Origin of the sequence: Streptomyces sp. NPDC058751 (genome assembly GCF_042746485.1) — a bacterium.
Classification (GTDB): domain Bacteria; phylum Actinomycetota; class Actinomycetes; order Streptomycetales; family Streptomycetaceae; genus Streptomyces.
On record NZ_JBHYPZ010000013.1, the window covers coordinates 27,101 to 84,271 of the forward strand.

The 57,171-nt window shown below is 71.4% G+C and carries 50 protein-coding genes (1 of these 50 running past the window's edge); 23 read left to right on the forward strand and 27 right to left on the reverse strand.

Annotated features, from left to right (window positions below; translation table 11 throughout):
• Positions 1–136: 136 nt before the first annotated feature.
• The 5 genes from ACFW6B_RS14620 to ACFW6B_RS14640 all read right to left on the reverse strand — a co-directional run bounded on the left by ACFW6B_RS14620 (position 137) and on the right by ACFW6B_RS14640 (position 7,309).
• Positions 137–1,126, reverse strand: coding sequence for a TerC/Alx family metal homeostasis membrane protein (locus ACFW6B_RS14620; RefSeq protein ID WP_386595960.1), 990 nt, complete (start codon positions 1,124–1,126; stop codon positions 137–139).
• A gap of 334 nt (positions 1,127–1,460) precedes the next feature.
• On the reverse strand, positions 1,461–3,482 hold the full coding sequence (locus tag ACFW6B_RS14625) for a TerD family protein (RefSeq protein WP_386595723.1): 2,022 nt from the start codon (positions 3,480–3,482) through the stop codon (positions 1,461–1,463).
• Between the two features lie 43 nt (positions 3,483–3,525).
• Positions 3,526–4,104, reverse strand: a complete 579-nt coding sequence (locus ACFW6B_RS14630) for a TerD family protein (RefSeq protein WP_386595726.1) — start codon at positions 4,102–4,104, stop codon at positions 3,526–3,528.
• 160 nt (positions 4,105–4,264) lie between these two features.
• A complete protein-coding gene (gene uvrB, locus ACFW6B_RS14635) occupies positions 4,265–6,397 on the reverse strand; it encodes an excinuclease ABC subunit UvrB (protein ID WP_386595729.1) in 2,133 nt (710 codons plus the stop codon).
• Positions 6,398–6,436: 39 nt separating this feature from the next.
• Complete coding sequence (locus ACFW6B_RS14640; protein WP_386595731.1) at positions 6,437–7,309, reverse strand: MHYT domain-containing protein; 873 nt, start codon at positions 7,307–7,309, stop codon at positions 6,437–6,439.
• Positions 7,310–7,587: 278 nt separating this feature from the next.
• Between ACFW6B_RS14640 and ACFW6B_RS14645 the strand changes: the two genes are divergently transcribed.
• The 4 genes from ACFW6B_RS14645 to ACFW6B_RS14660 all read left to right on the forward strand — a co-directional run bounded on the left by ACFW6B_RS14645 (position 7,588) and on the right by ACFW6B_RS14660 (position 11,106).
• Positions 7,588–8,454 carry a glycerophosphodiester phosphodiesterase gene (locus ACFW6B_RS14645; RefSeq protein WP_386595733.1) on the forward strand — a complete coding sequence of 289 codons (867 nt, stop codon included), beginning with the start codon at positions 7,588–7,590 and terminating at the stop codon, positions 8,452–8,454.
• 77 nt (positions 8,455–8,531) lie between these two features.
• Positions 8,532–9,086 carry a methylated-DNA--[protein]-cysteine S-methyltransferase gene (locus tag ACFW6B_RS14650; RefSeq protein WP_386595735.1) on the forward strand — a complete coding sequence of 185 codons (555 nt, stop codon included), beginning with the start codon at positions 8,532–8,534 and terminating at the stop codon, positions 9,084–9,086.
• 80 nt (positions 9,087–9,166) lie between these two features.
• Positions 9,167–10,072, forward strand: a complete 906-nt coding sequence (locus ACFW6B_RS14655) for a pseudouridine-5'-phosphate glycosidase (protein WP_386595737.1) — start codon at positions 9,167–9,169, stop codon at positions 10,070–10,072.
• 110 nt (positions 10,073–10,182) lie between these two features.
• Complete coding sequence (locus ACFW6B_RS14660; protein WP_386595962.1) at positions 10,183–11,106, forward strand: carbohydrate kinase family protein; 924 nt, start codon at positions 10,183–10,185, stop codon at positions 11,104–11,106.
• Positions 11,107–11,227: 121 nt separating this feature from the next.
• Here ACFW6B_RS14660 and ACFW6B_RS14665 read toward each other — a convergent pair whose 3' ends face one another.
• Positions 11,228–12,022 carry a methyltransferase domain-containing protein gene (locus tag ACFW6B_RS14665; RefSeq protein WP_386595739.1) on the reverse strand — a complete coding sequence of 265 codons (795 nt, stop codon included), beginning with the start codon at positions 12,020–12,022 and terminating at the stop codon, positions 11,228–11,230.
• Positions 12,023–12,245: 223 nt separating this feature from the next.
• Between ACFW6B_RS14665 and ACFW6B_RS14670 the strand changes: the two genes are divergently transcribed.
• Positions 12,246–13,373 carry a magnesium and cobalt transport protein CorA gene (locus ACFW6B_RS14670; RefSeq protein ID WP_386595741.1) on the forward strand — a complete coding sequence of 376 codons (1,128 nt, stop codon included), beginning with the start codon at positions 12,246–12,248 and terminating at the stop codon, positions 13,371–13,373.
• A gap of 66 nt (positions 13,374–13,439) precedes the next feature.
• Here ACFW6B_RS14670 and ACFW6B_RS14675 read toward each other — a convergent pair whose 3' ends face one another.
• Positions 13,440–13,880 carry a CBS domain-containing protein gene (locus ACFW6B_RS14675; protein ID WP_386595743.1) on the reverse strand — a complete coding sequence of 147 codons (441 nt, stop codon included), beginning with the start codon at positions 13,878–13,880 and terminating at the stop codon, positions 13,440–13,442.
• 114 nt (positions 13,881–13,994) lie between these two features.
• Entirely contained in the window at positions 13,995–14,636 is a 642-nt protein-coding gene (locus tag ACFW6B_RS14680) for a uridine kinase (RefSeq protein WP_386595745.1), read from the reverse strand.
• A 141-nt stretch (positions 14,637–14,777) separates the two neighbouring features.
• Between ACFW6B_RS14680 and ACFW6B_RS14685 the strand changes: the two genes are divergently transcribed.
• From ACFW6B_RS14685 to ACFW6B_RS14695, 3 genes are all read left to right on the forward strand, one after another.
• Positions 14,778–15,473: a DUF2293 domain-containing protein gene (locus tag ACFW6B_RS14685; protein ID WP_386595747.1), complete on the forward strand. Its 696-nt coding sequence runs from the start codon at positions 14,778–14,780 to the stop codon at positions 15,471–15,473.
• A gap of 348 nt (positions 15,474–15,821) precedes the next feature.
• Positions 15,822–16,301, forward strand: coding sequence for a DUF1772 domain-containing protein (locus tag ACFW6B_RS14690; protein ID WP_386595750.1), 480 nt, complete (start codon positions 15,822–15,824; stop codon positions 16,299–16,301).
• 157 nt (positions 16,302–16,458) lie between these two features.
• The gene (locus ACFW6B_RS14695) at positions 16,459–17,952 is read left to right on the forward strand and encodes a glutamate synthase subunit beta (RefSeq protein ID WP_386595752.1); all 1,494 of its coding nucleotides are present in this window, start codon (positions 16,459–16,461) and stop codon (positions 17,950–17,952) included.
• Between the two features lie 131 nt (positions 17,953–18,083).
• On the opposite strand, the gene ACFW6B_RS14700 is transcribed toward ACFW6B_RS14695, so the two are convergent.
• Both ACFW6B_RS14700 and ACFW6B_RS14705 read right to left on the reverse strand, forming a co-directional pair.
• The gene (locus tag ACFW6B_RS14700) at positions 18,084–18,362 is read right to left on the reverse strand and encodes a DUF397 domain-containing protein (RefSeq protein WP_355765303.1); all 279 of its coding nucleotides are present in this window, start codon (positions 18,360–18,362) and stop codon (positions 18,084–18,086) included.
• A complete protein-coding gene (locus ACFW6B_RS14705) occupies positions 18,363–19,223 on the reverse strand; it encodes a helix-turn-helix transcriptional regulator (protein WP_386595754.1) in 861 nt (286 codons plus the stop codon).
• A 330-nt stretch (positions 19,224–19,553) separates the two neighbouring features.
• Here ACFW6B_RS14705 and ACFW6B_RS14710 point away from each other — a divergent pair, with 330 nt between their 5' ends.
• A complete protein-coding gene (locus ACFW6B_RS14710; protein WP_386595756.1) occupies positions 19,554–20,228 on the forward strand; it encodes an ATP-binding protein in 675 nt (224 codons plus the stop codon).
• A 116-nt stretch (positions 20,229–20,344) separates the two neighbouring features.
• On the forward strand, positions 20,345–20,671 hold the full coding sequence (locus tag ACFW6B_RS14715) for a hypothetical protein (protein ID WP_386595758.1): 327 nt from the start codon (positions 20,345–20,347) through the stop codon (positions 20,669–20,671).
• A gap of 34 nt (positions 20,672–20,705) precedes the next feature.
• On the opposite strand, the gene ACFW6B_RS14720 is transcribed toward ACFW6B_RS14715, so the two are convergent.
• The 3 genes from ACFW6B_RS14720 to ACFW6B_RS14730 all read right to left on the reverse strand — a co-directional run bounded on the left by ACFW6B_RS14720 (position 20,706) and on the right by ACFW6B_RS14730 (position 24,273).
• Positions 20,706–20,879, reverse strand: a complete 174-nt coding sequence (locus ACFW6B_RS14720) for a hypothetical protein (RefSeq protein ID WP_386595760.1) — start codon at positions 20,877–20,879, stop codon at positions 20,706–20,708.
• Between the two features lie 177 nt (positions 20,880–21,056).
• Positions 21,057–22,943, reverse strand: coding sequence for an FUSC family protein (locus ACFW6B_RS14725; RefSeq protein ID WP_386595762.1), 1,887 nt, complete (start codon positions 22,941–22,943; stop codon positions 21,057–21,059).
• A gap of 592 nt (positions 22,944–23,535) precedes the next feature.
• Positions 23,536–24,273: a hypothetical protein gene (locus ACFW6B_RS14730; protein WP_386595764.1), complete on the reverse strand. Its 738-nt coding sequence runs from the start codon at positions 24,271–24,273 to the stop codon at positions 23,536–23,538.
• Between the two features lie 186 nt (positions 24,274–24,459).
• Between ACFW6B_RS14730 and ACFW6B_RS14735 the strand changes: the two genes are divergently transcribed.
• Complete coding sequence (locus tag ACFW6B_RS14735; RefSeq protein WP_386595766.1) at positions 24,460–24,897, forward strand: RidA family protein; 438 nt, start codon at positions 24,460–24,462, stop codon at positions 24,895–24,897.
• A 14-nt stretch (positions 24,898–24,911) separates the two neighbouring features.
• Here the strand turns inward: ACFW6B_RS14735 and ACFW6B_RS14740 are convergent, their stop codons facing one another.
• The 3 genes from ACFW6B_RS14740 to ACFW6B_RS14750 form a co-directional block, all read right to left on the reverse strand.
• Positions 24,912–25,733: a uracil-DNA glycosylase gene (locus tag ACFW6B_RS14740; protein ID WP_386595768.1), complete on the reverse strand. Its 822-nt coding sequence runs from the start codon at positions 25,731–25,733 to the stop codon at positions 24,912–24,914.
• Between the two features lie 71 nt (positions 25,734–25,804).
• Positions 25,805–27,331, reverse strand: a complete 1,527-nt coding sequence (locus tag ACFW6B_RS14745; RefSeq protein ID WP_386595770.1) for a YfcC family protein — start codon at positions 27,329–27,331, stop codon at positions 25,805–25,807.
• A gap of 19 nt (positions 27,332–27,350) precedes the next feature.
• Positions 27,351–28,709: a M20/M25/M40 family metallo-hydrolase gene (locus tag ACFW6B_RS14750; protein ID WP_386595772.1), complete on the reverse strand. Its 1,359-nt coding sequence runs from the start codon at positions 28,707–28,709 to the stop codon at positions 27,351–27,353.
• 134 nt (positions 28,710–28,843) lie between these two features.
• Here ACFW6B_RS14750 and ACFW6B_RS14755 point away from each other — a divergent pair, with 134 nt between their 5' ends.
• Positions 28,844–29,617 (forward strand): RNA-binding S4 domain-containing protein, encoded by a 774-nt coding sequence (locus ACFW6B_RS14755; protein ID WP_386595774.1) that lies wholly within the window; start codon positions 28,844–28,846, stop codon positions 29,615–29,617.
• 70 nt (positions 29,618–29,687) lie between these two features.
• Here ACFW6B_RS14755 and ACFW6B_RS14760 read toward each other — a convergent pair whose 3' ends face one another.
• Positions 29,688–30,365, reverse strand: a complete 678-nt coding sequence (locus ACFW6B_RS14760; protein WP_386595776.1) for a class I SAM-dependent methyltransferase — start codon at positions 30,363–30,365, stop codon at positions 29,688–29,690.
• Positions 30,366–30,601: 236 nt separating this feature from the next.
• Here ACFW6B_RS14760 and ACFW6B_RS14765 point away from each other — a divergent pair, with 236 nt between their 5' ends.
• On the forward strand, positions 30,602–30,913 hold the full coding sequence (locus tag ACFW6B_RS14765) for a DUF6343 family protein (protein ID WP_386595778.1): 312 nt from the start codon (positions 30,602–30,604) through the stop codon (positions 30,911–30,913).
• A gap of 80 nt (positions 30,914–30,993) precedes the next feature.
• Here the strand turns inward: ACFW6B_RS14765 and ACFW6B_RS14770 are convergent, their stop codons facing one another.
• The 4 genes from ACFW6B_RS14770 to rpsA form a co-directional block, all read right to left on the reverse strand.
• Positions 30,994–31,374 carry a tetratricopeptide repeat protein gene (locus ACFW6B_RS14770; RefSeq protein ID WP_386595780.1) on the reverse strand — a complete coding sequence of 127 codons (381 nt, stop codon included), beginning with the start codon at positions 31,372–31,374 and terminating at the stop codon, positions 30,994–30,996.
• 50 nt (positions 31,375–31,424) lie between these two features.
• A complete protein-coding gene (gene coaE / locus ACFW6B_RS14775; protein WP_386595782.1) occupies positions 31,425–32,033 on the reverse strand; it encodes a dephospho-CoA kinase in 609 nt (202 codons plus the stop codon).
• Positions 32,034–32,112: 79 nt separating this feature from the next.
• Complete coding sequence (locus tag ACFW6B_RS14780; RefSeq protein WP_386595784.1) at positions 32,113–33,051, reverse strand: PAC2 family protein; 939 nt, start codon at positions 33,049–33,051, stop codon at positions 32,113–32,115.
• A 241-nt stretch (positions 33,052–33,292) separates the two neighbouring features.
• A complete protein-coding gene (gene rpsA / locus ACFW6B_RS14785; protein ID WP_103549901.1) occupies positions 33,293–34,792 on the reverse strand; it encodes a 30S ribosomal protein S1 in 1,500 nt (499 codons plus the stop codon).
• 321 nt (positions 34,793–35,113) lie between these two features.
• Between rpsA and ACFW6B_RS14790 the strand changes: the two genes are divergently transcribed.
• Together ACFW6B_RS14790 and hrpB are read left to right on the forward strand one after the other, a co-directional pair.
• Positions 35,114–35,974 (forward strand): class I SAM-dependent methyltransferase, encoded by an 861-nt coding sequence (locus tag ACFW6B_RS14790; RefSeq protein WP_151474067.1) that lies wholly within the window; start codon positions 35,114–35,116, stop codon positions 35,972–35,974.
• Positions 35,975–36,010: 36 nt separating this feature from the next.
• On the forward strand, positions 36,011–38,548 hold the full coding sequence (hrpB, locus tag ACFW6B_RS14795) for an ATP-dependent helicase HrpB (protein ID WP_386595786.1): 2,538 nt from the start codon (positions 36,011–36,013) through the stop codon (positions 38,546–38,548).
• Here hrpB and ACFW6B_RS14800 read toward each other — a convergent pair.
• The 3 genes from ACFW6B_RS14800 to ACFW6B_RS14810 all read right to left on the reverse strand — a co-directional run bounded on the left by ACFW6B_RS14800 (position 38,538) and on the right by ACFW6B_RS14810 (position 41,598).
• Positions 38,538–39,530, reverse strand: a complete 993-nt coding sequence (locus tag ACFW6B_RS14800; protein ID WP_386595788.1) for a DUF3068 domain-containing protein — start codon at positions 39,528–39,530, stop codon at positions 38,538–38,540. The two genes, hrpB and ACFW6B_RS14800, sit on opposite strands and share 11 nt — an antisense overlap.
• Positions 39,531–39,555: 25 nt before the next feature.
• On the reverse strand, positions 39,556–39,690 hold the full coding sequence (locus ACFW6B_RS14805; RefSeq protein WP_386595790.1) for an SPW_0924 family protein: 135 nt from the start codon (positions 39,688–39,690) through the stop codon (positions 39,556–39,558).
• Between the two features lie 165 nt (positions 39,691–39,855).
• Positions 39,856–41,598, reverse strand: coding sequence for a lytic transglycosylase domain-containing protein (locus ACFW6B_RS14810; RefSeq protein ID WP_386595792.1), 1,743 nt, complete (start codon positions 41,596–41,598; stop codon positions 39,856–39,858).
• Between the two features lie 243 nt (positions 41,599–41,841).
• On the opposite strand from ACFW6B_RS14810, the gene ACFW6B_RS14815 reads away from it, so the two are divergent.
• Positions 41,842–42,696 (forward strand): DUF4184 family protein, encoded by an 855-nt coding sequence (locus ACFW6B_RS14815; protein ID WP_386595793.1) that lies wholly within the window; start codon positions 41,842–41,844, stop codon positions 42,694–42,696.
• Here ACFW6B_RS14815 and ACFW6B_RS14820 read toward each other — a convergent pair.
• Entirely contained in the window at positions 42,617–43,351 is a 735-nt protein-coding gene (locus ACFW6B_RS14820; protein WP_386595795.1) for a hypothetical protein, read from the reverse strand. The genes ACFW6B_RS14815 and ACFW6B_RS14820 overlap by 80 nt on opposite strands.
• A gap of 191 nt (positions 43,352–43,542) precedes the next feature.
• Positions 43,543–46,269: a DNA polymerase I gene (polA, locus tag ACFW6B_RS14825; protein ID WP_386595797.1), complete on the reverse strand. Its 2,727-nt coding sequence runs from the start codon at positions 46,267–46,269 to the stop codon at positions 43,543–43,545.
• Positions 46,270–46,439: 170 nt separating this feature from the next.
• Here polA and ACFW6B_RS14830 point away from each other — a divergent pair, with 170 nt between their 5' ends.
• The 7 genes from ACFW6B_RS14830 to ACFW6B_RS14860 all read left to right on the forward strand — a co-directional run bounded on the left by ACFW6B_RS14830 (position 46,440) and on the right by ACFW6B_RS14860 (position 56,432).
• Positions 46,440–48,719, forward strand: a complete 2,280-nt coding sequence (locus tag ACFW6B_RS14830) for an FdhF/YdeP family oxidoreductase (protein ID WP_386595799.1) — start codon at positions 46,440–46,442, stop codon at positions 48,717–48,719.
• Between the two features lie 61 nt (positions 48,720–48,780).
• On the forward strand, positions 48,781–49,242 hold the full coding sequence (locus ACFW6B_RS14835) for a PaaI family thioesterase (RefSeq protein ID WP_386595801.1): 462 nt from the start codon (positions 48,781–48,783) through the stop codon (positions 49,240–49,242).
• Between the two features lie 1,229 nt (positions 49,243–50,471).
• Positions 50,472–51,680, forward strand: coding sequence for a branched-chain amino acid ABC transporter substrate-binding protein (locus ACFW6B_RS14840; protein ID WP_386595964.1), 1,209 nt, complete (start codon positions 50,472–50,474; stop codon positions 51,678–51,680).
• A gap of 198 nt (positions 51,681–51,878) precedes the next feature.
• Positions 51,879–52,811, forward strand: coding sequence for a branched-chain amino acid ABC transporter permease (locus ACFW6B_RS14845; RefSeq protein WP_386595803.1), 933 nt, complete (start codon positions 51,879–51,881; stop codon positions 52,809–52,811).
• 5 nt (positions 52,812–52,816) lie between these two features.
• On the forward strand, positions 52,817–54,604 hold the full coding sequence (locus ACFW6B_RS14850; RefSeq protein WP_386595966.1) for a branched-chain amino acid ABC transporter permease: 1,788 nt from the start codon (positions 52,817–52,819) through the stop codon (positions 54,602–54,604).
• Between the two features lie 5 nt (positions 54,605–54,609).
• Positions 54,610–55,719 carry an ABC transporter ATP-binding protein gene (locus ACFW6B_RS14855; RefSeq protein ID WP_386595805.1) on the forward strand — a complete coding sequence of 370 codons (1,110 nt, stop codon included), beginning with the start codon at positions 54,610–54,612 and terminating at the stop codon, positions 55,717–55,719.
• Positions 55,716–56,432 (forward strand): ABC transporter ATP-binding protein, encoded by a 717-nt coding sequence (locus tag ACFW6B_RS14860; RefSeq protein WP_386595807.1) that lies wholly within the window; start codon positions 55,716–55,718, stop codon positions 56,430–56,432. The genes ACFW6B_RS14855 and ACFW6B_RS14860 overlap by 4 nt, the downstream gene beginning before the upstream one ends.
• A gap of 108 nt (positions 56,433–56,540) precedes the next feature.
• Here the strand turns inward: ACFW6B_RS14860 and ACFW6B_RS14865 are convergent, their stop codons facing one another.
• Positions 56,541–57,171: the 3' portion of an ANTAR domain-containing response regulator gene (locus ACFW6B_RS14865; protein WP_103549916.1), read on the reverse strand. It continues 26 nt past the right edge of the window; only the last 631 of its 657 coding nucleotides appear in the window; its start codon lies off the right edge, out of view; its stop codon occupies positions 56,541–56,543.

The window sequence follows — 57,171 nt, forward strand, 5'->3', positions numbered from 1 at the left end:
CAGTTCAGGTGCCTCCTGCTTCCTGGTAGCCATCAGGCTGGTGATCGTGGTGACCACCAGGACCGCGCAGATCACTCCGAGCGAGACCGCTTCCCGCCACCGCCCCCGGAGGTGACCGTCGCCGTGTTCGACACGGTCAGGCGTCGACGCTCTCCTTCGAAGCGCTCCCGGACAGTTCAGGTGCCTCCTGCTTCCTGGTAGCCATCAGGCTGGTGATCGTGGTGACCACCAGGACCGCGCAGATCACTCCGAGCGAGACCGGGATGGATATCTCGGGGACATGAACGCCGGACTCGTGCAGCGCGTGCAGGACGAGCTTGACGCCGATGAATCCGAGGATGACCGACAGGCCGTAGCTGAGGTGGACCAGCTTCTTGAGCAGGCCGCCGATGAGGAAGTACAGCTGCCGCAGACCCATCAGCGCGAAGGCGTTGGCCGTGAAGACGATGTACGGGTCCTGGGTCAGACCGAAGATCGCGGGGATCGAGTCGAGGGCGAAGAGCACGTCGGTGGTGCCGATCGCCAGCATCACGACCAGCATCGGCGTCATGACGCGCTTGCCGTTCGTGCGGATCCACAGCTTGGTGCCGTGATAGCGGTCGGCCACGCCGAAGCGCCGCTCGGCGGCCTTGAGCAGCCGGTTCTCCTCGAACTCCTCCTCGTCCTCGTCGGCCCTGGCCTCCTGGATCAGCTTCCAGGCGGTGTAGATGAGGAACGCGCCGAAGATGTAGAAGACCCAGGCGAAGCTCGCGATGATCGCGGCACCGGCGGCGATGAACACCGCGCGCAGGACGAGGGCTATCAGGACGCCCACGAGAAGCACGCGCTGCTGGTACATCGTGGGCACCGCGAACTTCGCCATGATCAGGACGAAGACGAAGAGGTTGTCGACGCTCAGCGACTTCTCGGTGATGAAGCCAGCGAAGAACTCCCCGGCCGGCTGTCCGCCGGCGAAGAGGAGCAGTCCGAGTCCGAACAGCCCTGCGAGGGCGATCCAGACGACGGTCCAGATTCCGGCTTCCTTGATCGATACATCGTGCGGCTTGCGGCCGATGAAGAAGTCGACCGCGATCAGTGCGGCCAGCCCCACGATGGTCAGGACCCACAGGGTCAGGGAAACATCCACATGCGCCTCCGGCAGTACGTAACGGCAGTTTTCAGCGTCGTTCGCCACCGGAGGTCTCTTCCGCCCGAGACCGCTGGGGCGCTGGATGCGCCCCAAAGTCCGCGGACCGACGCCCCGGGATCTGACTCGATCCGTATTGACGGGTGCGCCGCAGCAAGTAGGGAGTACTCCCCTCCGAATGGAAAGAGAGTACCCGAATCACCAAAGGAAGGTAAAGGGTTTAGTAAAAGAAGGTCCAAGTCCCCTGGTCAAAGGCGCTTTACGGTTACTTGGTGAAGCAGTTCGGCCCCTCGGGTCCGGAGGGTTGCGAGGGGCCGGAGGCGCCGGGACCGGGTCAGCGGTTCCACGACCGGCGGGCCGCCGCCACCGCCGCGAGGACCTGCTGGAGCACCTGGCTGTTCGCGGGGACGAGCGAGGGCTCGTAGGTCCACGCGTGACCGACCCACGGATCGGCGAGATGGTCGTCGGGCACCGGCGTGATCCGCAGCAGCGACCGCCAGAGCGGGTCGAGCAGCGGTCCGTACGCCGCCGCGTCCTCCCGGTCGGCCACCATCATCAGATGGACACCGACGGCCGGACCCTCGTCCGCCAGGTAGCGGAGCTGGGTGACGGCGCGGTCGTCGAAGCCGTGCGGGAAGTCGTTGACGATCAGGAGCTGTTCCGCGGTGTCGAAGCCCGGCGGCAGCGAGTCGGCCGCTCCCCCGCGCAACGCCATCTGCACCAGGTCGACGCGCTGGGTGAGACGGCTCAGTACGTCCGTCACTCCCGTGGCACCCGCGGCCGGCGGGGCGGCGAGCACCCCGGACTGCGTCAGTGGCGCCAGGGACGGGGCTCCGGTGCCGGCCGCGTCGATGACATGCACGGTGAACTCGCCCGGGGGGTACACCGCGAGGAGTCGGGCCGCGTGCGCCACGGCGGTGTCCACGGCAAGTCGGCGCACCTGGTCGGGGTCGGCGAGCGTGCCCTCCAGTGAGGTGCGACCGCTGTCGATCCACAGGCCGCGCTCCAGCGGCAGACGCACCAGCATGGGGATGCTCAGGTTCTCGGTCTCGGGCAGACGGAGGTCGCCGAGCCGCAGTGCCATGGGTATTTCCATGGGGGCGCGGTAGCCGTGCCAGACAGGGTTGTCCCAGCGCGCGTAGGCCGTCGGCAGCGCGGGTTCCACGACCTCGGCCTCGGCGGTGAGATGGGCGAGGTCCCGGTCGAGAGCGGCCCGGGCCTGGTCGACCAGCTGCGCGTGTTTGGCGCGTGCGGTCTCGCGAGCGGCGTCGCCCTGTCCCCCGATCCGGCTGCGCGGGTCGGAGAGAACCTGGTCGAGCTCCTTCTCCATGCGGGAGTCGGCGAAGTCGACGGCGCTGCGGTACGCGGCGACGCTCCGGGCCAGGTCCTCGAACATCCCCCAGACCTGGTTGTACAGCCGCTCCTCCATGGACCAGCCGGTCGCGTCTCCCGCGACCGGCTGCGCGGGCTGTCCGGGCTGGGCCGGCGGAGCGGTCGGCGGGGGCGGCGGCGGAGCGGCGGTCTGCCGTCCGGGATGACTGTAGTTGACCGGGCCACCCGTGCCGGGCGGCTGGGTGGCCGGGGAGGGATCGGGCTGGGCGGGGACTCCCGGACGGCCGGTCTGCGGAGCCGCCGTTCCCTGCGGACCGGGCGTGTACGGACCCTGCTGCGGTGGCACGGCTCCTGAGGTGCCGTGGGTTCCGGGTCCGGCGTAGGGCTGGTCCGGTCCCGGTGCCGAGGCCGCGGCCTGGCGCGACCGGTCCGCGTCCGGGGTGCGGGGCGGGGGCGCCGCCACCGACCGTGCCAGTCCCTGGACCACCGCTTCGTTGATGGTGCCCGCGAGCTGCAGGGCTTCCGGAAGCCCCTGGTCGGTGAGGAGTTCGGCGAGACCGCCCGCGTAGCCCTGGCCGACCGCGCGCACCTTCCAGGCGCCCTGCCGGCGGTAGAGCTCCAGGGCCACGACGGCGGACTCGGCGTCCAGTCCGGTGAGGGTGTAGCTGGCGACCTCTAGTCCGTCGAGGCCGGTGACCGCGACGAAGGGAGCGGCGACGGCGCCGAACCGGACAGGGCCGCCCACACCGGTGGGCAGCGCGAGCAGCACGCTGACCCGGTGCACGGCCTGCGGCAGGGCGTCCAGGTCGAAGGCCAGCCGGTGGTCGGCCGCCGCCTGCCTGGAGACCTCGAGTCCGGGAAGCGTGGGCGCGCCGGGATGGGCCACCCACTCGACGCCCCGGACTCTGCCCTGTTCGTCGCTGAGCGTGGCCCCGGCCACGATCGGCTTACCGGCCGAGACGCGGACCTCGAGACGGACCTGAGGGAGCGGGTGGTTCTGCCCCCTGACCAGCTCGGCCGTCATCGTCTTGTCCCCCTATGTCGCTGTGTGCGTGTGCGTCGGCCGCTCAGAGGTGCGGCAGGATGGCGGGCATCAGGTCCTGGAACGTGCGGCCGTTGGCCGGCGTTCCGAGGGCCGTCATCTGCCAGCCGGTTCCGGCGCGGTGCACCTTCGCCATGATCTGCGCGGTGTACTGGCCGCCGCCCGCCAGGGTGTAGCGGGCGAGTTCCTGGCCGTTGGTCTCGTCGACCAGACGACAGAACGCGTTCTGCACTTCCTGGAAGGTCTGGCCCGTGAAGGAGTTCACGGTGAAGATGATCTGGTCGATGTGGACCGGGACGCGCTGCAGGTCGACGAGGATGGCCTCGTCGTCGCCGCCCTGGCCGACACCGCCGACGAGGTTGTCGCCGGTGTGCCGCACCGAGCCGTCGTCGCTGACGAGGTGGCGGAAGAACACCACGTCGACGGGCTGCTTGTCCGCGAAGAGCACGGCGGACGCGTCGAGGTCGATCTCCCGGGTGCGCGAACCGAACAGGCCGCGCCGGGGTGCTGCCTGCCAGCCGAGTCCCATGCGGACCGCGGTCAGCGTGCCCCCGTCGTTCTTCTGCAGACTGATGGCCTGACCCTTGGTCATGTTGACCGTCACGCGCTGTTCCCCTCTCGAACTGTCCCCTGTTGCCGCGGCGTCCGCGGATGAACAGAACCCTACGCAGCGGCACTGACAGCGCCGAACCCTGGGGCCGACTTTGTGTCGGTCTTGCAACACACCGCGGGCTCGGCCGGGCCCGGCGCCCCCGACGGTATCGTCAGGCGATTCCCGCCTCCTTCATCTGCCGCAGCTCCTTCTTCATCTCGGACACCTCGTCGCGCAGACGGGCCGCGATCTCGAACTGGAGGTCGGCCGCCGCGGCGCGCATCCGCTCCGTCAGGTCCTCGATCTGCTGGGCGAGTTCGGCAGCCGGGCGGTCGGTCGGCACGGCGTCCTTGGCCTTGGCGGACTTGGCGGCGCGGGTCGCCTTGGCGCCCAGCGCGGGCACGGGGGCCTTGGCGCCCTTGCCGTCCTTCGTCTTGCGGTAGCCGGAGCCGAGCAGCTGCTCGGTGTCGATGTCCTCGCGGGCGATCTGCGCGACGATGTCGTTGATCTTCTTGCGGAGGGGCTGCGGGTCGATGCCCCGTTCCTTGTTGTAGGCGATCTGCTTCTCCCGGCGGCGGTTGGTCTCCTCGATGGCCTTCTCCATCGCCGGGGTGATCTTGTCCGCGTACATGTGGACCTGGCCGGAGACGTTGCGCGCCGCGCGGCCGATGGTCTGGATCAGGGAGGTGCCCGAGCGCAGGAAGCCCTCCTTGTCGGCGTCGAGGATCGCCACCAGGGAGACCTCGGGAAGGTCGAGGCCCTCGCGCAGGAGGTTGATGCCGACCAGGACGTCGAACTCGCCGGCCCGCAGTTCGCGCAGCAGCTCGACGCGGCGCAGGGTGTCGACGTCGCTGTGGAGGTAGCGCACCTGGATGCCCAGCTCCAGGAAGTAGTCGGTGAGGTCCTCGGCCATCTTCTTGGTGAGCGTGGTGACCAGGACGCGCTCGTCCTTCTCGGTGCGCTGCCGGATCTCGTGCACCAGGTCGTCGATCTGGCCCTCGGTGGACTTGACGACCACCTGGGGGTCGATCAGGCCGGTGGGGCGGATGATCTGTTCGACGTACCCGTCCGAGCGGGAGAGCTCGTAGTTCCCCGGGGTCGCCGAGAGGTAGACGGTCTGGCCGATGCGCTGCTGGAACTCCTCCCACTTCAGGGGACGGTTGTCCAGGGCGGAGGGCAGCCGGAAGCCGTGGTCGACGAGGGTGCGCTTGCGGGAGGCGTCGCCCTCGTACATCGCGCCGATCTGCGGAACGGTGACGTGCGACTCGTCGATGACGAGCAGGAAGTCGTCCGGGAAGTAGTCGATCAGCGTGTTCGGCGGGGAGCCGGGCTCACGGCCGTCGAAGTGCATCGAGTAGTTCTCGACGCCGGAGCAGGAGCCGATCTGGCGGAGCATCTCGATGTCGTACGTCGTCCGCATGCGCAGGCGCTGGGCCTCCAGGAGCTTGCTCTGCTTCTCCAGCTCGGCGAGGCGTTCCCCCAGTTCCTTCTCGATGTCGTTGACGGCGCGCTCCATGCGCTCGGGACCCGCCACGTAGTGGGAGGCGGGGAAGACGTAGACCTGGTCGTCGTCGCTGATGACCTCGCCGGTGAGCGGGTGCAGCGTGGACAGGGCCTCGATCTCGTCGCCGAACATCTCGATGCGGACCGCGAGCTCCTCGTAGACCGGGAAGATCTCGATGGTGTCGCCGCGGACCCGGAAGGTGCCGCGCGCGAAGGCCACGTCGTTGCGGGTGTACTGGATGTCGACGAAGCGGCGCAGCAGGTCGTCGCGGTCGATCTCGTCGCCGACCTTGAGGCTGACCATCCGGTCCACGTACTCCTGCGGTGTGCCGAGGCCGTAGATGCAGGACACCGAGGCGACCACGACGACGTCGCGGCGGGTGAGCAGCGAGTTGGTCGCGGAGTGGCGCAGGCGTTCCACCTCCTCGTTGATCGAGGAGTCCTTCTCGATGTAGGTGTCCGACTGCGGGACGTACGCCTCGGGCTGGTAGTAGTCGTAGTACGACACGAAGTATTCGACCGCGTTGTTCGGCAGCAGTTCGCGGAACTCGTTGGCCAGCTGGGCGGCCAGCGTCTTGTTCGGTGCCATGACGAGCGTGGGGCGCTGGAGCTTCTCGATCATCCACGCGGTGGTGGCGGACTTGCCGGTGCCGGTCGCGCCCAGCAGGACGACGTCCTTCTCGCCTGCGCGGATGCGCTTCTCCAGGTCGGCGATGGCCGTGGGCTGGTCACCGCTCGGCTGGAACTGGCTGACGACCTCGAAGGGCGCCACCGAACGTTCGATCTTGGATACGGGCCGCATGGATCCACCGTACGACCCCGCACTGACAACCGGGCCCGATCACCTGCTCTGCGGGGTCCGCGGGCGGCGGTGGGCGCGTTCCCGCACGGGGTGGACGGCAGGACGGAGGCCGGTGCGCACGGGGCCGGGACGGGCCGGGACGCCCGGTCGCCTGATCTCCGCGGGGCGCCGGGCGGGCCCGCCCACGACCATCTGCGGATCGAACAGCACGACGACGCCCGCCAGGCAGAGAAGGGCCAGTGGGCCGATCATCATGGGCGCGAGCAGCGCGGCCGCCGAGTCCCCGGCGGGGGTCCCGTCGACCGGACCGTGCAGGTGCACGCGGAGCGCCGCCATGCCCGTGTAGTGCATGCCGCTGACGGCCAGCCCCATGACGAGACTCGCGCCCACGCTCCAGAGGAATCCACGCACCTGCCCCGCGGCCCAGAGGGCGGCGATGGCGGCCACGACGGCGATGAGGACCGAGGCGGAGACGGTGAGCGTGTTGTAGGCGAGCCTCCCGTTGAGCCGCATCCCGGCCATGCCCAGGTAGTGCATCGAGGCGATGCCCAGGCCGGTGACGGTCCCTCCGGTGAACAGCGCCGTCCCGGTGGCGCCCCGGTAGCCGACGATGAAGATCCCGGCGCCGACCATCAGGACGGCGACGCCCAGGCTCGCGAACGTCGTCGGCCGGTCGTAGTGGACGGGGCTCTCCTCGACCGTGAATCCCATCATCGCGATGAAGTGCATCGTCCAGATGCCGGAGGCGATCGCGACCGAGCCGAGCGCGAGCCAGCCGGCCCGCCAGAAGCCGGCGACGAGCGCGGACCTGGCGGTGCAGCGAAGGCCCAGCGCCCCGCCCAGGCAGGCCATGAAATACGCCACCAGCGGTGTGACGAGTCCGTAGGTGAAGCCGTCGACCGTGCCTCGCATGCGCGGCTGCCTTTCCCGCCCTGTTACGCCTGGAACCGCCCGGAACACCCCCGCGGCCCGGACAGCAGGAGCGGACCGGGTCGAGGCAGAGAGTACGACCCCGCCGGAATGGTCGAACGATAATCCTGCAAACAATCACGACCTCTCCCCAGTTGTGCTCCGACGGCGAGCGGACTCGGACAACTCCATTCAACCCGCGGCCATCTCACCTCCCCCGCCCGTCGACTCCCTGCTGTCAGTCTTGCACTGTCCGTGATCGCCTGACGCGAGGAGAACGCATGCACGCGCGCGTTGCCGCCGCCACGACCGCCGCGCTTCTCGGGGGAGCCGTTCTGATACTGCCCGGCCCGCACGCCAAGGCCGGCGGCCGGATCACGGCACCGCTGGTCGTCGCCCATCGCGGCGCCTCCGCGTACGCCCCGGAGAACACCCTGGCGGCCGTCGACCGGGCGGCCGAGCTGGGGATCGACTGGGTCGAGAACGACGTCCGGCGCACCCGCGACGGCCAGTTGGTCGTCCTCCACGACGCCTCGCTGGGGCGCACGACAGACGCCGAGACGGTCTATCCCGACCGGAGCCCCTGGAACGTCGAGGACTTCACCGCGGCCGAGATCGCCCGCCTGGACGCCGGGAGCTGGTTCGACCCCCGGTTCGCGGACGCGAAGGTTCCGACGCTGCGGGAGTACGTGGAACGCGTCTCGCGCAACCACCAGAAGCTCGTCCTCGAACTCAAGAACCCCGAGCTGTATCCGGGCATCGAGCGGCAGACGCTCAGGCTCCTGAACAACCAGGGCTGGCTCGATCCGGTGCACCTGCGGGACAGGCTGATCGTCCAGAGCTTCAGCGCGGACAGCGTCCGGACCGTGCACCAGCTGCGGCCCGGCGTCACGACGGCCTTCCTGGGGACACCACCGGTCGCACGGCTGCCCTGGTACGCCCGGTTCAGCGACCAGATCAACCCCGATCACCGGTCGCTGACGTCCGACTACGTCTCGGCGGTCCACGCGCTCCACGGCCCGCACGGCCCGATGAAGGTCTTCGCCTGGACCGTGGACGACGCGGCCACCGCCCGGCGCCTGGCGGACTTCGGTACGGACGGCATCATCACGAACACGCCCGACGTCGTCCGTGCGGCTCTTCCCTAGCGCGCCGTCGCCCGGGGCGCGGGCGGTCCGGGCGTACGTTCCGGGCGTTGTCGGTGCCGGGCCGTACGGTGGATCGCATGGACAGCCACGGGCGGTACGGGCAGCGGATCGTGTGGGCCGTCGTCGGCACGGACATCGGTCCGCTGCTCCTCGCTGCGACGCCCCACGGCCTGGTCAACGTCGTCTTCCACGCGTCGGACGCGGTGCGCGACAGGGCGCTCGGCCGGCTCGCGTCCCGCCTGGGCGGCGAACCGGCCGAGGCGCCCGGGTCCCCGCTGCTGGCCGAGGCGATACGCCAGGTCGAGGCGTACTTCGCGGGCGAGCGGCACGACTTCGACCTGCCGCTCGACTGGTCGCTGATCTCTGGGTTCAACCGCCAGGTGCTGCGTGAGCTGGACGCGGGCGTCCCCTTCGGTTCCGTCGTGGCCTACGGCGACCTGGCCGAACGGGTCGGCGCGCCGGGGGCAGCACAGGCCGTGGGGGTGGCCATGGGCTCGAATCCGCTGCCGGTCGTGGTGCCCTGCCACCGGGTGGTCGAGAGCAACGGCGGCATCGGCGGTTTCGGGGGCGGTCTGGAGACCAAGCGGAAGCTGCTGGCCCTCGAAGGCGTCCTCCCGGAGCCGCTGTTCTGAGGTCGCGGGAGTTTGGCCGGGCTCGCCGCCCGCCAGAGATCCAGGGACGGGAACGTCGACCGACGACAGGAGGCAGGCGCGTGATCGTGATGTCCGAAGAGGTCCGGGAGGCGCTCGACGCACACAGGCCGGTGGTGGCCCTGGAGTCCACGATCATCGCCCACGGACTGCCCCGCCCGCGCAACCTCCAGGTCGCCCTCGAACTGGAGGAGGCCGTCCGTGAGGAGGGTGCCGTACCCGCGACGATCGCCGTGCTCGACGGCCGGCCCCATGTGGGCCTGGACAAGGACCGGCTGGAACGGGTCGCGAACGAGGACGGCATCCGCAAACTGGGCCACCGTGACCTGCCGCTCGCGGTGGCCTCGGGGGCGAGCGGCGCGACGACCGTGTCCGCGACCGCCCTGCTGGCGGCCCGCGCGGGGGTGCGGGTGTTCGCGACGGGAGGACTCGGCGGTGTGCACCGCGAGTGGACGGTGACCCAGGACGAGTCCGCCGACCTCGGCCTGCTGGCGCGTACCCGGATCACGGTGGTGTGCGCCGGGGTCAAGTCGATCCTGGACGTGCCCGCGACACTGCAGCGCCTGGAGACGCTGGGCGTGGCGGTGGCCGGGTACGGCACCGACCGGTTCCCCGGCTTCTACCTGTCCGACTCGGGGCACCCCGTGGACTGGACCCTCGACTCCCCCGAGCAGGTCGCGGAGGTGATGCGCGCCCAAGAGGCCCTGCGCTCCCCCGACTCGGCACTCGTCGTCGCGAACCCCGTGCCCGAGGAGGAGCAGCTCGATCCCGAGCTGCACGCGCGCGTGCTCGCCGAGGCGCTGCGCGCGTGCGAGTCGAAGGGGGTGACCGGACAGGCGGTGACACCGTTCCTGCTCTCCTACCTGGTCCGGCACACGGACGGTGCGTCCCTCGCCGCCAATCTGGCGGCGGTACGCGGCAACGTGCGCCTCGCGGGACGGATCGCGGCGGCCTGGGCCGGGGCGTGAGCGGCACGGACGTGAGCGGCACGGACGTGAGCGGCACGGACGTGAGCGGCACGGACGGGGGCGCCCGGGCCGACGGGGCGGCCGGCCGGGGCGGCCTCGCCTGCGGCGCTCTGCTCGTCGTCGGGGACGTGGTCACGGATGTCGTCGCCCGGCATCGTGGACCGCTCGCGGCCGGCACCGACACGGCCGCCGCCGTACGGACCGTACCGGGCGGCGCGGGCGCCAATGTCGCGTGCTGGGCCGTGCACGAGGGGTGTGCCGACGTACGGCTGCTCGGCCGGGCGGGTCGTGACGCCGTGGCGTGGCACGAACGCGAACTCACCGCGAGCGGCGTACAGCCCCTTCTGGTGACCGATCCGAAGGCCCCTACCGGGACGGTGATCTGTCTGGTGGACAGCGGCGCGTCGGCGGAGCGCACGTTCCTCACGGACAGCGGGGCCTCACTGCGGCTGGCACCGGCCGACTGGTCGCCCGCGCTGCTCGACGGGGTCGCGCGGCTGCATCTGTCGGGCTACCTGTTCTTCTCCGAGTCGAGCCGGGCGCTGGTGTCGGTGGTGCTGGAGTCGACGCGCGCGCGAGGTGTGCCGGTGAGCCTGGATCCGGCGTCGGCGGGATTCCTCACCCGGCTGGGCGTGGACCGCTTTCTCGGACTCTGCGCCGGTGTGGAGGTCCTGCTGCCCAGCCGTGACGAGGCGTGTCTGCTGACCGGGCTGCCCGATCCGGCCGACGCGGCCGCCGAGCTGAGCCGCCGTTTCCCCCTGGTCGTCGCCAAGCTGGGAAGTGAAGGCGCCCTGGTCGCCCGTTCCGGAGCCGTCCGGGCCCGTGTCCCCGCGTCGCGGGCGACGCCGCGGGACACGACGGGCGCCGGTGACGCGTTCACCGGCGCGTTCCTCGCGGCGCTGCTCATGGGTGCCGCCCCCGAAGAGGCGGCGAGGGCGGGGTGCTCGGCCGGGGCGAAGGCCGTGGAGCGGATCGGCGGGAGACCGCCCGCCGCGAGCGCCCGGCGAGACGAAGGAGATGCACGGGTCCGCTGACCTCCTCGGCCACGCGACGGCGTGCGGGGGACCGGACCGACTCCCCGCCCCTCACGCCCTCCCGGTTCTCCGGCTCCGTGGAGGCCGGGCCGAACGGCCTCGCCCCGTCTCTCACGCCCGCTCAGTTCTTGCGCCCCCAGGCCGAGATCATCGGCGCGGTCGCCAGGTCCATGGACCCCGCGGCGACGTTCGCGAGGTGCTGGTCGATCTCCTCCTGGGTGGCCAGGCCGGCGGTGACCAACCGGTCGCGGATCTGACGGACCGTGGCGGACTCCAGTTCCGCGCAGGCGGGTGAGGTGACGGGGAAGTACGCGTCGGCCTCCACACCCCCCAGCCCCGCGTCCCGGAGCAGCCGCGGGAGCTTGCGCCCGTAGGAGAGGTCGGCGCCGCGCTCGGCGAGCAGTGCGCGGAAACCCTGACGCAGCCGGTTCGCGAGCCGCTGCTCGGGGCCGTACTCCTCGGGGCAGAGCAGTGGCTGCAGGGCGGGGTCCGCGTCCTCGACGAGGAGCCGTCCGCCGGGCCGCAGCGCCTTGACCATCGACCGCAGCGCACGCTCCCGGTCCGGCACATGGACCAGGACGAGCCGGGCGTGCACGAGGTCGAAGCCCTCCCCCGGCGGTTCCTCGGCCCCCACGTCGTGGACGCGGACCTCGACGGGCGAGCGCGCCACGGAGGCCGCCCACGAGGTGTCGATGTCGGTCGCCACGACCTTCCCCGTCGGGCCGACCTTCTTGGCGAGCCAGGACACGACGGACGTGCCGCCCGCCCCGACCTCCCAGCAACGCCAGCCGGACCCCACGCCGAAGCGTTCCATGTGCCGGAACGTGGTGGGGTCGAAGAGAGCGGCGAGGGCCTCGAAGCGTCGGCCCGCCTCCGTCTGCTGGTTGTCGAGGAGATACCCGTCGGCTCGCGTCATGGGGAGATCATCCCAGTCGACCCGGTCGTCACGGATCGTCGACGCTCCCGTCTCCGGCACCGGGAACACGCGAGAGGTACGTCCCGCCGCATCCGGCCGAACATCGCGACACCGGAGCGGAACGCTCCGTTCCCACAGCCTTTTCCGGTGTCCGGCCATGCCTGGCAGACTGGCGTGCCAGGCGCAAAGTGCGGCCCGGGGAGATCCACACGAGGAGATCCAGATGTCCATGGCAGGGAATTTGCGGAAGGTGACGGCTCTCGGAGCGGTCGACGGCCTCCGCAGAGTGGCACGGCTGACACGGCGGAGCCGCCGTGTCGACCTGAGTCACCCCGCCCGCTCGCCGCTGGGTTCCTCGGTGGTGAACTGTGTGGCGTACCGGGACGGCGCGCGGATCCCCGAGAGCAGCGATCTGGTCGACACCGTGCGGCGGATCCGCAAGCGCGACGACGGATTCGTCTGGCTCGGACTGCACGAACCGACCGACGTGGAGTTCGCCGGCATCGCGGAGCTCTTCGACCTGCATCCCCTGGCCGTCGAGGACGCGGTCGAGGCACACCAGCGCCCGAAGCTGGAGTGGTACGGCGACACGCTGTTCGCGGTGTTCAAAACGGTCTGCTACGTGGAGCACACGGAGCTGACGGCGACCAGTGAGGTGGTGAACACCGGCGAGATCATGGTGTTCGTCGGTCCGGACTTCGTCATCAGCGTGCGGCACGGACGGCACGGATCCCTGGGCCCCCTGCGCGAGGAACTGGAGGCCGACCCACAGCAGTTGTCCAAGGGGCCGGCCGCGGTCCTGCACGCGATCGCGGACCATGTGGTCGACGAGTTCGTGAGCGTCGCGGACTCGGTCCAGGCGGACATCGACCATGTCGAGGCCGAGGTCTTCGCCGAGAACGGCGCGCGCACCGACGCGGGCCGCATCTACCAGCTCAAGCGGGAACTCCTCGAACTGAAGCGGGCCGTGGCCCCGCTCGCCCGGCCCGTCCAGGAGCTGACGACCCGGCCGACCCGCGTGGTCTCCCCGGAGATACAGGCGTACTTCCGTGACGTCTCCGACCATCTGTTGCGGGTCACCGAGCAGATAGCCGCCTTCGACGAACTGCTCAACTCGATCCTGCAGGCGCATCTCGCGCAGGTGACCGTGGCGCAGAACGAGGACATGCGCAAGATCACGGCTTGGGCGGCGGTCATCGCCGTCCCCACCATGGTCTGCGGCGTCTACGGCATGAACTTCGACAACATGCCCGAACTGCACTGGAGATTCGGCTACCCCATCGTCATCGGCGTCATATCGATCGGCTGCTACGTCCTCTACCGAGGGTTCCGGCGCAACGGCTGGCTCTGAGACCGCCCTCGCACCACTCCGTCCGGCCGGCCGGACGGAGTGGTGCGGGCCAGGAGGATCGGCCGGTCAGCCCGTCGCGCTGCCCGCGCCGCCCCTCGCGTAGACGCTCTCGACCCAGGCGGCGAGTTGTTCGTCGCTGAGGTGCCGGGCGAGGTCGGCCTCGCTGATCATGCCGACCAGCCGTTTGTCCTCGATCACCGGAAGCCGGCGGATCTGGTGCCCCTTCATCTCCTGGAGCACTTCACCGACATCGGCGCCGACGTCGATCCAGCGCGGTGTGCCCCGGGCCATCTCGCCCGCGGTGACCTGCGCGGGGTCGCGGCCCATGGCCACACACCCGACGACGATGTCGCGGTCGGTCAGAATGCCGCAGAGGCGCTCGTCCTGGTCGCTGATGGGCAGCGCGCCCACATTGAGCTCACGCATCAGCTGGGCGGCGCGGTCCAGGGTCTCGTGGGCGGGGATCCACTGGGCCCCGCGGTGCATGATGTCTCCGGCGGTGGTCATGGCGTACCTCCCGGTGCCGGACGGCCGGCACGGCGCGGGACACGCCGCTGGTACCGGCGCCCTTCATTCTCGCCGCGCCCCACGGGCCACGCACCCGGAGATCCGGGGCGCCGGTCAGCCGTTCCAGGCCGGGTGGCGGGGGTCGTCCGCCCGTACCAGCAGGTCGGCGGCGCTCCCCGGGCCCACCTCGCTCTCGTAGCGGGCGAACGCGGGCAGGGTCCAGTGCTCCGCCTCGGGGGTACGGCGGCGGAGGGCGCCCGGAGAAAGGAGTACGTGGACGCTGAGGTCGAACGGGAACCAGTGGCGCAGCAGGAGGGGGCCGTGGAGCAACAGGATTCCGCCGGGCGGGAGTTGGACGTACGGACTGCGGGTGGCCCGGTCGGTGACCGGGTCCCGGAGGTCGGGCAGGACCCTGCCGTCGCCGCCGGGTTCGAGAGGGCCGAAGACCTCGCGCCACAGAGCGCCGGTGTCGAACCAGCCGTCGTAATAGGCCTCGACGTCCTGGTGACCGTGTTCGAGCCGGAGCGATGCCGGGCGCAGGAAGTCCTCTGCGCCGACGACCAGCGCGGGACGGCCGCGTACCCGCAGCGCCTCGAGGACGCGCTGCGCGAGTTCGCCGGGGCGGGCGGCCGGTGCTCCGTCGAAGGCGACGCGTGGCCACGGGCTGCCGTCCTGCGGTCTCAGGTCGAGCAGACGATCGGCGAGGTGGTCGCCGAGCCGTTCCCAGGTGATCGCTTCGAGTCGCACAGGACCCATGATGCCGCGCGTGTGAAGGGCCCCGGCCGGCGCGTCGGGCCGCGGGCGGGTGCGGAGGGCGTCGGGCCGCCGGGGCGTGAGCCGTGCGGAGGCACCGGCCGACGACGTGGGTGTGGCGGCGCTCCGGGGAAGGAACCGCGTATGGCACCGATCGCTGATCCCCCGCACCGCAACGGACCTCTCGTCGTCCAGCCGCTCAGAAAGCGGCACTGTGTCGAGTGCCGGAGCGGGCCGCTGCCGCTGCTGGTGCTGGAGGAGGGGACGCCTCGGTGTCTGGACTGCGCGGATCTCGGGCATCTGGTGTTCCTGCCGCGCGGCGACACCGCGCTGACCCGCAGATCGCGGGAGGGCAGCGTGCTGTCGGCCGTCGTGGTGCGGTTCAACCGCCGGCGGGGGCGCTACGAGCGGCAGGGCGTCATGGTCGAGGAGGCGGCGCTCGCCCTGGCCGAGGAACGGTGTCTGGCGGACGCGGAGGCGCGGCGGCGGCGCCGGGCCCGGGACGCGCGGCGCCGGGAGGCGGAGGACGTCCGCTTCACGGAGGCGTTCGCGCGGGAGATATCCCGCCTGTTTCCGTACTGTCCGGCCGACCGGGCACGGGCGATCGCCGCGCACGCCTCGGTGCGCGGCAGCGGGCGGGTCGGGCGGAGTTCGGCGGGCCGCGCGCTGTCCGAGGCGGCGGTGACCGCGGCGGTCCGCGCCTCGGTACGGCACACGGAGACTCCGTACGACCAGTTGCTGATGAGCGGCGTCCCGCGGTACGAGGCGCGGCGCCGGATCGCGGCCACGGTGGACACGAGGCTCTGGGAATGGCGCGCCGGCCTCACCGCGCAGGCGTGAGCGAGGGGCACCCCGGGACGAGCTCGGGTGGCCGGGCGAAGTCCGAGCGGACGACCGGCCGGCGTCAGGGGATCTCACGAGCGGGTCGACGGGGCATGAGGCGGTCCGCGGGGGCGTAAGGGGTGGTCCGCGGGAACGGTGGTCCGCGAGGGGGCGTAAGGGGGCTCGGCGGGTGGAGACGGTCGTTCGGGGGAGGACGGAGACGGTCTCGCGCCGGTGGGCGGAGACGGTCTCGCATGGGTGTGCGTCGCTCGGCCATGGCCGTCGCCGTCGTGGGGGATTTCGCTTGAGATGACGGCCGGCGCTGTGCAGGATCTTGGGTCCGGCCGGTTCGACACGGGAGTGGACATGATCGATGGACCGTATTTCGTGCTGACCCTGCTGGGGGTGCTCGGCTGCGGGCTGGTGGCCGGGGTGTTCCTCGGCTTCTCGACCTTCGTGATGAGGGCCCTCGCCCAGCTGCCGCCGGCACAGGGCGTGGCCGCGATGAACGCGATCAACGTCGCCGCGGTCCGGCCCCCGTTCATGCTGGTGTTCGTCGGGTCGGCGGTGCTGTGCTCGGTGCTGGCGGTGGTGACGTTCGTGCTGCTGCCGGACGAGGGGACGGTGGAGTTACTGCTCGGCAGCGCGCTGTATCTGTTCGGGGCATTCGGGGTGACCATCACGGCGAACGTCCCGCGCAACGACGCGCTGCTGAGACTGGAGCCGGAAACGCCGCAGGCCGCCGACTACTGGCCCGTGTTCGTGCGCCAGTGGACGAGGTGGAATCACGTCCGCGCCGCCGCCTCGGCCGCGGCTGCGGTGTCGTACGCGCTCGCCCTCGCCTGAGCTGTGCGCCCCTCCCCCGCCTGTGCGTCCGGGGCGGCGGCGCGTGCCCGGGCGACGTATCGTGGCGGGAAAGGGGTGCTGCCCGGATCCCGTGACCGCCGAGGGCCGGCGTCCGCGCGGCCGCGCCCTCTCGTACGCGTACACGAGGGAGACGGCCATGGCCGATCCCAAGGGCTTCATGACCACACCCCGCCAGGAGTATCCGCGCCGGCCGGTCCGGGAGCGGGTACGGGACTGGAACGAGGTGTACGTTCCCGGGGGCCTGCTGCCGATCATCGAGAAACAGGCCGACCGCTGCATGGACTGCGGCGTCCCCTTCTGTCATCAAGCGTGTCCGCTGGGCAATCTGATCCCCGAGTGGAACGACCTCGTCTCGCGCGACGACTGGCGGGCGGCGAGCGACCGGCTGCACGCCACGAACAACTTTCCTGAGTTCACCGGGCGGTTGTGCCCCGCCCCGTGCGAGGCGGGCTGTGTGCTGGCGATCAACCAGCCGGCGGTCACCATCAAGAACGTCGAGGTCGCCATCGCCGACCGCGCCTGGGAGGACGGGTTCACACCGCCGCGTCCGCCGGACCGTCTCTCGGGCCGGACGGTGGCGATCGTCGGGTCGGGGCCCGCCGGGCTCGCCGCGGCACAGCAGTTGACCCGGGCCGGTCACACGGTGGCCGTGTACGAGCGCGCGGACCGGATCGGCGGTCTGCTGCGGTACGGAATCCCCGCGTTCAAGATGGAGAAGCGGCATCTGGACCGGCGGCTGGAGCAGATGCGCGCGGAGGGGACCAAGTTCCGCACGTCGACGGCGATCGGCACCGACATCGGGGCGGCCGAGCTCAAGGCCCGCTACGACGCCGTGATCCTGGCGCTCGGCGCCACCGCCTGGCGCGAACTGGACGTGCCCGGGCGGGAGTTGTCCGGTATCCATCAGGCGATGGAGTACCTTCCGCTGGCCGACCGGGTGTGCGAGGGGGATCTGGAGGTCTCCCCGCTGTCCGCGGCGGGCAGGCACGTGGTGATCGTCGGCGGTGGTGACACCGGCGCCGACTGCCTGGGGACCGCGGTGCGCGAGGGCGCCGCCTCCGTGACCCAGCTCGACATCTATCCGCAGCCGGAGACCGATCGCGACGAGGACGCCGAGCCGTGGCCGACGTATCCGAAGATCTACCGGCTCTCCGCCGCGCACGAGGAGGCCGGTGCGCTGGGCACCGCGCCCGCCGCGGACGCGGACGCCCGGCTCTTCGCCGCCTCCACGCTCCGGTTCGAGGGGGACGCGGACGGCCGGGTGCGCTCACTGCGTCTCGTCGAGGTCGACGAGCGGCGCCGGCCGGTCCCCGGTTCCGGGCGGGCCCTGCCCACCGACCTCGTCCTGCTCGCCCTCGGCTTCACCGGCCCGGACCCGCACGACGGGCTGATCGACCAGCTGGGGCTGGAACTCGAACCCCGCGGCACGCTCGCCCGCGGCGCCGACTTCGGGACGAACGTCCCCGGGGTGTACGCCGCCGGGGACGCGGCGCGCGGGCAGTCGCTGATCGTGTGGGCGATCGCCGAGGGCAGGGCGGTCGCCGCGGCCGTGGACCGGGCGCTCAGCGGGGCGGCCCGCTCGCGTCTGCCGGCCCCGATCGGGCCGTACGACCGCCCCATGACCGCCTGAGGGCCGCCGCTCCACGGGACGGGCGGTCGGGGCGGCTCCGTAAGTCCGCGCCGTGGTGGGTGATCACATCAGAACCAAATTCAGAGAAGTCATGGAGATCGGAGAGGTCGTGGAAAAGGGCAGGCAAGTCGTCAGGAGAGAAGGAAGTCCGCCTCTCCCGCTTTCGCGCCCTCGATGAAAGCGGTCATCTCGCCGGGCGTGTAGATGAGGGCGGGACCGTCCGGGTCCGCCGACTGACGTACGGCGATACGGCCGTCGGCGAGTTTCATCGCCTCCAGGCAGTTGCCGCCGTTGCCACCGCTCCACGGCTTGTGCCAGCCCTCGCTGCCGAGTTCACGGGCGGGCATTCCGTTGTAGATGCGCACGTCGCCTATTCGCGGATTGATGCGTTCCGGCGTGATGCGTTCCATTCACAGCTCCTTGCGGAGATCCCGGAGGATCTCCTTCGTGCGATGTGCCGTGGCGGCTTGGGCCGCCATGCGGTCCATGACCTCGAGATGAGTCGCCACCTCGGAACGTGCGTCCAGGTAGACGGCGCCGGTCAGGTACTCGCTGTAGACCATGTCCGGGAGTTCCGGCATGGCAAATCGGAACAGCACGAAGGGCCCGTACGTGCCGGGGTGCGGACCCGAGGAGAACGGGATCACCTGCAACGTCACATGGGGCAGCTTCGTGGCCTGAAGCAACTTGTCGATCTGAGCGCGCATCACCTCGGGACCGCCGATGGGACGGCGCAGCACCGTCTCGTCCATCACCACCCAGATCCGGGGCGCGTCCTCGCGTGTGAGCAGGTCCTGGCGCTTCATGCGCAGCGCCACGTGGCGCTCGATGTCCTCGGGCCTGGTCTGCCCGATGGCTCCGGCCTTCAGGACGCCGCGCGCGTAGTCCTCGGTCTGCAACAGGCCCGGAACGAAGTGCGGTTCGTAGGAGCGCAGCAGGGAGGCGGCGCCCTCCAGGCTGACGTGCATGGAGAACCAGTCGGGCAGGATGTCGTGGAACCGCTGCCACCAGCCGGGCTTGTTGGCGTCCTCGGCGAGCTGGACGAAGGCCTCGGCCTCCTGGTCGCCGACGCCGTACGACTTCAACAGGAGCTGGAGGTACGGGATCTTGAGGGAGACCTCGGCCATCTCCATCCGGCGGACCGTCGCGGGGGCGACGCGCAGGATCCGCGCGGCCTCCTCACGCTTGAGACCCGCGCGTTCCCGCAGGTCCAACAGTCGCCGTCCGAGAACGACCTGGCCGACCGTCGGCGCGGACCGCGGTTCGCTCACGTCCCACCTCCACTGAGTCCGGGCAGCCCGTTCGGCGCCGTCCGGGTTCTTCCTCGTCGGCTTCGACGATCCCAACTGGCGCCGCTCGGCTAGCTGTTGCCAGCAGTGTGCCACGCGCTCCCACGGCGTCACACGGCACTCTGCATTTTTCAGAGTGAGTCTTGCCAAGTGTTCGCGGCGACGCGCATAGTGGCAGGCGTGATTCCGTCCGCGCCGTTAGGAACAGACGCAGCCGAAGACCGGTTCGGTCTCCGAGCCGCCATGGGGCAGTGCCCCGGCGCGGCCGCCGAGCGCCGGTTCCGCTTCGAGTTGGCCGCACACCCGGGCTCCGTGGCTCAGGCGAGACGCCTGACCCTGTCCCGCCTGTCCGGCTGGGCGGTGGATGAGGACACCCGCGACACGACTGTGCTCGTGGTGTCGGAACTGGTCACCAACGCGATCGTCCATGCCGCCGGGCAACGCGTCGTCTGCGAACTGCACGACGCCGGCGACGTGGTGCGCATAGCCGTGTGCGACGAGGGGTGCGCTCCGGGCGAGCCGCACCCCTCCGCACAGCGGCCCGACGAGGAGCACGGGAGGGGATTGTTTCTCGTCGCGGCAGTGTCCAGGGCCTGGGGGGCCCAGGACACCGGGCCCGGTCTGCTGGTGTGGGCGGAGATCGCACGCGCGGCAGACCGGGCCGAAAACGCCCGGTGCGAACCGGCCCCGCCCGACGCGGACACGGGTCCGCGGGCGGACCTCGGCTGGAGTGCGAAGAAGCCCCCGAACGACGGTCGGGGCACGGGGGCGGAGGGATCCTGGGGGGCGGGAACCGTGGGGAACCCCCAGCTTCCCTCCGCCCGGAGCGGGAACGGGGACCGGGACCCGCGCCGGGACGGGGGCCCGCGTCAGGACGGGACCCAGCGCCAGGACCGCGATCCCCGCCAGGGCCAGGACCCGTGCCGGGACCGGGGCCCGCGCCGGGATCAGCATCGGGAACGGAACCGGGACCGGGAGAGCCTGTGAGCCGTACGCCTGCGGCGGGACCTGCGGCGCGGGTCCTGAGCCTGGACACGCTGGTCCGCGCGAACCGCGGACGGCGACGGCCCGGGCCGCCGAGGCGTCTTCCCGTTCCCGACGGGATGAACGTGCCCCTGGGCTGCGACGCGGTGTCGGTACCCGCACGGCTCGGGCCGCTGCTGCTGTCCCGGCTGCCGCGCGTCGGCTGCGTCTACGCCGACGGGGCGCACTGGTGGTGGATCGTTCCTTCCGACTCCGACGTCGCCCTGGAGTGGCCGACGCCCGCCCACTACGTCGCGGGGGCGGTCGTGACGGACGCACCCCGGATTCCCGGGCTCATCCACAAACCGGATGGCACGCTTCCGTATACGCCGCCGATCCCTCTGTATCTGGCCCTGTGCCAGGTCACGGGGACGACACCCACCTGGTCGCGTCCGATCAGCGCGTGAGGCCCGTTTCGCGGCCGCGGGGTCCGGCGCGCGCTCACTCGACGCCGTCGGCACCGCCCACGACGACCAGGAACGCGTCGGAGGCGAGATCCATGACGACCTCCGCCGCCTGACCCTCCTGGCGGCGCGCCTGCGCGAACTCCTCCGCGGGCCACGACCCACGGGGTCCTCCGGCGGGAAAACGCTCCAGAACCTTTCGCCCGTTCACCCTCTACCTCCATGTCGCGCTGCTGTGGAGAGTTAAACGCCTGCCAGGGGGTGAACGGCTCTGGCAGTGACGGTACTGAGACGAAGTCGACACCGGGCGACAGAGCGGCCCGCCCCGGACCCCGCGGTTCCGCGCATCCGTCGCGTCCGCCCGCCGGTCCACCGGTTCGCCGGTCGGTCAGCAGGCTGCGGACGCCCGCAGTCCCGCGCGCTCGCGCCGCTCGGCCAGCTCGCCGAGGAGTTCGTCGATCCGCTCGGTGTGCCGGGGCGTGAGCCGGCCGGTGTCGTCGAGCTGCACGGCACACGCCGTGGTCGTGTCGACGAGCCGTTCCAGGGTGGCCGCGACCGCGGCGGTGCCCTCGGAGTGCCGTGCCAGAGCGGGGAGCTCGGCCGCGGCGAGGTCGATCGCGGCACGGGCCTCGGCGAGCGCGCGATAGGCCTCCCGGCGCAGGACCCAGCGGCCCGTACGGTCGTCGGCCGTACCGTCGCCCATCACGTGGGCGAGATAGACGTCCGCCGCCTCGCCGGCCCGGGTGAGCCTCGCCCGCACGGTCCCGCCACGCTGTCCGAGGGGCGGCAGATGTCCGACGAGCAGCACGATCGCGCAGGCCAGCGAGGTCTCCACGATCCGGTTCCAGGAAGCCTGCGGCTCGCCGCCGACCATCACCAGGGCGAGGACGAGGACCGTCACGACGGCGGTCTGCGCGGCGAAGTGCCGGGTGGCGACGGGGATGAGGGCCCCGCTGACCGCGACCAGGGCGACGAGCCCCTCCGGCCGCGGCAGCACGAGGGCGAAGCCCGCGAAGACGACCGCGCCGAGGACGGTTCCCGCCGCACGGCACAGCACGCGTGAGACGAGCGGGCCCAGATCGGGCTTGACGAGGAAGACGGCGGTCGCGGGGAGCCAGTACCAGTGCGGGTGGTCGCCGTACCGGCGTGCGTGGTGCAGGGCCTGTGCCACGGCGACGCTCGCGCCGAAGCAGAGAGCGACCCTGATGCCGTACTCCCGCCCCGCGGCACCGAGCGCGGTGCGCACGAGGGAGGTGGCGGTACGCCGTCTGTTGTGCAGGACGTTCCCGAAGCCCCGGTCGAAGGTCTCGGCCGCGTGCAGCAGGGCGTCGTGGAGGGCGCGCAGGGCGGGCACGACGGGAGTGCTCCCGAGGGGGCCTGACCGGGTTCCGGGGACGGCGGGCGCCGGCAGCGGGCCGGTGGGGGCGCCGGTGCGGACGGCGGCCGCGAGCCGCCGGGGGCCCTCCGCGGCCAGTGCGGGCACGGTCTCGCCCGCCCAGGCGAGCGCGGTCGCGGCCTCGGCGAGCGGCAGGGCGGCGGCGTACTGCGCGTGCAGGCGCCGTTCGGCCGCGGAACTGGCGTACCGCCTCAGCCTGGGCCCGTCGAGCGCGTCCTGCGCGTGGTCGAGGGCCGCGGTCAGCGCGACGCGCCGCCGGGCCGCGTCGGGTCCGCCCACCGCGAGCAGCAGCCGGGCGATCGCGTCGTACACACCGCCGACCGCCTCCCGCTCCCCGTCGAAGCGGTAGGCGCCGGTGCCCACCCCGGTCGTCGGCAGCACCAGCCGCAGCGCGAGCAGCCAGCCGGCGCCGCCGAGGAAGAGCAGCGCGCGCACCCACCCCGGTGCGGGCAACGGCATCCCGGCCCCGACCGCCGAGGCGACCAGCAGCTGGGTCCCGGCCCCGGAGGCCACGGGTCCGACGGAGCTGACGGCTCCGGCGAGCAGTCCTAGCCCGGTGAGGACGAGGGTGAGCGCCACGGCGCCGGTGTGCTGCCCGGCGTACGACCCGATGAGCAGACCGGCGGCCCCGGCGAGGGCGGGTACCCCGAGCCGTTCGACGGCGACGCGTCGGCTGCCCGGCCGGTCGTTGATCCCCGTCAGCATGGCGCCGAGTGCGGCGACCACTCCGAGTGAGGCACGGCCGCTCAGTACGGCCACGAGCAGCAGCGGCCCACAGGCCAGCGCACCCCGCACGACGGCGTTCCAGGGGACCGGTCCGCGCTGGGCGCGCAGAGCGTGGGCGAGCCAGGGCGGTACGGCGAGGGAAGTGCGGTGCACGGGGCTCCTGTCGGGCGAGGGCGGGTGCCTTCGGGCGACGTCGGCCGGGCTCGTGTCGTCACGAGGGTAGTGCGCTTCGTCGGCGGACGGCGAACGCCAGGATTTCCGCGACGTGACATTTCGCGGGGACCGGTTGCCGGAAGGCCCGCACTCCGTGGAGCCGGAGGAGGAGCGGGTCCGAGGGCGTAGCCGGCCCTCGGACCCTGAGATGCCGCCATGTCGCACGCCGGCACGCTTGAGAACCCAGGTCAGTCGTTATGTCGCCGCGTCCTGCCTTTGGACCACCACGCATCGAGCTGCGCGGGCTGGACTTGAACCAGCATTTCGGCGTACTGGGGCCTGGGCCCGGTCGATCCGGCGATCGGCGGCGAATGCTGAGTCTGGAGCAATAGTCTGAGATTGATCGCGGTCTGCCTCTGCCGGACTTGGGCTACCGCGGCGCGTGGGCACTCCCTCGGCGGGAGTGCCCTTTGGTGCCGCGGGGAGGATTTGAACCTCCACTGGAACCGCGCATTCACGACAAGCCTCAGGTTCAGCTTGCGCTCCTCGCGCACCCCGGCCGCGATGCGTCGTGGCCGGGGAGTTTCAGAGGCTACCCCTGTGCGAACAGGTAGCCGAAAACAGCGTCGCCGACGCGCTGGTCGACGACGTCGGTGCCGTTGGCCTCCTCGCGGGCGAACTTGACCGCCTGCTGCAGCTTCTCGACGCGGTCGAGGATTTCCCTCACGCGCCGCGCGGGCAGGGCGCCGGAGAACTTGACGGTCGTCCAGTAACCGACGGGGATGTCCTCGTAGTACACCTCGACCTGGGCCGGGTGCTTCTCGGTGGCCTCCGCCTTGACGTGGTTCCGCGGGACCTTCTTCGTACGGAGGGTCCGCACCGGCTCGGTCTTCCAGGCGTCCGTGGACGGGTCGTGCACCCAGGACTCGGAGGCGTCGAGGACGGGCAGCTTCCTGACGAAGGTGTTGAGATCGGTGAGCTGCTTCTCCAGGAAGAGCAGATAGGACACCGGCGCCTCGGCGACGAGCACGCGCCCGTCCACCACCACGTCCGCCCTCGCCGTGCAGTTGGCCCAGTCCTTGGTGGCGGTCACGTCGAACAGCCGCGTAAGGGTCGCCGCGGTGTCCCGCAGCACGTCCTCGGCCTGCACCTGGACCCGGGTCGACTCGGGCGGCAGCTGCTCGCCCTCCTCGTCCTTCGGCTGGTACGTCCGCGAGATGCCGGCGAGCAACGCGGGCTTCTGCAGACCGTGATGAGCAGCCGTCAGGTCCTGATGGGACTTGGACTTGATGCCCTTCTCCACTGCGATGATCTGATTGAGTTTCGCCACGTCGGTGACCGTAGCAGTGTCGGCGTGGATCACTCGAGGCATTTTCGCCGGGCCGAGGACGGCACCCCCGTGTCCGTCCGTCCCGTGCGACGCGCCCCGACGCTAATGGAGGTGCGCGGGACCGCCCCGGACCCGCATCATCGGCAGGTTGTCCCTCACCCGTCGGCCCACCCCCAGGGAGCCCCCATGGTCCAGCGCGTCACCGTCCCCAGCCTCTTCGCACCGCCCGTCTACGCGCACGCGTCCGTCGTCGAGGCGGGGACGAGACTGGCCTTCCTCGCCGGGTCCGTGCCGCTCGACGCCGACGGGAACCTGGTCGGCGCGGGCGATCCCGTACGCCAGGCCGAGCAGGTGCTGGCGAACCTCGACGAACAACTGCGCGCCGTGGGCAGCGACATGGCCCACGTCGTGTCGACCGACGTGTACGTCGTCAGCAGTGAGACCGCGGTGCTGTCCGCGGTCTGGAACGTCGTCGAGGCCTCGGGGCTGAGCATCGGCCCGCACTCCTCGACCCTGCTCGGCGTGGCCTGCCTCGGGTACACCGGGCAGCTCGTGGAGATCACCGCGACCGCCGTCGTGCCCGGGGCCGAAGCGGTGGCCGGGAACGGGTCCGACCGCGTCTGACGCCCGCGGGGCCCCTACGGGGAGCGCGTCGCCAGTCCCGCGGACTCCGCCGCCGCGAGCAGGACCCGCCTCAGCATCTCCGGCGTGAGCCGCCCGGTGAAGGTGTTCCGCTGGCTGACGTGGAAGCACCCGAACAACTCGACGGAAGCGGGACCGGAGGCGGACCCGGACGAGGGGCCGGGAGCGGCGCCGGCGACCGCGCCGGTGCCCGGGGCGTCCGGCCGCTGCCGCCTTACGAGCGTCACCCGCGCCCCGTGCGCGAACGCGGGACGCGGCCGGGGCACCGCCCACCCTGCCTCCGCGAGGGCCGGCAGGGCGGCCTGCCAGCCGAAGGCCCCGAGGACGACCACCGTGCGCAGCGTGGGCCGCAGCAGCCCGAGTTCCCTGACGAGCCAGGGCCTGCAGGTGTCGCGCTCCTCGGGCGTCGGCTTGTTGGCGGGTGGCGCGCAGTGCACCGGCGAGGTGACGCGGACCCCGTACAGCTCCAGTCCGTCGTCCGCGCTCACCGAGGTGCCCTGCGAGGCGAGCCCGATGTCGTGCAGCGCCGCGTACAGCACGTCACCCGACCGGTCTCCGGTGAACATCCGCCCGGTCCGGTTGCCGCCGTGCGCGGCGGGGGCGAGCCCGACGACGAGGAGGGACGCGTCGGGCGGCCCGAACCCGGGCACCGGACGCCCCCAGTACGTCTGGCCGGCGAAGGCGGCGCGCCCGGTGGCGGCCACCTCCTCGCGCCACGCGACGAGCCGCGGACAGGCCCGGCAGCCGGCGATCCGCGCGTCGAGCACGGTGAGACCGTCGGAGCGGGCCGCGTCTTCCGCCGGAGCGCTGCTGTGCACGTCACCACCGTACGACCGGTCCGCCCCGCGCTCCGCCGCCCGGCGCTCCCCGCCCCACTTCCGGCCGACCGCTACGTCATCTCCGCCCCGAGCGCCAGGAACCCGCAGATCAGCAGGAAGAGGAGGGCGAGGAGGGGCCAGACGAAGCGGAGGTACTTGTCGTAGCCGACCTTGGCGAGGGCGACGCCTCCGATGGTGACGGCGGTGGTGGGGACCCAGAGGTTCATCCAGCCGCTGGCGGCCTGCCAGGCGGTCACGACGACGGCGCGGGAGACGCCCGCGAAGTCGGCGAGCGGGGCGAGGATCGGCATGGCGAGGGTCGCGTGGCCCGAGGTGGAGGGGATGAGGAAGGCCAGCGGCAGGTTCACGATGAAGACGATGATCGCGAAGAGGCTGGAGGACGTGCCCTCCACGACGCCCTCGATGGAGTGCAGGACCGTGTCGGTGATCTTCGAGTTGTTCATGATCACGGTGACTCCGCGGGCCAGCACGATCACCAGCGCGGGAGAGATGAAGTCGGCGGCGCCCTGGACGATCGTCGCGCTCAGCCTCTGCTCGCCCATCCGGGCCACCACCCCGACGAGCACCGCCGCGCACAGGAACAGTGCCGCCAGCTCCGGGAAGGACCAGCCGAGCTCGAAGCCGTACGGCCGCGCGTCCGCCTCGCCGGTGAGCGCGCTGGACCACGGCACGACAGAGAAGATCATGAAGGCGAAGACGAGCGCCGTGGTGACCAGGACCGCCTTGTGCAGACCGGTCAGCTCGGGAACCTCTCCGGCCGCTTCCCGGGCGTGCTCGCGGTCCCCCGGCAGGAACCCGGTGATCGAGCGGTCGGGACTCCGCTGCACCCGGCGCGCGTACCGGACGACGTACCCGATCGTGACCGCCGTCAGCACGATCCACATCACGAACCGCAGCACGATGCCGTCACCGAGCGAGATGCCGGCGGCGGACGAGGCGACGCCCGTCGCGAACGGGTTCACCGTCGAGCACAGCACCCCGATCCCGGCGCCGAGGATGATCGTGCCGACCGCCACCATCCGGTCGTAGCCGAGCGCCAGCATCAACGGCACGATCAGCCCGTAGAACCCGAGCGTCTCCTCGGCGAAGCCCTCCACCGAGCCGAGCACCGAGAACACCAGCATGATGCCCGCGATGAGCAGCGCCCCGCGCGTGCGCAGCCGGTGGGCGAGGAGGCCGATGCCCCGGTCGAGCGCGCCCGTCGCGAACACCACCGTGATGAACGCCCCGATGGCGAGCACGAAGAGGAACACGCCCGCGCTGCCGTACAGTTCGCCGGCGAAGTCGGGACCGACCTGCGCTGTCTTCTCGTCGAGGATTCCGTAGAGGCCGTTGACGGGCGAGAGGAAGAGGTCGTTGAGGCGGTCGACGAAGCTCTGGTCCGAGTCGACGCGGTGGTACGTGCCCTGGATCGGCCTGCCCTCGGGCGTGCGGTCGTACTCCCCTGCCGGGATCAGGAACGCCAGCGCCCACACGGCGACCGTGACGATCGCGAGGACGGTCAGCGCGCTCGGGAACGTGAACCCGCGCCGAGGTTCTTCGCTGCCGGGTGCCTCCGTGCCGGTCGGGGCGGTCACCGGACCGTCCCGTCCCCGCTCACGCGCCCTCCCCCGCTCCCGGGCGGAATCCGGCCGCGTACTCCCGTACGAAGGCGCACATCGCCACCACCGTGTTGCGCAGCTCCGAGAAGAGGACGCGCTCGTTGGGGGCGTGCAGGTTGCACATGCTGTCCTGCGCCCCGAAGAGCAGCACCTCGGCTTCGGGCACGGCGCGTGCGAGCCCGTTGACCAGCGGGATCGAACCTCCGGTCGCGATGTACGACGGCTCCTCGCCCCAGGCCTCGCGCAGCGCGGTGAGCGCGGCCCGGTAGGCGGGGCCGCCGGTCGAGGCCCTGTAGCCGGGGCCCGTGTCGCCCGGTGTGACGGTGAGCGGGACGCCGAGGGGCCGCAGTGAGCGCAGGTGGTCGACCAGCGCGGTCTGCGCCTCCTTCGCGTCCTGGCGCGGGTGGAAGCGGAGGTTGAGCTTGGCACGCGCGTACGGGACGACGGCGGAGGCCGCGTGTTCGACGCTCGGCGCGTCCAGGCCGGTCACCGTGATCGCGGGCCCGCTCCACAGCCGCTCGCCGAGACTCCCGCTGCCGATCAGCGGGACCCCGTCCCTGACACCGGCGAGTTCACGGAACTCGTCCTCGGTGTACGTCGTCCCCCTCCACTCCTCACGCCGCAGCCCCGCCACCGCCACGTCGCCCTCCACGTCGTGCAGCGTGGACAGGGCGTTCAGCAGCACGACCAGGGCGTCCGGCGCGGCACCGCCGAACTCCCCGCTGTGCCGGGGCTCGTCGAGGGTGCGCACCTCGACGACGACCTCGGCCGCACCCCGCAGCGCGGTGGTCAGGGTGGGACTGCCGGGGCGGAGATTGCCCAGGTCGGCGATGACCATCGCGTCGCACGAGAACCGCTCGGGATCGCTCTGCGGATAGTCGTCGAAAGTGCTGCCGTACTCCTCCTGCCCCTCGAAAACGATCTTCACCCCGACCGGCGGCCGCCCCTCGTAGGCCCGGAGCATCCCGAGGTGAGCGATCACGTTGGACTTGTCGTCCGCGATCCCGCGGGCCCGGAGACCGCCCTCGACGGGCGTCGGCTCGAAGGGCGGCGACAGCCACAGCCTCTCGTCGCCGGGCGGCTGCACGTCGTAGTGCGAGTAGAGCAGGACGGTCGGCGCGTCCGGGTCCGGCGGCGGGATCTCTCCGAAGATCACGGGGGCGGTCCCGGGGAGCTCGATGCTCTCCACGCGCTCCACTCCGGCGTCCCGCAGCATGCCGACGAGGAGGTCGTGGGCCTCGCGCACCGGCTCGGGCGGGAAGCCGGGGAACGCGACGGAGGGAATGGCCGCGAGGCGTTCCAGATCGGCGCGGAGGCCGTCCATCAACGTGTCGACCTTCGCTGCTGTCTCCACCCTCGGACCCCTCTCCTGCTCCCCGGACGGCTTCACCGACAGCCTCCGCCCGCCCCGGGGGCGACGCATCCGGTGTGGTCCGTGCGACGGAAAAGGCATGCGGTGCGCCGGGCCGAGGGCATTAGAGTCGGGTCATGGCTTCTCAGCGTGCTGACGGGGAGATGACGGGCGCGGGCACCGGAGGCGGACGCTGCGCGGACGACCGCAAGGCCGCCCCGGCCGGCTCACGGACCGGCTCCAGGCCCTCTTCCGGAGCCGGCTCCGGAACCGACTCCGGGACGGCTTCCGCGGGCAACTCCGGGAGCGGTGCCCGCAACGATTCCGGAACGGCTTCCGGGCCCGGCTCCCGGGCCGGGTCCGAGGCCGCAGCCGCAGTCGCAGATGCAGATGCTTCCGCGACCGCCGCCGTCAGGGCCGCCGTCGCCGCCGGGCCCGCCGGCGGCGAGAGCGTGCGGGTCGACGCCTGGATCTGGTCCGTCCGTCTCGTCAAGACCCGCTCGATCGGCGCCACGGCCTGCAAGGGCGGTCATGTTCGAGTCAACGGGGAGCGGGTCAAGCCCGCGTACTCGGTCCGCGTCGGCGACGAGGTCCGCGTGTGGCACGAGGGCCGCGAGCGGGTCGTCGTCGTGAAGCGCGTGATCCGCAAGCGGGTCGGCGCACCCGTCGCCGCCGAGTGCTACGTCGACAACAGCCCGCCGCCCCCGCCGCGCGAGGCCGTGGCTCCGGCAGGTGTCCGGGACCGGGGCGCGGGACGCCCGACCAAGCGGGACCGCCGCGAGCTGGAACGCCTGCGGGGAATGCAGACGGGTTCGTCCGGCCCCGTCCGGACGTCGGGCCCCGCCACGGGACAGACCGGCTCCACCAGGTCCCCGGGCACGACCGGGCCCAAGGGCTCCTCCCGCCACTGAACCGAACCCCTTCCCGCGCCCCGGGAACTCATCGGTGCCGAACGGAGGTCCGTCCCGCCTCCCCCGGCGCTCACCCCTTCACGGCCCTCACCCATATCCCGTCGTCCGTCAGATACCGGTCGACCTTGAGCCCCGCTTCCATCAGCGCCTCCTCGAAAGCGTCCTTCGTCAAAGGGCGGGACAGGAACGTCTGGGTCCAGGTTGCGTCCGGGAAAACGTACTCCGCGCGCACCGAGGCGACCCCGTCCCCGACCGGTTCGGCGGACAGGATGCGCACGACGAATCCGGACGGGTCGACGCGCTCCCGGGGCACATCGGTGTGGTAGTTCTCGCCCTCGCGCTGGATCAGCACGCAACCGCCGTCCGCTACATGGCGGGCGCAGGTGTCCAGGAGCGCCCGCCGCACCCGGACGTCCCCGGCGTGCACGAGGAACGACGCCAGCAGCACGACGTCGAACGTCTCGCCGAGGTCGAGGTCCTCGATGCTGCCGCGTATCCGGCGTGCCCCTCGGACGTGCTCCAGCATCTCGGCGGACTCGTCCACCGCCGTGACGGTGAAACCGAGCTCCAGGAGCGGGTGGGTCATCCGGCCAACCCCGCTGCCCAGTTCCAGGATGTGCGCGGAGGCCGGAACGGCGGCGGCGATGACGTCCGGTTCGGTTCCCACGGGCAGACGGGTGTAGAGCTCGACCGCGCAGCCGTCCGGTGTGATGGCACCCGGCCCCGTGCCCTCGTGTCCTTTACGCATTTCGATCCTCATACCCGCCCAACGGACAGCCTCCGTAGGCCCGTTCCCCTCTCCGGTCGCCCGTTCGAGTGATTCGTTCGGGGGTACCCGTCCAGGTCAGGGCCCCGGCGGGACGGACCGCGGCGCGGACCGGCCCCGCCGGACGCCGTCCGGCCGCTCTCCCATGGAGCTGGCCGCTCCCCTCTTGGAGAACGTGCGCCGCGAAGAGTACGTTTCCCATAGGAGTGGTGATCCTGATGCGTACGGGCAATGAACCGATGACAGCGCGCAGTGCCCTGCGGATGCGCTTCTGGCTGAGCCTCTGGGGCCTGGCCTGGGCCGTCTTCGGGACGGTCGCGTTCATCCTGGTGGGGCGGCCTGGCTGGGCGGCCGCGTGCGCCGCGCTGTGGCTGGTCGTCACGGTCGACATGAGCATGATCCTCCGGCACATCAGACAGGGCCCGCACTACCAGCCGGGCCGTGACGTGCCGCCGTACGAGCCCGTGGACGAGCGGCGCGCGTACCGTCCGCCGGAGCGCCGCAGGCCGTCGGGGCCGGCACACCTCTGAAGCCCGGCCGCCGAGGCCGTCACGCCTTGGGATCCGGCCGTCGGCGGCCGTCACATCCCCGGAACGGCGGTGCGACCGCGCTACGCGTCGAACCGCGCCGCCCGCAGATACTGCGGCTTCGGATCGAGCGCGGCCGCCAGTCTGAAGTGCCGCTTCGCCTGCTCGGGGCGCCGCTGGCGCTCGTAGGTCCGGGCGAGCGCGAAGTGCGCGAACGCGTTGTCCGGCTCGCGCTCCAGGACGATCGTGAACTCCAGCTCGGCGGGCCGCAGTTGTGCGGCGGCGAAGAAGGCACGCGCGCGCAGCAACCGGGCCGCGGTGTTCTCCGGGTGGGCGGCGATGACGGGATCGAGCAGCTTCACCGCACCCCGGGGGTCGCGCGCGGCGAGCAGCTGCTCGGCGGCGCGGAAGTCGATGACGTGCGTCTCGGGAGTCCGTCCGATCGATCCGCTGGTCTCGGGCACGGCAGAGTCCTTCCCTCGCTGCAAGGGTTCAACGCCCCTTCGAAGGGGCGCTATTCCTGGGACGGACGGGCCCTGTGCGCGAGATCGGCCCATACGTCCGCTACGCGCCGCTCCAGTGCGTCCAGGGGCACGTCGTTGTCGATGACGATGTCCGCGACCGCCAGCCGCTTGTCGCGCGAGGCCTGCGCGGCCATGCGGGCGCGGGCGTCCTCCTCGGTCATGCCGCGCAGGCGGACGAGGCGGTCGAGCTGGGTCTCGGGGCGAACGTCGACGACGACCACGAGGTCGTACAGCGCGGCCAGGCCGTTCTCGGTGAGCAGGGGCACGTCGTGGACGACCACGGCGTCCTTCGGCGCGGCCTCCTCCAGTGCGCGCGAGCGAGCACCGACCAAGGGGTGCACGACCGCGTTCAGGACGGCGAGCTTCTGCGGGTCGGTGAAGACGATCGAGCCGAGCTTCGGCCTGTCCAGACCGCCGTCCGGAGCGAGGACGTCCTCGCCGAAGGCGTCGACGACCGCCGCCAGCCCGGGAGTTCCGGGCGCGACGACCTCCCGCGCGATCCGGTCCGCGTCGATCAGCACCGCGCCGTGCGCGACGAGCAGCCGTGACACCTCGCTCTTGCCGGCGCCGATACCACCGGTCAGGCCCACCTTCAGCATGCCTCGCAGCTTAGGCCCTGCCACTGACGGACCCCCGGCCGGGAGCCCGGAAAAGGAGCCCGGGCCCGGGAGGAGGGGGTCAGCCCTCGCCCTCGCGTTCCGCCAGGAACCGCTCGAACTCCTGGCCGATCTCGTCCGCCGAGGGGATGTCCACCGGCTCCGCGAGCATGTTGCCGCGGGTCTCGGCGCCCGCGGCGGCGTCGTACTGGTGCTCCAGGCCCTGGACCAGGGCGACGAGTTCCTCGTCGCCCTCCTGGATCTGGCGGTCGATCTCGGTCTGCGTGCGGTGCGCCTCGGTCCGCAGGGAGTGCGCGACCCCGGGGAGCACCAGGCCGGTCGCGGCCGTGATCGACTCCAGGACGGTCAGCGCCGCGTCCGGGTACGGGGAGCGCGCGATGTAGTGGGGCACGTGGGCGGCGACACCGAGGACGTCGTGGCCGGCCTGCGCGAGGCGGTACTCGATGAGCGACTCGGCGCTTCCGGGGACCTGCGCCTCGTCGAAGGGGCTGCGGTGGCCGGGAACCAGGTCGGTGCGGTTGCCGTGCGGGGTGAGGCCCACCGGGCGGGTGTGCGGGACGCCCATGGGGATGCCGTGGAAGTTCACGCAGAGGCGTACCCCGAGCCGTTCCACTATCTGCTGGACGGCGGCGGCGAAACGCTCCCACTCGGTGTCCGGCTCGGGGCCCGACAGCAGCAGGAAGGGCGCGCCGGTGGCGTCCTGCACGAGCCGTACCTCGAGCGTCGGCTCCTCGTAGTCGGCCCAGCGGTCGCGCTTGAACGTCAGCAGCGGACGGCGGGCGCGGTAGTCCACGAGCCGGTCGTGGTCGAAACGGGCCACGACCTGGTGGGGCAGTGAGTCGAGCACCCGGTCGACGATCTGCTCGCCGGTTTCGCCCGCGTCGATGTATCCGTCGAAGTGGTAGAGCATGACAAGACCGGCCGATTCCTGGGCGAGCGCCATGTCGACCACGGCCAGGCCCTTCGGCTCCCATGCGTACAAACCCTGCGGATCAAGCACTGTGACCGCTCCTCCTCGTGTTCGTAGTCCACAACGTGGCGTGGAGCACGGACATTCCCGCCCCGGGCCCATTCCCGCCCCGCACCGGGACCGAACAGCGGGACGGACCCGCGCGGCGAAACGGACCGGCACGGCGAGGCCCGCACAGCGAGGTGGGCACAGCGAGGTGGGCACAGCAAAGCGGGCCCGCACCGAATCGGTGCGGGCCCGCTTCTCTCAGCTACTTGCTAGCGGTGAGCTTTCAGCTCTGGCCGCCGGCGAGCTTCTCGCGGAGGGCGGCGAGCGCCTCGTCCGACGCCAGGGCGCCGGAGTTGTCGTCCGACTCCGAGGAGTACGAACCGCCACCGGAGGCGGCAGGAGCCGCGCTCGCGGAGGTGGCACCCTCGGCCTCGGCCTGCGCGTCGGCCTCGCGGGACTTGATGACCTGAGCCTGGTGCTGCTCGAAGCGCTGCTGCGCCTCGGCGTACTGGTTCTCCCACACCTCGCGCTGAGCCTCGAAGCCCTCGAGCCAGTCGTTGGTCTCGGGGTCGAAGCCCTCGGGGTAGATGTAGTTGCCCTGGTCGTCGTACGACGCGGCCATGCCGTACAGGGTCGGGTCGAACTCGACCGAGGCCGGGTCGGCACCGAAGGACTCGTTGGCCTGCTTCAGCGAGAGGCTGATGCGACGACGCTCGAGGTCGATGTCGATGACCTTGACGAAGATCTCGTCGTTGACCTGGACGACCTGCTCCGGGATCTCCACGTGGCGCTCGGCCAGCTCGGAGATGTGGACCAGACCCTCGATGCCCTCGTCCACGCGGACGAACGCACCGAACGGAACGAGCTTGGTGACCTTACCCGGGACGACCTGACCGATCTGGTGCGTACGGGCGAACTGCTGCCACGGGTCTTCCTGCGTCGCCTTGAGCGACAGGGAGACGCGCTCGCGGTCCATGTCGACGTCGAGGACCTCGACGGTGACTTCCTGGCCGACCTCGACAACCTCGGAGGGGTGGTCGATGTGCTTCCAGGAGAGCTCGGAGACGTGCACCAGACCGTCGACGCCACCCAGGTCCACGAAGGCACCGAAGTTGACGATCGAGGAGACGACGCCGGAGCGGACCTGACCCTTCTGGAGGGTCGTGAGGAACGTCTGGCGGACCTCGGACTGGGTCTGCTCCAGCCAGGCGCGGCGGGACAGGACCACGTTGTTGCGGTTCTTGTCCAGCTCGATGATCTTGGCCTCGAGCTCCTTGCCCACGTAGGGCTGGAGGTCGCGGACACGACGCATCTCGACGAGGGAAGCCGGCAGGAAGCCACGGAGGCCGATGTCGAGGATGAGACCACCCTTGACGACCTCGATGACGGTGCCGGTGACGATGCCGTCCTCTTCCTTGATCTTCTCGATGGTGCCCCAGGCGCGCTCGTACTGGGCGCGCTTCTTCGAGAGGATCAGGCGGCCTTCCTTGTCCTCCTTCTGGAGAACCAGGGCCTCGATCTCGTCGCCGACCTTGACGACCTCGTTCGGGTCGACGTCGTGCTTGATCGAGAGCTCGCGGCTCGGGATGACACCTTCGGTCTTGTAACCGATGTCGAGCAGGACCTCGTCCCGGTCGACCTTCACGATGACGCCGTCGACGATGTCGCCGTCGTTGAAGTACTTGATCGTCTCGTCGATCGCGGCGAGGAAGGCTTCCTCGTTACCGATGTCGTTGACCGCAACCTGCGGGGTGGTGGCGGTGGTCTCGGTGCTGCTCGTCATGTGGGAAAGGGCTCCGGTACGGACAGTGAGTCGTAGGTACTGCTTACGCCGGGAGCCCGTTTCGCCCTGTAGAAGCCGGACAGCCAAGGAAGCGCCCGTTCCGGCCAAGCCGGGGAGGCGCCTCGAGAACCGAGGGGACATACATACAGATGCGAGCACAGCCTGCTATGTCTGAGGAGCGCAGGCCCGCAGCGCAACTTGTAGCATACGGGGGCAGCCGGGCAGGGTCAATGCGCGAAGGCGCACACCCGGGGCGGATCGCCGCAATCCCGGCACAAGACCTGTCTCACAAGGCCACGCGGGCAGTAGGACGCCCCTGTCGTGACACGCCCGAGACGGGTTGGACGGAAGAGTACGACGAGGGAGCCGATCATCCAAGAGCCCGAACCGTTCGAACCGGAAGCCACCCGGCGTGATGCGGATCTCATCGAGAGTTCCCGGGCGAATCGGGGCTGGTGGGACCGGAACGCGGACGACTACCAGATCGAGCACGGCACGTTCCTCGGCGACGACCGCTTCGTGTGGTGCCCCGAGGGTCTCGACGAGGTGGAGGCCGAGCTGCTGGGCCCCGCGGAGGACCTCAAGGACAAGGACGTCCTGGAGATCGGCGCCGGCGCGGCCCAGTGCTCCCGCTGGCTGGCCGGACAGGGCGCGCGTCCGGTCGCCCTGGACCTCTCCCACCGCCAGCTCCAGCACGCGCTGCGCATCGGCGGCCCCGTGCCCCTCGTGGAGGCGGACGCGAGCGCGCTGCCGTTCGCGGACGGCTCCTTCGACCTCGCGTGCTCCGCGTACGGCGCGCTGCCCTTCGTCGCCGACCCGGTGCTGGTGCTGAGGGAGGTCCACCGGGTCCTGCGCCCCGGCGGCCGTTTCGTCTTCTCCGTCACGCACCCGGTCCGCTGGGCGTTCCCCGACGAGCCGGGCCCCGAGGGTCTGTCGGTGTCCGCGTCCTACTTCGACCGCACCCCGTACGTGGAGCAGGACGAGGAGGGCCGCGCGGTCTACGTCGAGCACCACAGGACGCTCGGCGACCGGGTGCGCGACGTGGTGGCCGGCGGCTTCCGCCTCGTCGACGTGGTCGAGCCCGAGTGGCCCGCCTGGAACACCCAGGAGTGGGGCGGCTGGTCCCCGCTGCGCGGGAACCTCATTCCGGGCACGGCGATCTTCGTCTGCGACCGGGACTGATCCACACCCGTCCGGCGCTCGTACGAGACTGGGGCCGTGATCCGTTACGAAGCCCTGGACGCGCTGCCCGTGCGCGGCGCCCTGCCCGCCGTGGACGACGCCCTGGAGGGGCACGGCGCCGCGGTGCTGGTGGCACCGCCCGGCACCGGCAAGACGACGCTGGTGCCGCTCGCCCTGGCCGGTCTCCTGGACGGCGGGCGTCCGGCGCGCCGGGTGGTGGTGGCCGAGCCGCGCCGGATCGCGGCCCGGGCGGCCGCCCGGCGGATGGCCTGGCTGCTGGGCGAGCAGGTCGGGGAGAGCGTCGGCTTCACGGTGCGCGGGGAACGGGTCGTCGGCCCACGCGCGCGCGTGGAGGTCGTCACGACCGGTGTCCTGCTCCAGCGGCTGCAGCGTGACCAGGAGCTCGCGGGCGTCGACGTGGTCGTGCTCGACGAGTGCCACGAGCGGCACCTGGACGCCGACACGGTGGCGGCGTTCCTGCTGGACGTGCGGGCCGCGCTCCGTCCGGAACTGCGGCTCCTCGCCGCGTCCGCGACGACGGACGCGGAGGGCTGGGCCCGGCTGCTGGGCGACGCGCCGGTCGTCGAGGCGGAGGGCGTCTCGTATCCGGTCGAGACGGTGTGGGCGCCGCCCGCGCGCCCCGTACGGCCCCCGCACGGGATGCGGGTGGACCCGGCCCTGCTGACGCACGTGGCGTCCACGGTGCGGCGGGCGCTGGCCGAGCACCCGGGTGACGTCCTGTGCTTCCTTCCCGGGGTCGGGGAGATCGCCAAGGTGGCCGGGCAGCTCGGCGGTGTCGGGGACGTCGACGTCCTTCAGGTGCACGGACGGGCTCCGGCGGCCGTGCAGGACGCGGTGCTCACGGCCGGTGCGCGGCGCCGGGTGGTCCTGGCGACCTCGGTGGCCGAGTCGTCGCTGACGGTTCCGGGGGTGCGGCTGGTCGTGGACTCGGGGCTCGCGCGGGAGCCGCGGGTGGACCACGCGCGCGGGCTGAGCGCCCTGGCGACCGTACGGGCCTCGCAGGCGGCCGGACGGCAGCGGGCGGGGCGGGCCGGCCGTGAGGCGCCGGGCACGGTCTACCGCTGCTGGTCGGAGGCGGAGGACGGCCGTCTGACGCGGTTCCCGGATCCCGAGATCAAGGTGGCCGACCTGACGGCGTTCGCGCTCCAGGCGGCCTGCTGGGGCGATCCCGGGGCGACGGGTCTCGCCCTGCTGGATCCACCGCCGGGCGGGGCGATGGCGGCGGCGCGTGCCGTCCTGTCGGCCGTGGGCGCGGTGGACGCCGCGGGGCGGGCCACTGAACGCGGTGTGCGCATGTCCCGGCTGGGCCTGCACCCCCGGCTGGCGCGGGCCCTGCTGGACGCGGCCCCGCTGGTGGGGGCGGCTCGGGCCGCCGAGGTGGTGGCCCTGCTGAGCGAGGAGCCGCCGCGCGAGTACGGCGACGACCTGGCCGTGGCCTGGCGCGCCGCCCGGCGCGGCGGTGACGCCTACGCGGCCCGCTGGCGCACCGAGTCCCGCCGCCTCCGAGCGTCGGTGGCCGGCCTCGTGGACGCCCCCGCCTCCGCGCCCGGCCCGTCCCCGGCCTCCGCACCCGTTCCCGGGGACGACCGCTCCGTGGGGCTCGTCGCCGCGCTCGCGTTCCCCGAACGTGTCGCGCACCTGCGGGGCGGCTCCCACCTCATGGTGGGCGGGACCCGTGCCGACGCCGGCGAGGGTTCCGTCCTGCGCGGTGCTCCCTGGCTCGCGGTCGCCGTCGCCGACCGTCCCGTCGGCAGGGGGCACGCGCGCGTGCGGCTCGCGGCGGTGGTCGACGAGCCGACGGCACGGCGGGCCGCCGCCGGCCTGTACGGCGAGGGCGACGAGGTGCACTGGGCCGGGGGCGACGTCGTCGCCCGGCGGGTGGAGCGGCTGGGGGCGGTGGAGCTGGCCGTGCGGCCGTTGCGGGACGCGGACCCCGGGCTCGTACGGGAGGCGCTGCTCGAAGGACTGCGGGAGGAGGGCTTCGGACTGCTGCGGTGGCCGCCGGACGCCGAGGTGCTGCGCCGGCGGCTCGCGTTCCTGCGGCTGCGGCTCGGCGACCCGTGGCCCGACGTCTCCGAAGAGGCCCTCCACGCGCGCGTGGACGAGTGGCTGGAGCCCGAGCTGAGCCGCGCCCGGCGACGGGCGGACCTGGCGCGGATCGACGCCGGGCAGGCTCTGGCCCGGCTGCTGCCGTGGGCCACGGGGGAGGCCGCCCGGCTCGACGAGCTCGCGCCGGAGCGGATCGAGGTGCCGAGCGGGTCGAGGATCCGCGTCGACTACGCCGACCCGGCGCAGCCGGTGCTCGCCGTCAAGCTGCAGGAGATGTTCGGGCTGCACGCCTCACCCGCCGTCGCCGGCGTGCCCGTACTCGTGCATCTGCTGTCTCCCGCGGGCCGGCCGGCCGCGGTGACCGCCGATCTCGCGTCGTTCTGGAAGGACGGCTACAAGGGCGTGCGGGCGGAGCTGCGCGGCCGCTACCCCAAGCACCCGTGGCCCGAGGACCCGGCGACCGCCGAGCCGACGCGGTACACGAACGCGCGGCTCAGACGCTGACGGGCCGGGGATCGGCGGCCGGGGCGGGTGCGGGTCCGCCGGGCCTGCGGCCGCGGGCCTCCAGGTACAGGGAGAGCGACAGCAGGGCCGCGCCGAGGAGCAGGAAGCCCCAGGGGAGGTAGGAGGTCATCGTCAGGACGAGGGTGCGGTTGGACCTGACGAGGTCGACGGTGTGCCGGATGTAGTCCTCGCGCATCTTCACGTCCCCGGAGAAGGCGGTCACCTTGTCCCGGCCGCCCAGGAGCGTTCCGCCGCGCAGTTCCTCCTTGTGGGTCTCCTCGCCGTAGACGGGTGCTCCGGTGACCGGCTCGACCCAGAACCTGCGGACGGTGGTGTACCAGCGGGTGGTGCCGGTCTCGGCGAGGGACTCGGGGGTGACGCCCTGGACGGGCATGGTCCTGGGGAACTTCACCTTCGTCCAGGGGACGGTCTGCTCGAAGTAGTAGACCTCGACTCCCCGGAACTTCCTGGTGCCCTCGTAGTGGATGGGCGCCGAGGTGCGGGTCTGGGCGTCGAAGTACTCGTAGTCCCTCTTCTCGGTCCCGAAGGGCCATTTGAACTCGATGCCCCGGCGGGTGACGGGGTCGCCGTCGACGGACTCGCCCGTGGCGTGGACGGGTTCCTGGCTGTGCGCGTCGAAGATGTAGCGCTCGGGGAGCTTGGAGACCATCTTCCCGTCGGGCCCCTGGACGTAGGACAGGGAGTCCCAGACGACGACGTCACGGCCCGCGGTCCGCTCGATCCTCTCGGATGCCTCGACGTCGCCCTTGAGGGTCTGGACGACGGTGACCTTGGAGACCTTCCTGGCCTTCATGGTGCCGTAGTCGAGGAGGGTCGCGTCCTTCGCCTCCAGGACCATGTCCTGGTACTGGCCCGCGGGGACCTTGGCCAGGCGCGGGAAGGCGTACCAGCGCAGCAGCGGGGACAGCGCCGCGAAGAACACGGCGAGCGCGAGCAGGATCAGGCTTGCCTTGCGGCGCATCTCGACGGCCCTCCCGGTGCGTGCGTCAGGGGTGCTTGGGGACGGTGGTGAGCAGCGGCTTCGGCGAGGTGTGTCCGGCCGACGAGCCCATGGCCGTGACGGTCAGGACCAGCGCGAGTGCCGCGGCGAGACCGGTCGCGACGGCGATGAGGGCACGCATGCGGGCCTCCCGGGCCAGGAACTGATACAGCGTCAGGTCCGGCACCGTAGCAACGGCCGGGCGAGATGAAAACACGTCGTGCGCACAACGGATCAGGGCGCCCCCTCGGCGTGAGCCGGGAGGGCGCCCTGGAGGCGTGCGGGACCGCGCGGCGGCGGCTCCGTCCTAGGAAGCGGCGGGAGATGCCTCGGGAGAGGCGGTGGGGGTCGGGGTGGCGGTGGGCGCGGCGGCCACCGTCAGTTCCACGGTCAGGGTCGCCCCGCCCGTGGTGGTGACGCGGAGCAGGAAGGTGCCGGTGGTGTCGTCGGCGTACAGCTTCGGCAGCTTGAGCAGGCCGTCCGCGTCGGTGGTCAGGGCGGCCAGGGTGCGTACGGGCTTGCCGTCCGCGTCCTTGAAGTAGGGGCCTTTGTCGTTCTCCGTGGCGTCGCCGGAGGACTTGACCAGGGTCGCGGTGGCGGCGACCCTGCCCGCCGCGGCGCCCTTGTAGGTGGCCTTCACCTCGACCTGGTCGGCGAACTCGCCGCCCGCCACGCAGGTCTGCGCGGCGCTGCCGGTGCGGGCCAGGGCGTCGGCCTGGCGCGCGGTGACGCTCGCCGTGTAGTCGAGGCCGGCCATGACGCGGCCCACGACGGTGACGCGGACGGTGAAGTCGCCCGTCTTCTCGCCCGCCACGAGCGCGGGGGCGGTGGCCATGCCGAGTTTGTCGGTCACCAGCGTGGCGACACTCTCGCCGCCGGCGAAGGCGGCGTCGGTGTCGCCGAGGATGGTGAACCGCACCCGGACCTTGGCCACGGGCTTGTCGGCGTCGTCCTCGGTCCGCACGGTGATCTTCCGCGCGAACGTGTCCCCGGCACTCGCCGTGAGCTTCCCGGTTCCCGCGTTCTCCAGGTGGTCCACCGTCTCGGTGGGCGTCTGCGGGGTGGCGGGCGGACTCGTCGGGGGCTGCGTGGACGGCGGGGGCGAAGAGGGGGGAGGCGTCGGCTTCGGCGCGGGAGGCGTCGGGGCGGGGCCGCCCGGCGAGGGAGGCCCGGAGGGAGCGGGAGGGGTCGGGCTCGGCGAGACCGGCTCGTCGCTGTGGTGCGAGGGCAGCGTGCCGGTGCCGTCCGGCACCTCGTGCGTGCCCTTGCGGTAGTACTCCAGCCACGACAGGACGGTGTTGAGGTACTCCGTCGAGTTGTTGTAGCTCAGGATCGACGCGTTCATCTGCGACTGGACCGACATGTCGTGGTCGAAGCGGCACAGGTAGTGCCCCGCGGCCAGTGCCGCGTCGTAGATGTTGTTGGGGTCCTTCCTGCCGTCGCCGTTGCCGTCGCGGCCCGCCCACGCCCAGGTGGAGGGGATGAACTGCATGGGACCGACCGCGCGGTCGTAGGTGGTGTCGCCGTCGAACGCGCCGTTGTCGGTGTCCTTGATGTTGGCGAATCCGTAGCCGTTCAGGACCGGGCCGAGGATGGGCGACAGGGTGGTGCCGCTCGCGTCGACACGGCCGCCGCGGGCCTGGCCCGACTCGACCTTGCCGATGGCGGCCAGCAGCTGCCAGGGCAGGTTGCAGGTCGGCTTGGACTCGCGCAGCGACGCCTCGGCCTGCTTGTAGGCGGCCAGCACGGTCGCGGGGATGCCCGCCTCGGCGGCGCCCGTGGCGGCGGGCGTGTCGCTTCCCGTGGTCGGCGCGGGGTTGGGGCTCTGCAGCGGCGGAAGGTCCGTGAAGTAGCGCCCGTTGCCGGTCGCGGTGCCGCTCTCGTCCGTGTCACCGGTGCCCAGGCCGAGGTCGGCTCCCGCCGACTGCCGGCCGTGGTCGTCGCTGACCGCTCCCGGCCCCTGGGAGGCGGACAGAGCCGCGACCGCGAGCGCGGCCACAGCGGTGGTTGCCGCGCCCTTGCGCAGTCTCCTGCCGAATTGCGCCGCCATCGAGTGAACCCCTCCTACGGACGACCGGTGTGACCCGTCGTCGCCCCTCAGTCCTGCGCTGCCGCTGTCCCGGCCCGTGCTCCCCGCACGGCACCCCAAGCGACCCTACGACAACTTCCGTCGCCCAGGGACCTGTTCGCGCCCGGTATTCACCGGTTGGCCGGGTACCGCCGTCCCGCATACTGGCTTCCGACGATCAAGCTGCCGAGCATAGTCGGTCATCAGGAGACGCAGGGGGACGTTTTGCCCTTCACCCTCAGCCACGCGGCCGCCGTACTGCCCGCGATCCGGGGGGACGGAAACGGCCGCGGCCGACTGGTTCCGGCCGTTCTCGTGGCGGGTTCCTTCGCCCCCGACCTGACCTACTACGCGGCGAGCGCGGTGCCCGGCGCGATGGAGTTCGGCACGTTCACCCACGCGTTCACCGGCGTGCTCACGGTCGATGTGATCATCGCATGGGCGCTGGTGGGTGCCTGGCTGATGCTGCGTGAACCCCTGGTGGCGCTGATGCCCGCGGCGCGGCAGGGACGCACGGCACAACTCCTGCGCTGTGGAGCCGCACGCGAGCCGGTGCGCGCGCCGGTCGTCCTCCGCTGGTACGTCTCCGCCGTGCTCGGCGCGCTGACGCATGTCGTGTGGGACGCGTTCACCCATCACGACCGGTGGGGCGTACGGCTCTTCCCCGTCCTCGGGCACGACTTCGCGGGCTCGCCGCTCTACTGGTACGTCCAGTACGGCAGTTCGGCGGTCGCGGCCGCCGTCATCGCGGTCTTCGTGGTGCTCGCTGTGCGCCGCGCGCCGGACGGCCCCGCCGTCGCGGTGCCCGTCCTGTCCACCACCGACCGGTGGCTCGCCGCCACGGTGGTCGGCGGCCTCGCGCTGGCCGCCGCGGTGCAGCGGGCGGTGCGCTGGTGGGCCTACTGGAAGCCCGTCGCGAAGCCGTGGGAGCTCATTCCGACGCTGTGCTTCGGCGGGGGCGCCGGACTGGTCCTCGGCCTCTTCCTGTACGTCCTCGCGGTCAGGATCTGGCGTCCCGCTCCGGCTCGTCCCGGCCCCGCGGCGGCGCGTACGGAGCCGAGCCGCCCCGCCGCCCGCTGACCGTCCTGCCCGCGGCCAGACTCCGGAGCAGCCCGCGCCCCTGGCCCAGGCCCCGGTGCACGGCCCGGGCGACCCGCTCGACGACGCGGGCACCGTACGGCGTCGTCGGATGGTCGTACGAAAGGACGACGACCCGGTAACTGCGGGCCGGGCCGGTGAAGGAACCGATGCCGTGGACCCGCCCGCCGTTCGCGGCCCGGGGCAGCCTGCCGGTCGAGATGTGCACCCCCGTGGCACGCGACAGACCGGGGAACGCACCGGGACGACGGCCCTCACGAAGCCTCGCGAACACCCGCAGGCGGCACGCTCCGGCCCTCAGGAAAGCGCGGACCCCGGCGACCACCGCCGGCCACCGCGGCAACCGGTCGGCGGCCGTGGTGCGGGCCCGGCCGCGCCCCCCGTCGTCGCGCACCGACACCAGGACCGTCCCCGGGCGGGCGGACAGCGCCGCCCGCAGATCGCGGGACAGCCGGGCCTCGAAATCCTCGTCGCCACGAGAACCGCCGGATCCCGGGAGCTGCGCGGTACCCGCTCCGGCCGCGACCGCGGGCACCGGGGCCAGCAGCACCGGGACGACGGCCGCGGCAACCGTCGCGGTCGCGACCACCACGGTCGTGGCCATGACCGTACGGCGGTGCAGCGTGCGTATACCCATGCCCGCATCCTTACGCCACCCTCCGGCCCGGGGCGCCCTGTGGGAGCCACGCGAGTGACACCCCGCGGACGGACACCCCGGCCCCCGCGCGGCTGAGACGCCCGGGGGCCGCGTGCCCCGCACCTCACGGTGCCGGACCCGCGGCCCCCGGCCGAAGACACAACCCTGCGCTCAGGAACGCGGTCCCGCGTTCAGTGCGCCGCCGACTCCCAGTCCCGGCCCGCCCCGACCGAGACGTCCAGCGGGACCCGGAGCCGGACCGCCGAGGCCATCTCGTGGCGCAGCAGCTCCTCGGTCCTCTCCCGCTCGCCGGGAGCGATCTCCAGGACGATTTCGTCGTGGACCTGAAGCAGCATCCGGGAGTCCAGCTTCGCCTCCCGCAGCGCCCGGTCCACGTTGAGCATCGCGATCTTCACGATGTCGGCAGCCGTGCCCTGGATGGGAGCGTTCAGAGCCATGCGCTCGGCCGCCTCACGGCGCTGGCGGTTGTCGCTGTTGAGATCGGGCAGATAGCGGCGGCGCCCGAACAGCGTCGCCGTGTAGCCCGTGGCCCGGGCCTCGTCGACCGCCCGGCGCAGATAGTCCCGCACACCGCCGAAGCGCTCGAAGTACGTGTCCATCAGCACACGGGCCTCACCCGCGTCGATGTTCAGCTGCTGGGACAGACCGAACGCCGACAGCCCGTACGCGAGGCCGTACGACATCGCCTTGATCTTGCGGCGCATCTCGGCGTCGACCGCGGACCGCTCCACCGCGAACACCTGCGAGGCGACCGTGGTGTGCAGGTCCTCACCGGAGGTGAACGCCTCCAGCAGACCCTCGTCCTCCGACAGGTGGGCCATCACCCGCAGCTCGATCTGGCTGTAGTCCGCGGTCATCAGACACTCGAAGCCCTCACCGACGACGAACCCGCGGCGGATCGCCCGGCCCTCGTCCGTGCGCACCGGGATGTTCTGCAGGTTCGGATCGGTCGACGACAGGCGGCCGGTCGCCGCCACCGTCTGGTTGAACGTCGTGTGGATACGGCCGCCCGGGGTGATCGTCTTGATCAGTCCCTCGACCGTGGACCGCAGCTTGGCCTGCTCACGGTGGCGCAGCATGATCACGGGCAGTTCGTTCTCGGTCTGCGTCGCCAGCCAGGCGAGCGCGTCCGCGTCCGTCGTGTAGCCCGTCTTCGTCTTCTTCGTCTTCGGCAGCGCCAGCTCACCGAAGAGGACTTCCTGCAGCTGCTTGGGCGAACCGAGGTTGAACTCGTGCCCGGCGGCCGCGTGCGCCTCCTTCACCGCCTGCTGCACCGCCCCGGCGAACATCTGCTCCATGGCTTCCAGATGCGCCCGGTCCGCCGCGATGCCGTACCGCTCCAGACGCGCCAGCAGACTGGACGTCGGCAGCTCCATGTCCCGCAGCAGATCCGCCGCGCCGACCTCCTGGAGCTTCTCCCCGAACGCCTCCCCCAGATCGAGGACCGTACGGGCCTGCGCCATCAGGGCGTCCGCCTCGGCCTGGTCGTCCGTACCGAACGCGAGCTGCCCGTCGGCCGCGGCGGCGGGCCCCAGCTCCCGGCCCAGATACTCCAGCGACAGCGCGTCCAACGCGAACGAACGGCGCCCCGGCTTGACCAGATAGGCGGCCAGCGCCGTGTCCATGGTCACGCCCTCCACGCTCCAGCCGTGCTCGGCGAAGACCCGCATCAAGCCCTTGGCGTTGTGCATCACCTTGCGCTTCCCGGCGTCCGCGAGCCACGCGGCGAACGCGTTCTCGTCGGACTCGTCCAGCCGGGACGGGTCGAACCAGACCGCGGGACCCGCACCCGTCGCGAGCGCCACCTCGGCCACCGACCCCGAACCCAGCGACCACGAATCGACCGTGGACACGCCCAGCGCCTCGCCGCCGTGCTCGGCGAGCCACGGCTCCAGCTCGCCCGCGCCCAGCACCGTCCCGTCGATCTCGACGCCCTCGGCGGCCGGCCGCGCCTCCTCGGCCTCCGCAGACCCCGGATCCACGGCGAGAAGCCGCTCGCGCAGCGAGGGGTTACGGATCTCCAGCGTGTCCAGGACCATCGCCAGGGCCGTACGGTCGTACGCCGCCCGCTCCAGGTCCGCCACCGTCCGGGGCAGCTCGACGTCCTTGACCATCTCCGTGAGACGGCGGTTGAGCTTCACCGCCTCCAGGTGGTCCCGCAGGTTCTGCCCCGCCTTGCCCTTGACCTCGTCGACCCGCTCGACCAGCTCCGCGAACGAACCGAACTGGTTGATCCACTTCGCGGCCGTCTTCTCACCCACGCCCGGGATGCCCGGCAGGTTGTCCGACGGGTCACCGCGCAGCGCCGCGAAGTCCGGATACTGCGCCGGCGTCAGCCCGTACTTCTCGAAGACCTTCTCCGGAGTGAACCGGGTCAGCTCGGAGACGCCCTTCGTCGGGTACAGCACCGTCGTGTGCTCCGACACCAACTGGAAGGAGTCACGGTCACCCGTGACGATCAGCACCTCAAAGCCCTCGGCCTCCGCCTGCGTCGCCAGCGTCGCGATGATGTCGTCGGCCTCGAAGCCGTCCACCGCGAACCGCTGCGCGCGCATCGCGTCCAGCACCTCACCGATCAGCTCGACCTGCCCCTTGAACTCGTCCGGGGTCTTCGACCTGTTCGCCTTGTACTCGCTGAACTCCTCCGAACGCCACGTCTTGCGCGAGACGTCGAACGCCACCGCGAAATGCGTGGGCGCCTCGTCGCGCAGCGTGTTGGCCAGCATCGACGCGAAACCATAGATGGCGTTCGTCGGCTGCCCCGTCGCGGTGGTGAAGTTCTCCGCGGGCAGCGCGAAGAACGCGCGGTAGGCCAGCGAGTGCCCGTCCATGAGCATCAGGCGCGGACGGCCCGTACCTGCGGTTTTCTCGGTCTTCTTCGATGCTGTCTCTGCCACACCCCCGATCCTGCCACGGCCCGCTGACAACGCGGGCCCTCCCGGCCCGGCACACCCCCTCCCCGCCCCCGGTTCCCGCGCCCCACGGCCCTCCCTGTCGGCCACGCGTGCGAGGATCGAAGAGGTACGAACACACGCACACCGACGTGCGCACGCGAAGGGGTTCAGCGATGGCCAGCAAGCCGCCCACAAGCGATCCGGTCCAGGACGCGCCGCAGGTAGCCGAACCCAAGCACGCCGCGGCCGGGCTCCCCGCCATCGGACACACCCTGCGCATCGCCCAGCAGCAGATGGGCGTGCGCCGCACCGCCCTCACCCTCCTGCGCGTCAACCAGAAGGACGGCTTCGACTGCCCCGGCTGCGCCTGGCCCGAACCCGAACACCGGCACACCGCCGAATTCTGCGAGAACGGCGCCAAAGCCGTCGCCGAGGAAGCCACCCTGCGCCGGGTGACCCCCGACTTCTTCGCCGCGCACCCCGTCTCCGACCTCGCCGGCCGCAGCGGCTACTGGCTCGGCCAGCAGGGCCGCCTCACCCACCCCATGTACCTGGCCGAGGGCGCCGCCCACTACGAGCCCGTCACCTGGGAACGCGCCTTCGACATCGTCGCCGAGGAACTCGCCGCGCTCGGCTCCCCCGACGAGGCCCTCTTCTACACCTCGGGCCGCACCAGCAACGAGGCCGCCTTCCTCTACCAGCTCTTCGCCCGCGAGCTCGGCACGAACAACCTGCCCGACTGCTCGAACATGTGCCACGAGTCGTCCGGCTCCGCCCTCAACGAGACCATCGGCATCGGCAAGGGCAGCGTCCTGCTCGAGGACCTCTACAAGGCGGACCTGATCATCGTCGCCGGGCAGAACCCCGGCACGAACCACCCGCGCATGCTCTCCGCCCTGGAGAAGGCCAAGGCCGGCGGAGCGAAGATCATCACCGTCAACCCGCTGCCCGAAGCGGGCATGGAACGCTTCAAGAACCCGCAGACCCCCCAGGGCATGTTCAAGGGCGCGGCCCTCACCGACCTCTTCCTCCAGATCCGCATCGGCGGCGACCAGGCCCTCTTCCGCCTGCTGAACAAGCTGATCCTCGACACCGAGGGCGCCGTCGACGAGACGTTCGTCGCCGAACACACCCACGGCTTCGAGGACTTCGCCGAGGCCGCCCGCGCCGCCGACTGGGACGAGACGCTCACCGCGACCGGCCTCACCCGCGACAGCATCGACGAGGCCCTGAAGATGGTCCTCGCCTCCGAACGCACCATCGTCTGCTGGGCCATGGGCCTCACCCAGCACAAGCACTCCGTCCCCACCATCCGCGAGGTCGTCAACTTCCTGCTGCTGCGCGGCAACATCGGCCGCCCCGGCGCCGGCGTCTGCCCCGTCCGCGGACACTCCAACGTCCAGGGCGACCGCACCATGGGCATCTTCGAACGCCCCGCGCCCGCCTTCCTCGACGCCCTGGAGAAGGAGTTCGGCTTCGCGCCGCCCCGCCACCACGGCTACGACGTCGTACGCGCCATCCGCGCCCTGCGCGACGGCGACGCCAAGGTCTTCTTCGCCATGGGCGGCAACTTCGTCTCCGCCTCCCCCGACACCGACGTCACCGAAGCCGCCATGCGGCGCGCCCGGCTCACCGTCCACGTCTCCACCAAACTCAACCGCTCCCACGCCGTCACCGGCGCACGCGCCCTCATCCTGCCCACCCTCGGACGCACCGAGCGCGACCTCCAGGACAGCGGCGAACAGTTCGTGACCGTCGAGGACTCCATGGGCATGGTGCACGCCTCACGCGGCCGCCTGGAACCCGCGAGCCCCCACCTGCTGTCCGAGCCCGCCATCGTCGCCCGCCTCGCCCGCAGGGTCCTCGGCGAGGCCAGCACCACCCCCTGGGAGGAGTTCGAGAAGGACTACGCGACCGTCCGCGACCGCATCGCCCGCGTGATCCCCGGCTTCCAGGACTTCAACGCGCGCGTGGCCGACCCCGCCGGCTTCACCCTCCCCCACGCCCCCCGCGACGAACGCCGCTTCCCGACCGCCACCGGCAAGGCCAACTTCACCGCCGCGCCCGTCGAGCACCCCCGGCTGCCCGAAGGCCGCCTGCTGCTGCAGACCCTGCGCTCCCACGACCAGTACAACACCACCATCTACGGACTCGACGACCGATACCGGGGCATCAGGAACGGCCGCCGCGTCGTCCTCGTCAACCCCGACGACGCCCGCGAACTCGAGGTCGCCGACGGCTCGTACGTCGACCTCGTCGGCGAATGGAAGGACGGTGCGGAACGGCGCGCGCCCGGCTTCCGCGTCGTGCACTACCCCACCGCCCGCGGCTGCGCCGCCGCCTACTACCCCGAGACCAACGTCCTGGTCCCCCTCGACTCGACCGCCGACACCAGCAACACCCCTGCCAGCAAATCCGTGGTCGTCCGTCTGGAACAATCGACAGCCGACTGAGCGTTCGCTCAGCAAGGAACATCCACGACGAAGCGGTCCACGACGAACGGAGCCGGGCCCCATGGGCGAACAGCACACCCCGAAGTTCCCGCAAGGGATCATCGACGAGTACGCCGCACTCGGCGTCGACCTGCCCGCGCTCTTCTCCGCGGGCCACCTCGGCAACCGCATGGGCGTCCAGATCGTCGAGGCCTCCGCCGACCGCGTCGTGGGCACCATGCCCGTCGAGGGCAACACCCAGCCCTACGGCCTCCTCCACGGAGGAGCCTCCGCCGTCCTCGCCGAGACCCTCGGCTCCGTCGGCGCCATGCTCCACGGCGGCAGCACCAAGATCGCCGTCGGCGTCGACCTGAACTGCACCCACCACCGCGGCGTCCGCTCCGGCCTCGTCACCGGCGTGGCCACGCCCGTCCACCGCGGGCGCACCTCGGCGACGTACGAGATCGCCATCACCGGCGAGGACGGCAAGCGCGTCTGCAGCGCCCGCCTCACCTGCGTCCTCAAGGACGCGCCCCAGGGCTGACCCCCCGAAGGGCCCCGGAGCGCCCTCGGACACTCCGGGGGCCCGAAGACGTGCCGCGCCGAGCCGCCGGGGGCTCACGACCTCCCAGGGGCCGGTCCACGGCCCCGAGGAGCCGGCCCGGCCCGCAGACGCGGACCCACGGCCTCCCGGGGGTCGGCCCGCGGCCCCCGGGAGCGGATCCCACGGCCCTCGCGGGGCGCGCCCCCCCGGAGCCCCGCGGACCGTCGACCCCCAGCCCCCGCGCCGCCGATCCCGTCGGGCCGATCCCGTCGAACCGATCCTGTCGGGCCGCCGTCCCTTCCGGGCCGCTCCGCGACGGCCCGGACCGGACCGCATCGCGATCGCAACCCGCACCGCCGTCATCCGACGGACCCCCTTCCGGCCACCACCCGGTGCCGCCAAGGTCGCCGCCCCTCCGTCGCGAGCGCCCCGACAGCGGGCTCGCCTCCTTCCGCTTCCGAGCCGGCGCCACCCGCCGAACGGTCGTCGCCCTCCCGCCAAGTGGCTTTCGGCCCGGCCGAGTTGAGCGCGACAGGGCACTCCCGCTGCCACTGACAGTGAAGGCCGGGGACCCCCGCCACATCACCTTGCGCGGCGCCGTATACAACCGAGCCCGCCCGCCGTCCACCATCCGGGCCCACCACCCCGACCTGCCCGTCCCCCACGACGACGCACAGCAACCGCAAAGCCTCACTTCGGCGACACCGGGCCCCTCGACCCGAGGGCCGGTCCGCACGCCCCCCGCTCGCCCAACGAGCTCTCCCCCACACCCACTTCACCCGGCCGGAACACCGCCGACCGCCTCACACGGCGGTAACGGTCAGTTACCTGTGCCGCAATAAAGCAATGCCCGCGTCACGAGCCACGACGCACCACGCCCCCGACGGCCCCCCGGCCCGCCACCGGCCTAACAGCTTCCGCTATCCGCCATCAACTCGGAACAGCACGTTCTCACCATGCGAACACACAACCGCCTCCGGCCGGTACGGCGAAATGCTCCGATCGTCCGCCCCGCACCCCACGAGACGCCCCCCTGATAACAAGAGCGTCACAGCCTTCCCCACGCTCCTCCCCACCCCCCCGACCTGCGCCTATAGTCACGGCCAGTCACCGCGCCGCCGGGCGCGTCACTGCACGGCCCTGCTTCATCCAGTACGGCCCGGCGAGACACACGGCCCCCACCTTGGGGTGCCGCGCCAGGGAGAGGATTCAACGTGCGACAGCGTTCCATGGTCATACTCACCGCCGTGCTCACGACAGGAGCACTCACGCTGACCGCCTGCGGCTCGCGCGACGACAGCGGCGACAGCAAGGACAGCGGCAAGAAGACCGAGATCATCATCGGCGTTGACGCCCCGCTGACCGGCGCGAACTCCGCCACCGGCCTCGGCATCCAGGGCGGCGTCCAGATCGCCGTCGACGACGCCAACAAGAACAACACCGTTCCCGGCGTGACCTTCAAGGTCCAGGCGCTCGACGACAAGGCCATCCCGGCCACCGGCCAGACGAACGCCACCCAGTTCGTCACGAACGACAAGGTCCTCGGCGTCGTCGGCCCGCTGAACTCCGGCGTCGCCACCCAGATGCAGCAGGTCTTCGCCACCGCCAACCTGGTCGAGATCTCGCCGTCCAACACGGCCCCCGAGCTCACCCAGGGCAAGAACTGGCAGACCGAGAAGGCCCGCCCGTTCAAGACCTACTTCCGCACCGCCACCACCGACGCCCTCCAGGGCGGCTTCGCGGCCGACTACGCCTACAACACGCTGAAGAAGCGCAAGGTGTTCGTGGTCGACGACAAGCAGACCTACGGCGCCGGCCTCGCCAAGCTCTTCAAGGCCGGCTTCCTCAAGTCCGGCGGCAAGCTCGCGGGCGAGGACCACGTCAACACCGGCGACACGGACTTCTCCGCCCTCGTCACCAAGATCAAGAGCTCCAAGGCCGACCTCGTCTACTACGGCGGCCAGTACGACGAGTCGGAGAAGCTCACCAAGCAGCTCAAGGACGGCGGAGCCAAGATCCCGCTGTTCGGCGGTGACGGCATGTTCACCCCGACCTACATCGAGACCGCCGGCAAGACCTCCGAGGGCGACCTCGTCACCTCGGTCGGCCAGCCCGTCGACTCCCTGCCCTCCGCCGCCGAGTTCATCAAGAAGTACAAGGCCTCCGGCCTCAAGGGCGACTACGGCACCTACGGCGGCTACTCCTACGACGCCGCCACGGCCATCATCAAGGCCATCGGCAACGTCGTGAAGGACGGAAAGGTCCCGAGCGACGCCCGCGCCAAGATCGTCGCCGAGGTCCAGAAGACCAAGTTCGACGGCATCGCCGGCCCCGTCTCCTTCGACGAGTTCGGTGACACCACCAACAAGCAGCTCACCGTCTACCAGGTCGTCGACGGCAAGTGGAAGGCCGTCAAGAGCGGCACGTTCAACGGCTGATCGAGCAACACCCGGGCCACTCCGGTGGATCGGTCCACAACCAGGCAACGGCGCCCCGAGCGGCACCCCACGCCCGGTCCGATCCACCGGTACACGCCCTGAGCACAACCCCAGGGCCGCGCGGCCACGACCACACGTCACCGCGCGGCCCGCTTCATACGCCCTGCTCAACTCTCCCCACCACATGGAGGCCACGCGGTGAACACCCTGCCGCAGCAGCTGGCCAACGGGCTGTTCCTCGGCTCGATGTACGGGCTGATCGCCATCGGCTACACGATGGTGTACGGCATCGTCCAGCTCATCAACTTCGCCCACGGCGAGATCTTCATGACCGGCGGCTTCGGCGCACTCACGGTCTACCTTTACGTTCTGCCAAACGGCACATCCATGTGGATAGCCCTCCCTGCGATGCTGATAGGCGGCGGAATCGTCTCCGTCCTCATCGCCGTCGGGGCCGAGCGCTTCGCCTACCGGCCACTGCGCGGAGCACCACGCCTCGCCCCCCTCATCACCGCCATCGGCCTGTCCCTCGCCCTGCAGCAGGTCGTCTTCAACGGGTTCCCGGACGCCAAGACGGACATCACGTTCCCGCAGCTCCCCTTCGGGCCCCTGCACATCGGCTCCGTCAGCATCCAGAGCGGCTCCGTCTTCGTCATCATCGCCGCCCCCCTCTGCATGGCGGCCCTCGCCCTGTTCGTCAGCCTCTCCCGCACCGGCCGCGCCATGCAGGCCACCGCGCAGGACCCTGACACCGCACAGCTCATGGGCATCGACACCAACCGCATCATCGTCATCGCCTTCGCCATCGGCGGCTTCTTCGCCGCCGTCGCGGCCGTCGCCTACGGCCTGCGCTACGGCACGGTGAAGTACGACATGGGCTTCCAGATGGGGCTCAAGGCCTTCACCGCGGCCGTCCTCGGCGGCATCGGCAACATCTACGGCGCCATGATCGGCGGCCTCGTCCTCGGCCTCGCCGAGACCCTGGCCACCAGCTACATCGACGGCATCCCCGGCATGCAGCAGCTCGGCGGCGGCGGCTGGTCCTCCGTCTGGGCCTTCGTACTCCTCATCCTCGTACTGCTGTTCAGGCCACAGGGCCTCGTCGGCGAACGCGTCGCGGACAGGGCGTGAGCACCATGGCAACCACCGAGACCACCACCCCCGAGCGCGGCCTCATCGCCCTCCCCGAGAGCGCCGCCCGCATCCTCATCGCGACCGGCGCCGTCGCCACCATCGCCAGCGCCTTCATGTCCTGGACCTACAAGTCCGACTTCGCCGGGGACCTCACCTACTACGGCTCCCCGGCCGGACTCCAGATCCTCGCCATCGTCGCCGGCGCCCTCACCCTGCTCTACGCCCTGACCCTCTGGAACGTCCGCGGCCTCGGCTGGCTCAACCCGGCGGGCGCCGTCCAGCCCGTCGTCCTCGCCGCCGCCTCCGCGTTCGCCGTCAGCTGGTTCAGCGCCATCGCCATCGCCATCGAGCTCAAGGGCCTCATCGCACTCGACCCCGGCGCCTACGTCGCCGTCGTCGGCTCCCTGATCGCCCTCCTCGGCACCCTGGCGCTCCCCAAGCCCGGTGACACCTTCAAGGACTACGTCACCAAGCCCGAACTCATCCCGCCCGCCGCCAAGATGGCCGGCTGGATCGAGCGCCTCGTCGTCACCGGCGCCACCGCCTTCGCGCTGATCGTCTTCACCTACGGCATCGGCGTCGACCCCGAGGCGAGCGAAACGTTCCTGGGCTACCTGCTCCTCGTCGTCTTCGGCGCCTGGGCCCTGCTCACCGCCGGACTCTTCGACCGCTTCGCGCAGCTGAACGCCCGCCACAAGGGATTCGCCACCACCATGGCGTTCCTCGCCGCGGCGATCTTCCCCTTCGTCGAGAAGAACGAGTACAACGCCAACCTCGGCGTGAACATCCTCGTCGTCGGAACCGTCGCCCTCGGCCTCAACATCGTCGTCGGCCTCACCGGACTCCTCGACCTCGGATACGTCGCCTTCCTCGGCGTCGGCGCCTACGCCGCCGCCCTCGTCTCCGGCTCCGAGTTCTCCACCTTCTCCGGCGTCCAGTTCCCCTTCTGGGCCGCCATGCTCACCGGCATGGCCGCGTCGCTCGTCTTCGGCGTCCTCATCGGCGCCCCCACCCTGCGACTGCGCGGCGACTACCTCGCCATCGTGACCCTGGGCTTCGGAGAGATCTTCCGCATCGCCGTCAACAACATGGACGGCGTCTCCGGACCCAACATCACCAACGGCCCCAACGGCATCTCGATGATCCCCGACCTCGAGATCTTCGGGTTCGACTTCGGTGCCAGCCACTCCATCGGCGGCTTCACCCTCGCCCGCTTCGCGAACTACTTCCTGCTGATGCTGGTCATCACCGCGATCGTCGTCGTCGTGTTCAACCGCGCCGCCGACTCCCGGATCGGCCGCTCCTGGATCGCCATCCGCGAGGACGAGACCGCCGCCACCGCCATGGGCATCAACGGCTTCCGCGTCAAGCTCATCGCCTTCGCCCTCGGCGCCTCCCTCGCCGGCCTCGCCGGAACGGTCAGCGCCCACGTCGGCTACAGCGTCAACCCGGCGCCGTACCAGTTCGCCGGCTCCGTGCCCCCGAACTCCGCCTTCCTCCTCGCGGCGGTCGTCCTCGGCGGCATGGGCACCGTCAACGGCCCCATCCTCGGCGCCGCCCTGCTCTACCTGCTCCCCGAGAAGCTCGGCTTCCTCAAGGAGTACCAGCTCCTCGCCTTCGGCATCGCGCTCGTCATCCTCATGCGCTTCCGCCCCGAAGGCATCATCGCCAACCGCCGCCGCCAGCTCGAGTTCCACGAGAACGACGGCGACGACAGCGACAAGACCGTCCACATCCCCGAACAAGGCCTGCCCGACTCCACCGTCGGCGTCACCAAGGCAGGGGCGTAACCAACATGACCACCACCACAGCCCCCAGCCCCGTCCTCGAAGCCACCGGCGTCACCATGCGCTTCGGCGGCCTCACCGCGGTCCGCAACGTCGACCTCACCGTCAACAGCGGAGAGATCGTCGGCCTCATCGGCCCCAACGGCGCGGGCAAGACCACCTTCTTCAACTGCCTCACCGGCCTCTACGTCCCCACCGAGGGCAAGGTCGCCTACAAGGGCACGGTGCTGCCCCCCAAGCCGCACCTCGTCACCAGCGCCGGCATCGCCCGCACCTTCCAGAACATCCGGCTCTTCGCCAACATGACCGTTCTGGAGAACGTGCTCGTCGGACGCCACACCCGCACCAAGGAAGGCCTCTGGTCGGCCCTCCTGCGCGGCCCCGGCTTCCGCAAGGCCGAAGCCGAGTCCCGCGAACGCGCCATGGAACTGCTGGAGTTCATCGGCCTCGCCCACAAGGCCGACCACCTCTCCCGCAACCTCCCCTACGGCGAGCAGCGCAAGCTGGAGATCGCGCGGGCCATGGCCAGCGAGCCGGGCCTGCTCCTCCTGGACGAGCCCACCGCCGGCATGAACCCGCAGGAAACCCGCGCGACCGAAGAACTCGTCTTCGCCATCCGCGACCGCGGCATCGCCGTCCTCGTCATCGAGCACGACATGCGCTTCATCTTCAACCTGTCCGACCGCGTGGCCTGCCTCGTCCAGGGCGAGAAGCTCGTCGAAGGCACCTCCGACGTCGTCCAGGGCGACGAGCGCGTCGTCGCCGCCTACCTCGGCACCCCGTTCGAGGGCGCCCCCGGCGCCGAAGAACTCGCCGAGGTCGAGGCCGCCGAAGCCGCCGGAACGGCCGCGGCCGCCCCGGCCGAGACCGAGGAAGCCGCCGACACCCCGGCCGACGACGCGACCGAGGCCCCCGCGGCCGAGGAGACCCCGGCCGCCGAGGACAGCGCGGACACCGACGAAGCCCCCGAGGCCGAGGAAACGTCCGACGCCCCCGAGGCGACCGACGACTCCGACGCCCCGGAGGCCGACGAGGCCTCCGAGGAGCCCGAGGACACCACCCCGTCCGACGACTCCGACGCGCAGGGCAGCACCACCAAGGAAGGAACCGCCCAGTGACCGCACTGCTCGAGGTCGAAGACCTCAGGGTCTCCTACGGCAAGATCGAAGCCGTCAAGGGCATCTCCTTCACCGTCGAGGCCGGCCAGATCGTCACCCTCATCGGCACCAACGGCGCCGGCAAGACGACGACCCTGCGCACCCTCTCCGGGCTCCTCAAGCCCACCGGAGGCCGCATCCTCTTCGACGGCCAGCCCCTCGCCAACATCCCCGCCCACAAGATCGTCTCCCTCGGACTCGCGCACTCCCCCGAGGGACGCCACATCTTCCCCCGCCTCACCATCGCGGAGAACCTCCAGCTCGGAGCCTTCCTCCGCAGCGACAAGGCGGGCATCGAGAAGGACATCCAGCGCGCCTACGACCTCTTCCCCATCCTGGGAGAACGCCGTAAGCAGGCCGCCGGCACCCTCTCGGGCGGCGAACAGCAGATGCTCGCCATGGGACGCGCCCTCATGTGCCAGCCCAAGCTGCTCATGCTCGACGAACCCTCCATGGGCCTCTCGCCGATCATGATGCAGAAGATCCTCGCCACCGTCGCCGAACTCAAGGCCGACGGCATGACCATCCTGCTCGTCGAGCAGAACGCCCAGGCGGCGCTCTCGCTGGCCGACCAGGCCCACGTCATGGAGGTCGGCAGCATCGTCCTCTCCGGCACCGGCCAGGACCTGCTCCACGACGAGTCCGTCCGCAAGGCGTACCTCGGCGAGGACTGATCCTCCCGCGACCCCGGTCGCACGAAGAGGCCCGCACCTCCGTCAGGGGTGCGGGCCTCTTCCGTCCGCCGTTTCCCCGCGGACCGAGCTCTGCTGTGAGGCGCGGGACTAGCCCTTCGCCGCCTTCTTCTCCGCGGCGTCCTCGATGACCGCCTCGGCCACCTGCTGCATCGACATACGACGGTCCATCGACGTCTTCTGGATCCACCGGAACGCCGCCGGCTCCGTCAGGCCGTACTCCGTCTGAAGGACCGACTTCGCGCGGTCCACCAGCTTCCGCGTCTCCAGACGCTGCGTGAGATCCGCGATCTCACCCTCCAGCGCCTTCAGCTCCGCGAAACGGGACACCGCCATCTCGATCGCCGGGACCACGTCGCTCTTGCTGAACGGCTTCACCAGGTACGCCATCGCGCCCGCGTCACGGGCCCGCTCGACCAGGTCGCGCTGCGAGAACGCGGTCAGCATCAGCACCGGGGCGATCGACTCCTCGGCGATCTTCTCCGCCGCCGAGATGCCGTCCAGCTTGGGCATCTTCACGTCGAGGATCACCAGGTCGGGCTTGTGCTCCCGGGCCAGCTCGACGGCCTGCTCACCGTCGCCGGCCTCGCCCACGACGCTGTAGCCCTCCTCCTCCAGCATCTCCTTCAGGTCGAGACGGATCAGCGCCTCGTCCTCGGCGATGACGACACGGGTCGTCAGCGGAGGCACGTGCGACTTGTCGTCGTCGGGCGCGTCTACG

Bases quoted from the DNA above. Each gene is read 5' to 3' on its own strand.
- ACFW6B_RS14830 (WP_386595799.1), top strand. From the start codon at position 46,440: ATGGCCAGCAAGCCGCCCACAAGCGATCCGGTCCAGGACGCGCCGCAG.
- ACFW6B_RS14645 (WP_386595733.1), top strand. From the start codon at position 7,588: ATGCACGCGCGCGTTGCCGCCGCCACGACCGCCGCGCTTCTCGGGGGA.
- uvrB (WP_386595729.1), bottom strand. From the start codon at position 6,397: ATGCGGCCCGTATCCAAGATCGAACGTTCGGTGGCGCCCTTCGAGGTC.
- ACFW6B_RS14820 (WP_386595795.1), bottom strand. From the start codon at position 43,351: ATGGGTATACGCACGCTGCACCGCCGTACGGTCATGGCCACGACCGTG.
- ACFW6B_RS14670 (WP_386595741.1), top strand. From the start codon at position 12,246: ATGTCCATGGCAGGGAATTTGCGGAAGGTGACGGCTCTCGGAGCGGTC.
- ACFW6B_RS14855 (WP_386595805.1), top strand. From the start codon at position 54,610: ATGACCACCACCACAGCCCCCAGCCCCGTCCTCGAAGCCACCGGCGTC.
- coaE (WP_386595782.1), bottom strand. From the start codon at position 32,033: ATGCTGAAGGTGGGCCTGACCGGTGGTATCGGCGCCGGCAAGAGCGAG.
- ACFW6B_RS14800 (WP_386595788.1), bottom strand. From the start codon at position 39,530: ATGCGCCGCAAGGCAAGCCTGATCCTGCTCGCGCTCGCCGTGTTCTTC.
- ACFW6B_RS14755 (WP_386595774.1), top strand. From the start codon at position 28,844: ATGGCTTCTCAGCGTGCTGACGGGGAGATGACGGGCGCGGGCACCGGA.
- ACFW6B_RS14840 (WP_386595964.1), top strand. From the start codon at position 50,472: ATGGTCATACTCACCGCCGTGCTCACGACAGGAGCACTCACGCTGACC.
- ACFW6B_RS14625 (WP_386595723.1), bottom strand. From the start codon at position 3,482: ATGACGGCCGAGCTGGTCAGGGGGCAGAACCACCCGCTCCCTCAGGTC.
- ACFW6B_RS14760 (WP_386595776.1), bottom strand. From the start codon at position 30,365: ATGCGTAAAGGACACGAGGGCACGGGGCCGGGTGCCATCACACCGGAC.
- ACFW6B_RS14810 (WP_386595792.1), bottom strand. From the start codon at position 41,598: ATGGCGGCGCAATTCGGCAGGAGACTGCGCAAGGGCGCGGCAACCACC.
- ACFW6B_RS14665 (WP_386595739.1), bottom strand. From the start codon at position 12,022: ATGACGCGAGCCGACGGGTATCTCCTCGACAACCAGCAGACGGAGGCG.
- ACFW6B_RS14680 (WP_386595745.1), bottom strand. From the start codon at position 14,636: ATGGGTCCTGTGCGACTCGAAGCGATCACCTGGGAACGGCTCGGCGAC.
- ACFW6B_RS14805 (WP_386595790.1), bottom strand. From the start codon at position 39,690: ATGCGTGCCCTCATCGCCGTCGCGACCGGTCTCGCCGCGGCACTCGCG.
- ACFW6B_RS14640 (WP_386595731.1), bottom strand. From the start codon at position 7,309: ATGCGAGGCACGGTCGACGGCTTCACCTACGGACTCGTCACACCGCTG.
- ACFW6B_RS14690 (WP_386595750.1), top strand. From the start codon at position 15,822: ATGATCGATGGACCGTATTTCGTGCTGACCCTGCTGGGGGTGCTCGGC.
- ACFW6B_RS14850 (WP_386595966.1), top strand. From the start codon at position 52,817: ATGGCAACCACCGAGACCACCACCCCCGAGCGCGGCCTCATCGCCCTC.
- rpsA (WP_103549901.1), bottom strand. From the start codon at position 34,792: ATGACGAGCAGCACCGAGACCACCGCCACCACCCCGCAGGTTGCGGTC.
- ACFW6B_RS14765 (WP_386595778.1), top strand. From the start codon at position 30,602: ATGCGTACGGGCAATGAACCGATGACAGCGCGCAGTGCCCTGCGGATG.
- ACFW6B_RS14700 (WP_355765303.1), bottom strand. From the start codon at position 18,362: ATGGAACGCATCACGCCGGAACGCATCAATCCGCGAATAGGCGACGTG.
- ACFW6B_RS14835 (WP_386595801.1), top strand. From the start codon at position 48,781: ATGGGCGAACAGCACACCCCGAAGTTCCCGCAAGGGATCATCGACGAG.
- ACFW6B_RS14650 (WP_386595735.1), top strand. From the start codon at position 8,532: ATGGACAGCCACGGGCGGTACGGGCAGCGGATCGTGTGGGCCGTCGTC.
- ACFW6B_RS14685 (WP_386595747.1), top strand. From the start codon at position 14,778: ATGGCACCGATCGCTGATCCCCCGCACCGCAACGGACCTCTCGTCGTC.
- ACFW6B_RS14695 (WP_386595752.1), top strand. From the start codon at position 16,459: ATGGCCGATCCCAAGGGCTTCATGACCACACCCCGCCAGGAGTATCCG.
- ACFW6B_RS14715 (WP_386595758.1), top strand. From the start codon at position 20,345: ATGAACGTGCCCCTGGGCTGCGACGCGGTGTCGGTACCCGCACGGCTC.
- ACFW6B_RS14735 (WP_386595766.1), top strand. From the start codon at position 24,460: ATGGTCCAGCGCGTCACCGTCCCCAGCCTCTTCGCACCGCCCGTCTAC.
- ACFW6B_RS14675 (WP_386595743.1), bottom strand. From the start codon at position 13,880: ATGACCACCGCCGGAGACATCATGCACCGCGGGGCCCAGTGGATCCCC.